The organism is Serratia sp. CY31944 (assembly GCF_052169175.1).
In the GTDB taxonomy this organism is placed as follows: domain Bacteria; phylum Pseudomonadota; class Gammaproteobacteria; order Enterobacterales; family Enterobacteriaceae; genus Serratia; species Serratia sarumanii.
In genome coordinates this window covers 1-54731 of the sequence record NZ_JBJNLG010000009.1, presented here as the reverse complement: position 1 = coordinate 54731, position 54731 = coordinate 1, and the positions used below count along the sequence as shown (strand labels likewise).

General features: G+C 59.9%; 60 protein-coding genes and 3 tRNA genes (1 of these 63 running past the window's edge). 30 read left to right on the top strand and 33 right to left on the bottom strand.

Annotated elements, in window-relative coordinates; translation table 11 throughout:
- A protein-coding gene (gene ydiJ / locus ACJ8IN_RS11260; RefSeq protein WP_308325686.1) for a D-2-hydroxyglutarate dehydrogenase YdiJ crosses the window boundary here: on the top strand, positions 1-1475 show its 3' portion. 1582 nt of this gene lie to the left of the window's left edge; 1475 of the gene's 3057 nt are visible here — the last part of the coding sequence; its start codon lies off the left edge, out of view; it ends in the stop codon at positions 1473-1475.
- Complete coding sequence (gene menI, locus ACJ8IN_RS11255; protein ID WP_016927938.1) at positions 1472-1888, top strand: 1,4-dihydroxy-2-naphthoyl-CoA hydrolase; 417 nt, start codon at positions 1472-1474, stop codon at positions 1886-1888. Before ydiJ ends, menI begins: the two co-directional genes overlap by 4 nt.
- Before the next feature lie 45 nt (positions 1889-1933).
- On the opposite strand, the gene ACJ8IN_RS11250 is transcribed toward menI, so the two are convergent.
- The gene (locus tag ACJ8IN_RS11250; RefSeq protein WP_004931369.1) at positions 1934-2338 is read right to left on the bottom strand and encodes a hypothetical protein; all 405 of its coding nucleotides are present in this window, start codon (positions 2336-2338) and stop codon (positions 1934-1936) included.
- A 527-nt stretch (positions 2339-2865) separates the two neighbouring features.
- On the opposite strand from ACJ8IN_RS11250, the gene sufA reads away from it, so the two are divergent.
- The 7 genes from sufA to ACJ8IN_RS11215 all read left to right on the top strand — a co-directional run bounded on the left by sufA (position 2866) and on the right by ACJ8IN_RS11215 (position 9786).
- Positions 2866-3237, top strand: coding sequence for a Fe-S cluster assembly scaffold SufA (sufA, locus tag ACJ8IN_RS11245; RefSeq protein ID WP_004931368.1), 372 nt, complete (start codon positions 2866-2868; stop codon positions 3235-3237).
- 14 nt (positions 3238-3251) lie between these two features.
- Positions 3252-4748: a Fe-S cluster assembly protein SufB gene (sufB, locus tag ACJ8IN_RS11240; protein WP_033638360.1), complete on the top strand. Its 1497-nt coding sequence runs from the start codon at positions 3252-3254 to the stop codon at positions 4746-4748.
- Between the two features lie 43 nt (positions 4749-4791).
- Positions 4792-5538, top strand: a complete 747-nt coding sequence (gene sufC / locus ACJ8IN_RS11235) for a Fe-S cluster assembly ATPase SufC (RefSeq protein WP_016927936.1) — start codon at positions 4792-4794, stop codon at positions 5536-5538.
- A complete protein-coding gene (sufD, locus tag ACJ8IN_RS11230) occupies positions 5513-6799 on the top strand; it encodes a Fe-S cluster assembly protein SufD (RefSeq protein WP_047567771.1) in 1287 nt (428 codons plus the stop codon). The genes sufC and sufD overlap by 26 nt, the downstream gene beginning before the upstream one ends.
- Positions 6796-8022 carry a cysteine desulfurase SufS gene (gene sufS, locus ACJ8IN_RS11225; protein ID WP_308325687.1) on the top strand — a complete coding sequence of 409 codons (1227 nt, stop codon included), beginning with the start codon at positions 6796-6798 and terminating at the stop codon, positions 8020-8022. Before sufD ends, sufS begins: the two co-directional genes overlap by 4 nt.
- Positions 8023-8058: 36 nt before the next feature.
- Positions 8059-8475: a cysteine desulfuration protein SufE gene (sufE, locus tag ACJ8IN_RS11220; RefSeq protein WP_033638363.1), complete on the top strand. Its 417-nt coding sequence runs from the start codon at positions 8059-8061 to the stop codon at positions 8473-8475.
- Positions 8476-8772: 297 nt separating this feature from the next.
- Positions 8773-9786: a L,D-transpeptidase family protein gene (locus tag ACJ8IN_RS11215; protein WP_033638364.1), complete on the top strand. Its 1014-nt coding sequence runs from the start codon at positions 8773-8775 to the stop codon at positions 9784-9786.
- A gap of 139 nt (positions 9787-9925) precedes the next feature.
- Here the strand turns inward: ACJ8IN_RS11215 and ACJ8IN_RS11210 are convergent, their stop codons facing one another.
- From ACJ8IN_RS11210 to ACJ8IN_RS11180, 7 genes are all read right to left on the bottom strand, one after another.
- Positions 9926-10162: a major outer membrane lipoprotein gene (locus ACJ8IN_RS11210; protein WP_004931354.1), complete on the bottom strand. Its 237-nt coding sequence runs from the start codon at positions 10160-10162 to the stop codon at positions 9926-9928.
- 308 nt (positions 10163-10470) lie between these two features.
- A complete protein-coding gene (gene pykF / locus ACJ8IN_RS11205; protein WP_033638367.1) occupies positions 10471-11883 on the bottom strand; it encodes a pyruvate kinase PykF in 1413 nt (470 codons plus the stop codon).
- A gap of 393 nt (positions 11884-12276) precedes the next feature.
- Entirely contained in the window at positions 12277-12582 is a 306-nt protein-coding gene (locus ACJ8IN_RS11200) for a cupin (RefSeq protein WP_041034891.1), read from the bottom strand.
- A gap of 110 nt (positions 12583-12692) precedes the next feature.
- Positions 12693-12769, bottom strand: a tRNA-Val gene (locus tag ACJ8IN_RS11195).
- 20 nt (positions 12770-12789) lie between these two features.
- Positions 12790-12866, bottom strand: a tRNA-Val gene (locus ACJ8IN_RS11190).
- 20 nt (positions 12867-12886) lie between these two features.
- A tRNA-Val gene (locus ACJ8IN_RS11185) sits at positions 12887-12963 on the bottom strand.
- A gap of 181 nt (positions 12964-13144) precedes the next feature.
- Positions 13145-14521, bottom strand: coding sequence for an MATE family efflux transporter (locus ACJ8IN_RS11180; RefSeq protein WP_033638369.1), 1377 nt, complete (start codon positions 14519-14521; stop codon positions 13145-13147).
- Positions 14522-14760: 239 nt separating this feature from the next.
- Between ACJ8IN_RS11180 and ACJ8IN_RS11175 the strand changes: the two genes are divergently transcribed.
- Positions 14761-15411: a riboflavin synthase subunit alpha gene (locus ACJ8IN_RS11175; protein ID WP_161764668.1), complete on the top strand. Its 651-nt coding sequence runs from the start codon at positions 14761-14763 to the stop codon at positions 15409-15411.
- Positions 15412-15465: 54 nt separating this feature from the next.
- Positions 15466-15759 carry an I78 family peptidase inhibitor gene (locus ACJ8IN_RS11170; RefSeq protein ID WP_016927929.1) on the top strand — a complete coding sequence of 98 codons (294 nt, stop codon included), beginning with the start codon at positions 15466-15468 and terminating at the stop codon, positions 15757-15759.
- 72 nt (positions 15760-15831) lie between these two features.
- Here the strand turns inward: ACJ8IN_RS11170 and cfa are convergent, their stop codons facing one another.
- Both cfa and punC read right to left on the bottom strand, forming a co-directional pair.
- Complete coding sequence (gene cfa, locus ACJ8IN_RS11165; protein WP_033638372.1) at positions 15832-16983, bottom strand: cyclopropane fatty acyl phospholipid synthase; 1152 nt, start codon at positions 16981-16983, stop codon at positions 15832-15834.
- Between the two features lie 338 nt (positions 16984-17321).
- On the bottom strand, positions 17322-18533 hold the full coding sequence (gene punC / locus ACJ8IN_RS11160; RefSeq protein ID WP_047567759.1) for a purine nucleoside transporter PunC: 1212 nt from the start codon (positions 18531-18533) through the stop codon (positions 17322-17324).
- Between the two features lie 123 nt (positions 18534-18656).
- Between punC and punR the strand changes: the two genes are divergently transcribed.
- Positions 18657-19601: a DNA-binding transcriptional activator PunR gene (gene punR / locus ACJ8IN_RS11155; RefSeq protein ID WP_047567756.1), complete on the top strand. Its 945-nt coding sequence runs from the start codon at positions 18657-18659 to the stop codon at positions 19599-19601.
- On the opposite strand, the gene purR is transcribed toward punR, so the two are convergent.
- Positions 19598-20623 (bottom strand): HTH-type transcriptional repressor PurR, encoded by a 1026-nt coding sequence (gene purR / locus ACJ8IN_RS11150; protein ID WP_033638375.1) that lies wholly within the window; start codon positions 20621-20623, stop codon positions 19598-19600. The genes punR and purR overlap by 4 nt on opposite strands.
- 324 nt (positions 20624-20947) lie before the next feature.
- On the opposite strand from purR, the gene cydH reads away from it, so the two are divergent.
- Positions 20948-21037 carry a cytochrome bd-I oxidase subunit CydH gene (gene cydH / locus ACJ8IN_RS11145; RefSeq protein ID WP_019455989.1) on the top strand — a complete coding sequence of 30 codons (90 nt, stop codon included), beginning with the start codon at positions 20948-20950 and terminating at the stop codon, positions 21035-21037.
- A 61-nt stretch (positions 21038-21098) separates the two neighbouring features.
- Here the strand turns inward: cydH and sodB are convergent, their stop codons facing one another.
- Together sodB and ACJ8IN_RS11135 are read right to left on the bottom strand one after the other, a co-directional pair.
- Positions 21099-21677 carry a superoxide dismutase [Fe] gene (sodB, locus tag ACJ8IN_RS11140; protein WP_004931333.1) on the bottom strand — a complete coding sequence of 193 codons (579 nt, stop codon included), beginning with the start codon at positions 21675-21677 and terminating at the stop codon, positions 21099-21101.
- Positions 21678-21876: 199 nt separating this feature from the next.
- A complete protein-coding gene (locus ACJ8IN_RS11135; protein ID WP_033638376.1) occupies positions 21877-22695 on the bottom strand; it encodes a C40 family peptidase in 819 nt (272 codons plus the stop codon).
- 416 nt (positions 22696-23111) lie between these two features.
- On the opposite strand from ACJ8IN_RS11135, the gene ACJ8IN_RS11130 reads away from it, so the two are divergent.
- On the top strand, positions 23112-23459 hold the full coding sequence (locus ACJ8IN_RS11130; RefSeq protein WP_004931329.1) for a Grx4 family monothiol glutaredoxin: 348 nt from the start codon (positions 23112-23114) through the stop codon (positions 23457-23459).
- A 68-nt stretch (positions 23460-23527) separates the two neighbouring features.
- Here the strand turns inward: ACJ8IN_RS11130 and rnt are convergent, their stop codons facing one another.
- The 6 genes from rnt to ACJ8IN_RS11100 all read right to left on the bottom strand — a co-directional run bounded on the left by rnt (position 23528) and on the right by ACJ8IN_RS11100 (position 29369).
- Positions 23528-24211 (bottom strand): ribonuclease T, encoded by a 684-nt coding sequence (gene rnt, locus ACJ8IN_RS11125; protein ID WP_016927925.1) that lies wholly within the window; start codon positions 24209-24211, stop codon positions 23528-23530.
- A gap of 78 nt (positions 24212-24289) precedes the next feature.
- The gene (gene gloA / locus ACJ8IN_RS11120) at positions 24290-24697 is read right to left on the bottom strand and encodes a lactoylglutathione lyase (RefSeq protein ID WP_004931325.1); all 408 of its coding nucleotides are present in this window, start codon (positions 24695-24697) and stop codon (positions 24290-24292) included.
- 337 nt (positions 24698-25034) lie between these two features.
- Positions 25035-26138: an alkene reductase gene (locus ACJ8IN_RS11115; RefSeq protein WP_308325688.1), complete on the bottom strand. Its 1104-nt coding sequence runs from the start codon at positions 26136-26138 to the stop codon at positions 25035-25037.
- 89 nt (positions 26139-26227) lie between these two features.
- The gene (locus tag ACJ8IN_RS11110) at positions 26228-26848 is read right to left on the bottom strand and encodes a TetR/AcrR family transcriptional regulator (RefSeq protein WP_033654775.1); all 621 of its coding nucleotides are present in this window, start codon (positions 26846-26848) and stop codon (positions 26228-26230) included.
- Positions 26849-26951: 103 nt separating this feature from the next.
- Entirely contained in the window at positions 26952-28589 is a 1638-nt protein-coding gene (eptA, locus tag ACJ8IN_RS11105) for a phosphoethanolamine transferase EptA (protein WP_308325689.1), read from the bottom strand.
- A gap of 138 nt (positions 28590-28727) precedes the next feature.
- On the bottom strand, positions 28728-29369 hold the full coding sequence (locus ACJ8IN_RS11100) for an NAD(P)-dependent oxidoreductase (protein ID WP_049234484.1): 642 nt from the start codon (positions 29367-29369) through the stop codon (positions 28728-28730).
- A 139-nt stretch (positions 29370-29508) separates the two neighbouring features.
- Here ACJ8IN_RS11100 and ACJ8IN_RS11095 point away from each other — a divergent pair, with 139 nt between their 5' ends.
- The 3 genes from ACJ8IN_RS11095 to ACJ8IN_RS11085 all read left to right on the top strand — a co-directional run bounded on the left by ACJ8IN_RS11095 (position 29509) and on the right by ACJ8IN_RS11085 (position 31697).
- Positions 29509-30438: a LysR substrate-binding domain-containing protein gene (locus tag ACJ8IN_RS11095; protein ID WP_187325707.1), complete on the top strand. Its 930-nt coding sequence runs from the start codon at positions 29509-29511 to the stop codon at positions 30436-30438.
- A 23-nt stretch (positions 30439-30461) separates the two neighbouring features.
- Positions 30462-30701, top strand: a complete 240-nt coding sequence (locus tag ACJ8IN_RS11090) for a DUF1289 domain-containing protein (protein ID WP_015377731.1) — start codon at positions 30462-30464, stop codon at positions 30699-30701.
- Between the two features lie 99 nt (positions 30702-30800).
- The gene (locus tag ACJ8IN_RS11085) at positions 30801-31697 is read left to right on the top strand and encodes an aldo/keto reductase (RefSeq protein WP_197846414.1); all 897 of its coding nucleotides are present in this window, start codon (positions 30801-30803) and stop codon (positions 31695-31697) included.
- 60 nt (positions 31698-31757) lie between these two features.
- Here the strand turns inward: ACJ8IN_RS11085 and ACJ8IN_RS11080 are convergent, their stop codons facing one another.
- Positions 31758-33602, bottom strand: a complete 1845-nt coding sequence (locus ACJ8IN_RS11080) for a polyurethane esterase (protein WP_033638384.1) — start codon at positions 33600-33602, stop codon at positions 31758-31760.
- 240 nt (positions 33603-33842) lie between these two features.
- Here ACJ8IN_RS11080 and sodC point away from each other — a divergent pair, with 240 nt between their 5' ends.
- Complete coding sequence (gene sodC / locus ACJ8IN_RS11075; protein WP_033648185.1) at positions 33843-34364, top strand: superoxide dismutase family protein; 522 nt, start codon at positions 33843-33845, stop codon at positions 34362-34364.
- On the opposite strand, the gene ACJ8IN_RS11070 is transcribed toward sodC, so the two are convergent.
- From ACJ8IN_RS11070 to ACJ8IN_RS11060, 3 genes are read right to left on the bottom strand one after another with little or no spacing between them, the layout of a single operon-like run.
- Complete coding sequence (locus ACJ8IN_RS11070) at positions 34365-36395, bottom strand: FUSC family protein (RefSeq protein WP_033654771.1); 2031 nt, start codon at positions 36393-36395, stop codon at positions 34365-34367.
- Between the two features lie 3 nt (positions 36396-36398).
- On the bottom strand, positions 36399-37262 hold the full coding sequence (locus ACJ8IN_RS11065; protein WP_004931305.1) for an efflux RND transporter periplasmic adaptor subunit: 864 nt from the start codon (positions 37260-37262) through the stop codon (positions 36399-36401).
- Positions 37263-37265: 3 nt separating this feature from the next.
- Positions 37266-37502, bottom strand: coding sequence for a DUF1656 domain-containing protein (locus ACJ8IN_RS11060; protein WP_049234481.1), 237 nt, complete (start codon positions 37500-37502; stop codon positions 37266-37268).
- Between the two features lie 180 nt (positions 37503-37682).
- Between ACJ8IN_RS11060 and slyA the strand changes: the two genes are divergently transcribed.
- Positions 37683-38114: a transcriptional regulator SlyA gene (slyA, locus tag ACJ8IN_RS11055; protein WP_004931301.1), complete on the top strand. Its 432-nt coding sequence runs from the start codon at positions 37683-37685 to the stop codon at positions 38112-38114.
- 92 nt (positions 38115-38206) lie between these two features.
- Here slyA and ACJ8IN_RS11050 read toward each other — a convergent pair whose 3' ends face one another.
- Positions 38207-38671, bottom strand: a complete 465-nt coding sequence (locus ACJ8IN_RS11050) for a glycine zipper 2TM domain-containing protein (RefSeq protein WP_033638390.1) — start codon at positions 38669-38671, stop codon at positions 38207-38209.
- Positions 38672-39030: 359 nt separating this feature from the next.
- On the opposite strand from ACJ8IN_RS11050, the gene anmK reads away from it, so the two are divergent.
- The 5 genes from anmK to pdxY all read left to right on the top strand — a co-directional run bounded on the left by anmK (position 39031) and on the right by pdxY (position 43600).
- Positions 39031-40152, top strand: coding sequence for an anhydro-N-acetylmuramic acid kinase (anmK, locus tag ACJ8IN_RS11045; RefSeq protein ID WP_033654769.1), 1122 nt, complete (start codon positions 39031-39033; stop codon positions 40150-40152).
- Between the two features lie 45 nt (positions 40153-40197).
- On the top strand, positions 40198-40500 hold the full coding sequence (locus ACJ8IN_RS11040) for an MliC family protein (protein WP_004931294.1): 303 nt from the start codon (positions 40198-40200) through the stop codon (positions 40498-40500).
- A gap of 89 nt (positions 40501-40589) precedes the next feature.
- Positions 40590-41243, top strand: a complete 654-nt coding sequence (gene pdxH / locus ACJ8IN_RS11035) for a pyridoxamine 5'-phosphate oxidase (protein WP_033648477.1) — start codon at positions 40590-40592, stop codon at positions 41241-41243.
- Between the two features lie 138 nt (positions 41244-41381).
- On the top strand, positions 41382-42656 hold the full coding sequence (tyrS, locus tag ACJ8IN_RS11030; protein ID WP_033648189.1) for a tyrosine--tRNA ligase: 1275 nt from the start codon (positions 41382-41384) through the stop codon (positions 42654-42656).
- Positions 42657-42739: 83 nt separating this feature from the next.
- Positions 42740-43600: a pyridoxal kinase PdxY gene (gene pdxY, locus ACJ8IN_RS11025; protein ID WP_033638395.1), complete on the top strand. Its 861-nt coding sequence runs from the start codon at positions 42740-42742 to the stop codon at positions 43598-43600.
- A gap of 39 nt (positions 43601-43639) precedes the next feature.
- On the opposite strand, the gene gstA is transcribed toward pdxY, so the two are convergent.
- The 5 genes from gstA to ACJ8IN_RS11000 form a co-directional block, all read right to left on the bottom strand.
- Positions 43640-44245, bottom strand: coding sequence for a glutathione transferase GstA (gene gstA, locus ACJ8IN_RS11020; protein ID WP_033638396.1), 606 nt, complete (start codon positions 44243-44245; stop codon positions 43640-43642).
- 92 nt (positions 44246-44337) lie between these two features.
- Positions 44338-45222, bottom strand: coding sequence for a 4-hydroxy-tetrahydrodipicolinate synthase (gene dapA / locus ACJ8IN_RS11015; RefSeq protein ID WP_060424320.1), 885 nt, complete (start codon positions 45220-45222; stop codon positions 44338-44340).
- Positions 45223-45327: 105 nt separating this feature from the next.
- Complete coding sequence (locus tag ACJ8IN_RS11010; RefSeq protein ID WP_154610398.1) at positions 45328-45471, bottom strand: hypothetical protein; 144 nt, start codon at positions 45469-45471, stop codon at positions 45328-45330.
- A gap of 112 nt (positions 45472-45583) precedes the next feature.
- Positions 45584-45847, bottom strand: coding sequence for a DUF3811 domain-containing protein (locus tag ACJ8IN_RS11005; protein WP_004938373.1), 264 nt, complete (start codon positions 45845-45847; stop codon positions 45584-45586).
- Between the two features lie 94 nt (positions 45848-45941).
- On the bottom strand, positions 45942-46637 hold the full coding sequence (locus tag ACJ8IN_RS11000; RefSeq protein ID WP_079656471.1) for an HD domain-containing protein: 696 nt from the start codon (positions 46635-46637) through the stop codon (positions 45942-45944).
- A gap of 201 nt (positions 46638-46838) precedes the next feature.
- Here ACJ8IN_RS11000 and ACJ8IN_RS10995 point away from each other — a divergent pair, with 201 nt between their 5' ends.
- The gene (locus ACJ8IN_RS10995) at positions 46839-47231 is read left to right on the top strand and encodes a nuclear transport factor 2 family protein (RefSeq protein ID WP_033638399.1); all 393 of its coding nucleotides are present in this window, start codon (positions 46839-46841) and stop codon (positions 47229-47231) included.
- Here the strand turns inward: ACJ8IN_RS10995 and ACJ8IN_RS10990 are convergent.
- Complete coding sequence (locus tag ACJ8IN_RS10990; protein WP_004938382.1) at positions 47228-47497, bottom strand: hypothetical protein; 270 nt, start codon at positions 47495-47497, stop codon at positions 47228-47230. The two genes, ACJ8IN_RS10995 and ACJ8IN_RS10990, sit on opposite strands and share 4 nt — an antisense overlap.
- Before the next feature lie 198 nt (positions 47498-47695).
- Here ACJ8IN_RS10990 and ACJ8IN_RS10985 point away from each other — a divergent pair, with 198 nt between their 5' ends.
- Positions 47696-48007: a hypothetical protein gene (locus ACJ8IN_RS10985; RefSeq protein WP_072021626.1), complete on the top strand. Its 312-nt coding sequence runs from the start codon at positions 47696-47698 to the stop codon at positions 48005-48007.
- A 23-nt stretch (positions 48008-48030) separates the two neighbouring features.
- A complete protein-coding gene (locus ACJ8IN_RS10980; protein WP_033638401.1) occupies positions 48031-48411 on the top strand; it encodes a nuclear transport factor 2 family protein in 381 nt (126 codons plus the stop codon).
- A 7-nt stretch (positions 48412-48418) separates the two neighbouring features.
- Here ACJ8IN_RS10980 and ACJ8IN_RS10975 read toward each other — a convergent pair whose 3' ends face one another.
- Positions 48419-48799, bottom strand: a complete 381-nt coding sequence (locus ACJ8IN_RS10975) for a RidA family protein (RefSeq protein WP_041037983.1) — start codon at positions 48797-48799, stop codon at positions 48419-48421.
- Between the two features lie 182 nt (positions 48800-48981).
- Between ACJ8IN_RS10975 and ACJ8IN_RS10970 the strand changes: the two genes are divergently transcribed.
- Entirely contained in the window at positions 48982-49836 is an 855-nt protein-coding gene (locus tag ACJ8IN_RS10970; RefSeq protein WP_060424322.1) for an aminoglycoside phosphotransferase family protein, read from the top strand.
- On the opposite strand, the gene ACJ8IN_RS10965 is transcribed toward ACJ8IN_RS10970, so the two are convergent.
- Positions 49801-50304, bottom strand: a complete 504-nt coding sequence (locus ACJ8IN_RS10965) for a cupin domain-containing protein (protein WP_060424324.1) — start codon at positions 50302-50304, stop codon at positions 49801-49803. The two genes, ACJ8IN_RS10970 and ACJ8IN_RS10965, sit on opposite strands and share 36 nt — an antisense overlap.
- Positions 50305-50404: 100 nt before the next feature.
- Positions 50405-51592, bottom strand: a complete 1188-nt coding sequence (locus tag ACJ8IN_RS10960; protein ID WP_033638404.1) for a benzoate/H(+) symporter BenE family transporter — start codon at positions 51590-51592, stop codon at positions 50405-50407.
- Positions 51593-51707: 115 nt separating this feature from the next.
- On the opposite strand from ACJ8IN_RS10960, the gene ACJ8IN_RS10955 reads away from it, so the two are divergent.
- Both ACJ8IN_RS10955 and ACJ8IN_RS10950 read left to right on the top strand, forming a co-directional pair.
- On the top strand, positions 51708-52271 hold the full coding sequence (locus ACJ8IN_RS10955) for a helix-turn-helix domain-containing protein (protein WP_033648200.1): 564 nt from the start codon (positions 51708-51710) through the stop codon (positions 52269-52271).
- Between the two features lie 194 nt (positions 52272-52465).
- Complete coding sequence (locus ACJ8IN_RS10950; RefSeq protein ID WP_060424326.1) at positions 52466-54559, top strand: prolyl oligopeptidase family serine peptidase; 2094 nt, start codon at positions 52466-52468, stop codon at positions 54557-54559.
- The last annotated feature ends 172 nt before the right edge of the window (positions 54560-54731 follow it).

Sequence of the window (54731 nt, the reverse complement as noted above, 5' to 3'; positions counted from 1 at the left end):
TCGATCCGGATAACCGCCTGAACCCGGGCAAGATCTGTGCGCCGCTGGCGGTGGATGCGCCAATGATGCAGGTGGACGCGGTCAAACGCGGCACCTTCGATCGCCAGATCCCGGTCGAGGTGCGTACCTCGTTCCGCGGCGCGCTGGAGTGTAACGGCAACGGCCTGTGCTTCAACTTCGACGTGCGCAGCCCGATGTGCCCGTCGATGAAGATCAGCGGCAACCGCATTCATTCACCGAAAGGGCGGGCGACGCTGGTGCGCGAGTGGCTGCGTCTGTTGGCCGAGCAGGGCGTCGATCCTTTGGCGCTGGAGAAACAGCTGCCGCAGCAGCGAGTCAGCCTGCGCGGTTTGATCGAGAAGACCCGCAACAGCTGGCACGCCGGCAAGGGCGAGTACGACTTTTCGCACGAAGTGAAAGAGGCGATGTCAGGTTGCCTGGCCTGCAAGGCCTGCTCCACGCAGTGCCCAATCAAGATTGACGTGCCGGGATTCCGTTCGCGCTTCCTGCAGCTCTACCACACCCGCTATCTGCGCCCGGTAAGCGACTACATGGTCGCCGGCGTGGAGAGCTATACCCCATTGATGGCCCGCGCGCCGAAGGTGTTCAACTTCTTCTTCCGCCAGCCGTGGCTGCGGGAGATGAGCCGCAACGCCATCGGCATGGTCGATCTGCCGCTGCTGTCCAGCCCGACGCTGCGTCAGCAGCTGTCCGGCCACCGCGCGACCACGCTGACGCTGGAGCAGCTGGAAGGGCTGAGCGCCGAGCAGCGCGCAGATCACGTGCTGATCGTCCAGGATCCGTTCACCAGCTATTACGACGCCAAAGTGGTGGCGGACTTTGTCCGGTTGGTGGAGAAGCTCGGCTATAAACCGGTGCTGCTGCCGTTCTCGCCGAACGGCAAGGCGCAGCATGTGAAGGGGTTCCTGACGCGGTTCGCCCGCACCGCGCGCAAAACCGCCGATTTCCTCAACCGCGTGGCGCAGCTCGGCATGCCGCTGGTGGGCGTCGATCCGGCGCTGGTGCTGTGCTACCGCGACGAATACCGCGAGATCCTCGGCGCCGAACGCGGCGATTTCCAGGTGCTGCTGGTGCACGAATGGCTGCAGCAGCGGATCGCGGATCGCGCCGAACAGCCGGCGACCGGCGAACCCTGGTATCTGTTCGGCCACTGTACCGAAACCACCGCGCTGCCGGCCAGTGGCCAACAGTGGGCGGCGATCTTCGCGCGCTTCGGCGCCAAACTGGAGAACGTCAGCGTCGGCTGCTGCGGCATGGCGGGCACTTACGGCCATGAAGCCAAGAACCTGCAAAACTCGCTCGGCATTTATGAGCTATCATGGCACCCGACGCTGCAGCGTTTGCCGCGGCAGCGCTGCCTGGCGACCGGCTATTCCTGCCGCAGCCAGGTGAAACGCATCGAGGGCAATGGCGTGCGCCACCCCTTACAGGCACTTCTGGAGATGATTGAGTGAAATTGTGGAAACGTGAAACATCGCTGGAGCAGTTGAACCGCGCCGGCGACGGCTGCATGGTCAGCCATGTGGGCATCGAGTTTACCCAGCTGGGCGAGGATTTCCTCGAGGCCACCATGCCGGTCGATGGCCGCACCCGGCAGCCGTTCGGGCTGTTGCACGGCGGGGCGTCGGTGGTGCTGGCGGAATCGATGGGATCGATGGCCGGTTACCTGTGCAGCGAGGGCGAGCAGAAAGTGGTGGGGCTGGAGATCAACGCCAACCACCTGCGCGCGGTGTTCGATGGCCAGGTGCGCGGGGTGTGCCGCGCACTGCACGTTGGCCGCCGTCATCAGGTGTGGCAAATCGAGATCTTCGACGCGCGCGATCGGCTGTGCTGCACCTCGCGTCTGACCACGGCGGTCATCGACTGATTCCCGCCGGTTTCCGCAGGCGAGCGGCCTGCGGAGCCTTGCGCCTTACAGCTGAAACGGCACGCGTTTGACGAAGTCCTTCTGAAACGCGTTTGCCTTCTCCCAGGTGCCTTCCATTGCATATTTTTGGCAGATCAGCGTCAGCGTGTGGCGAGCGAAGTGGTAGCTTTGCACCCGAAAAAGCTGGCAGCGCTGTGGATTGTTGATCTCGACGATCAGCCGGTTGTGCAGCTTGCTGAGCGCATGCAGGTAGCTGTCGTCGTCGCCGTTCTCCAGACACAGATTGGCCATGGTGAGGCTGACGCTGTTGTACCGCTTCAGGTGGTCGATATTGCATTCCGGGCGCCGCAGCGCCGCTTCGGCCATGTAAAAGTCCACCGTGGCGTCGCGCACGCTGAATTTGTAGTCATCAATCTTGCCCAGCAACCATGCGTTGATCGAAAGAGTCATTGGCTTCGCGCTCAAATTACAATTGAATGATAATCATTATCATATAAACTGCCGCGTTGCCGATCAATCCCCGGCGCGGCGTTTTTTCATCGCGCGGGGGTGTAAAAGGCCGTCGACGACCCAATTTAATCCTGAGCGACTAAACTTTAACCTGAGGGTGCGCGCTTGCGCCGCGCCACGAAATGCCGATAAACGCACATTTACGACAGACAGAATGCAGAAATAGGTATTTTCTATGAATGTTTATATCGGCAACGCCCCGCGGCGCTGTAACGCTGACGGGCCACCGGGGAGTGCGGTACGGTGATGCAGGATAGAGAACAAATTCATAGGGATAGCATGCACGCCTTGCCGCCAGACGCCGCAAGCCGCCTCGGGTGTCCCGTTGGCTTGCCGCGCGCCGCAGCGAAAAACCGCGCTCGCGGCGGATACCCCCGCAAAACAAACGGTTGAAGTGATAATTGTTATCACTAACATATAAGCAACCCAGATTGGCTGTGGCCAAACACGAGTGTGAGGTAGACCCTATGCAAACGGAAAATGTCGGCACTTTTTCTCTGGATGAAAATGTCTGGCAAGGCATTTCGCTCAGCGACAGCGCCGTACGACAAATAACCAAACTGATGCAGCAGGATCCGCAGGTGAAAGGGCTGCAGCTAGGGGTGAAACAATCCGGCTGCGCCGGCTTTGCCTATGTGCTGGATCTGACCCGCGAACCCGCCGATGACGATCTGCTGTTTGAGCGCGACGGCGCCAAACTCTATGTGCCGCTGAAGGCCATGCCGTTCATCGATGGCACCACGGTAGATTACGTCCGCGAAGGGCTGAATCAGATATTCAAATTTAACAACCCTAAAGCTCAGCATGCCTGCGGGTGCGGCGAGAGCTTTGGCGTTTGAGCGATGCAATCAACATGACACGAAGCAATGTAGAAATGCCTAATGAAGTGCAGGCTTGGGTCAGCGAAGGTCGCTACAAAGAAGGTTTCTTCACCCAGCTGGCAACCGATGAGTTGGCTAAAGGCATCAACGAAGAGGTGGTGCGCGCCATCTCGGCCAAGCGTAACGAACCCGAGTGGATGCTGGAATTCCGCCTCGAGGCCTACCGCGCCTGGCTGCAGATGGAAGAGCCGCACTGGTTGAAGGCCAATTACGATCGTCTGAACTACCAGGACTACAGTTACTATTCGGCGCCGTCCTGCGGCAGCTGCGACGACGCCTGCGGTTCGCAACCCGGCGCCGAGCAGCAACCGGGCGCGGCGACGGAAAAAGATTACCTGACCAGCGAAGTGGAGCTGGCGTTCAATCAGCTCGGCGTGCCGGTGCGCGAGGGCAGCGAGGTGGCGGTGGACGCCATCTTCGACTCGGTCTCTGTCGCTACCACTTACCGTGAAAAACTGGCGGAGAGCGGGGTGATCTTCTGCTCGTTCGGCGAAGCGATCCAGGAATACCCGGATCTGGTGCGTCAGTACCTGGGGCGCGTGGTGCCGTCCAACGATAACTTCTTCGCCGCGCTGAACGCCGCGGTGGCTTCCGACGGCACCTTCGTTTATGTGCCGAAAGGCGTGCGCTGCCCGATGGAACTGTCGACCTACTTCCGCATCAACGCCGCCAAAACCGGCCAGTTCGAGCGCACCATCCTGATCGCCGACGAAGGTAGCTACGTCAGCTATATCGAGGGCTGTTCCGCCCCGGTGCGCGACAGCTATCAGCTGCACGCGGCGGTGGTGGAAGTGATCCTGCATAAAGACGCCGAAGTGAAATACTCGACGGTGCAGAACTGGTTCTCCGGCGGCGAGAGCAAGGGCGGTATCCTCAACTTCGTCACCAAGCGCGCGCTGTGCGAAGGCGCCGGCTCGAAAATGTCCTGGACCCAGTCGGAAACCGGCTCTGCCATCACCTGGAAATACCCGAGCGTGATTTTGCAGGGCGACAACTCGATCGGCGAATTCTTCTCGGTGGCGCTGACCAGCGGCCATCAACAGGCCGATACCGGCACCAAGATGATCCACATCGGCAAAAACACCAAGTCGACCATCATCGCCAAAGGCATCTCCGCCGGCCACAGCGAGAACACCTATCGTGGCCTGGTGAAAATCCTGCCGGGGGCGGAAAACGCCCGTAACTTTACCCAGTGCGACTCGATGCTGATCGGGCCGGACAGCGGCGCCCACACGTTCCCTTACGTTGAAGCGCGCAACAACAGCGCTCAGCTGGAGCACGAAGCCACCACCTCGAAGATCGGCGACGACCAGCTGTTCTACTGCCTGCAGCGCGGCATCAGCGAGGATGACGCCATTTCGATGATCGTCAACGGTTTCTGCAAGGACGTTTTCTCCGAGCTGCCGCTGGAGTTCGCCGTCGAGGCGCAGAAACTTCTGGCCATCAGCCTGGAACACAGCGTGGGTTAATCGCCGCATTTTTAGCGCCGCCGGCGCTATCTGAGGACACAGCATGTTAAGCATCAAGAATTTGAAAGTCAGCGTGGAAGGCAACGAGATCCTCAAGGGATTGGATCTGGAGATCAAACCGGGCGAAGTGCACGCCATCATGGGGCCGAACGGCTCGGGCAAGAGCACGCTGTCCGCCACGCTGGCCGGGCGTGAAGAGTATGAAGTGACCGAAGGGGAAGTCACTTTCAAAGGCAAGGATCTGCTGGAGCTGGATCCGGAAGATCGCGCCGGCGAAGGCGTGTTCCTGGCCTTCCAGTACCCGGTGGAGATCCCCGGTGTCAGCAACCACTTCTTCCTGCAGACGTCGGTCAACGCGGTGCGCAAATACCGCGAGCAGGAGCCGCTGGATCGCTTTGACTTCGCCGATTTCATCGAAGAGAAAATCGCGCTGCTGGATATGCCGGCCGATCTGCTGACCCGTTCGGTCAACGTCGGCTTCTCCGGCGGCGAGAAAAAGCGCAACGACATTCTGCAGATGGCGGCGCTGGAGCCGGATCTGTGCATTCTCGATGAAACCGACTCCGGCCTGGACATCGACGCGCTCAAGATCGTCGCCAACGGCGTCAACTCGCTGCGGGACGGCAAGCGCGCGTTTATCATCGTCACCCACTATCAGCGCATTCTGGACTACATCCAGCCGGATTACGTACACGTGCTGTCCCAGGGGCGCATCGTCAAATCCGGCGATTTCTCGCTGGTGAAACAGTTGGAGGAGCAGGGCTATGGCTGGCTTACCGACCAACAGTAATTCAAACGCGCTGCAGCAACTGTATCGCCTGTTCGAAGGCCGCGGCGGCGAGCGTTCGCCGCATGCGCTGGCGCACTGGCAGCAGGCGCTGCGCCTCGGCTGGCCAACGCGCAAGCATGAAAACTGGAAATACACGCCACTGGAGAGCCTGCTGGAGCAGCAGTTCCTCGAACCGCAGCCCGCGCCGGTGAGCGCTGAGCAGCTTGAGGCGCTGACGCTTGGCATCGATGCCTGTCGGCTGGTGTTTATCGACGGCCGCTACAGCGCCGCGCTCAGCGATGGCGATTTGGGCGAATACCAGTTCGAATTGACTGCCTACGGCACGCCGCAGGCGCTGCCGGAGCCGATCCAGCCGGAAATTTTCCTGCACCTGACTGAAAGCCTGGCGCAGGAAACCAGCCTGATTCGCTTGCCGGCCGGCAAGGCCCCGGCCCGCCCGCTGTACCTGCTGCACATCAGCAGCGGACGCGGCGCCACCGGGGAAGTGAACACCGTGCATCATCGTCACCATCTGGAGATCGGGCGCGGGGCCGAGGCGGAAGTGATTGAACACTACGTCAGCCTGGGCGAGGCCGCGCACTTCACCGGCGCGCGCCTGACCGCCAACGTGGCGGACAACGCCGGGCTGTTGCACTGCAAGCTGGCGTTTGAGAGCCAGCCGAGTTACCACTTTGCCCACAACGATCTGGTTATCGGCCGCGACGCGCGGGTGAAAAGCGACAGTTTCCTGCTGGGCGCCGGCCTGACGCGGCACAACACCAGCGCGCAGCTGAGCGGCGAAGGCGCAAATCTGGTGATCAACAGCCTGGTGCTGCCGGTGGGCAAAGAGATCTGCGATACCCGCACCTATCTGGAGCACAACAAGGGCTATTGCGAAAGCCGCCAGCTGCATAAAACCGTGGTCAGCGATCGCGGCAAGGCGGTGTTCAACGGCATGATCAAAGTGGCCAAGCACGCGATCAAAACCGACGGCCAGATGACTAACCATAACCTGCTGTTGGGCAAGGTGGCGGAGGTGGATACCAAGCCGCAGCTGGAGATCTACGCCGACGACGTCAAATGCAGCCACGGTGCCACCGTGGGGCGCATCGATGAAGAGCAACTGTTCTATCTGCAGTCGCGCGGCATCGACAAACACGCGGCGCAGCAGATGATCATTTTCGCCTTCGCCGCCGAGCTCACCGAAGGCATCGCCAATGACACCATCCGGGAACGGGTGCTGGCGCGTATCGCCCAGCGCCTGCCGGGGGAGGCTGAATGAGTTATCCGATTGAACGCGTGCGCGGCGATTTCCCGCTGCTGGCGCGTGAGGTGAACGGCCAACCGTTGGCCTATCTCGACAGCGCCGCCAGCGCGCAGAAACCGCAGGCGGTGATCGACCGCGAGCTGGAGTTCTACCGCCACGGTTATGCGGCGGTGCATCGCGGCATCCACACCCTGAGCGCCGAGGCGACCCAGCAGATGGAAGCGGTGCGGGAACAGGCGGCGCGCTTTATCAACGCCGCCTCGGCGGAAGAAATGGTGTTCGTCAAGGGCACCACCGAAGGCATCAATTTGGTGGCCAACAGCTTTGGCCGCCACCTGCTGCAGCCGGGCGATGCGATTCTCATCACCGAGATGGAGCACCACGCCAATATCGTGCCGTGGCAGATGCTGGCGCAGGAGCGCGGGCTGCAGCTGCGGGTGTGGCCGCTGCAGCCGGACGGTACGCTGGATCTGGCGCTGCTGCCGGAGCTGGTCGACTCGTCCTGCAAACTGCTGGCGCTGACCGAGGTCTCCAACGTGCTGGGCACCGTCAACCCGGTGCGCGACATCATCGCCCGCGCCAGAGCCCTGGCGCCGGAGCTGACGGTGCTGGTGGACGGCGCGCAGGCGGTAATGCACCAGCGCGTCGATGTTCAGGCGCTGGACTGCGATTTTTACGTATTTTCCGGCCATAAGCTGTACGGCCCTTCCGGCATCGGCATGCTGTACGGCCGCCAGGCGTTGTTGCAGCAGATGCCGCCGTGGGAAGGGGGCGGCTCGATGATCAGCCAGGTCAGCCTGACGGCGGGCACCACCTTCGCCGATCCGCCGTGGCGCTTCGAGGCCGGTTCGCCGAACACCGCCGGCATCATGGGGCTGGGGGCGGCGTTCGATTACGTCGAAGCCCTGGGCCTGAATGCGATCCACGATTATGAACAGTCGCTGATGCACTATGCGCTGGAGGCGCTCAGGCAGGTGCCGACGCTGAAAGTTTATGGTCCGGCCCATCGCGCCGGGGTGATCGCCTTCAACCTGGGGGAGCACCATGCCTATGATGTCGGCAGCTTCCTCGACCAGTACGGCATCGCCATTCGCACCGGCCATCACTGCGCAATGCCGCTGATGGCGTTTTATCAGGTGCCGAGCATGTGCCGCGCTTCGCTGGCGTTATATAATACCCGCGAAGAGGTGGACCGGATGGTGGCCGGGCTGCAACGCATTCATCAGCTATTAGGCTAGGCCGGGGCGCGTCCCCGGCGGTACAAAAGGATCCCCATGGCGAATTTGCCGGACAAAGATAAATTGGTGCGTAATTTCTCCCGCTGTTTGAACTGGGAGGAGAAATACCTGTACGTGATTGAACTCGGCGCCAAATTGCCGCCGCTGGACGAGGCCGAGCGGCAGGCCGGCAACCTGATTTCCGGCTGTCAGAGCCAGGTATGGATCGTGATGCGCCGTGATGAGCAGGGGCAGGTCGAGTTTCACGGCGACAGCGACGCGGCGATCGTCAAAGGGCTGCTGGCGGTGGTGTTTATTCTTTATCGTCAATTGACGCCACAGCAGATCGTCGATCTCGATGTGCGGCCGTTTTTCGGCGAGCTGGCGCTCAGCCAACATCTGACGCCTTCGCGTTCACAGGGGTTGGAAGCGATGATCCGCGCCATTCGCAGCAAAGCGGCGCAGCTGGCCTGACCCATAACGCCCGCATCCTCAAGGCTCATTGATACCTTCGCTTTGTCAATGAGTCTTTACAATCCGCAGTTTTCCTCCCGGCAATGCTCCCAATTCAGTGATATTTCAGCAGCTTACCTATTGACGTTTCGTTGACAATCAGCGGCGGCGATTACGTTATAACGTGTTGATTTTTAGAGGACTTATTGCCTTTGATACCAGCGTTGCTAGTATTAATCAGGTATTGTCTGATTTACCCACCGCCGGGCGCTCGTTAGCCTTGGGGGCGAACCGTCATAAAAAAATATAGGGATGATAATGAAACGTGCGTTGAGTTTAATGGGCATGGTCTTCGCCACCGTATTGGCCGGCACGCAGGCCGCCAGTGCGACCGAGTACCCGCTGCCGCCGCCGGACAGCCGTCTGATCGGTGAAAACACCACTTATACCGTGCCAAACGACGGCCGTCCGCTGGAGGCGATCGCCGCCGACTACAAGATCGGCCTGCTGGGTATGCTGGAAGCCAATCCCGGCACTGACCCGTTCCTGCCCAAACCGGGTTCGGTGCTGACCATTCCGACCCAAATGCTGCTGCCTGACACCAAGCGTGAAGGGATCATCGTCAACCTGGCCGAGCTGCGTCTTTACTACTACCCGAAAGGCGAGAACAAAGTGATCGTCTATCCGATCGGTATCGGCCAGACCGGGATGCACACGCCGCTGGAGGTGACCTCCGTCAGCCAGAAGATCCCTAACCCGACCTGGACGCCAACCGCCAATATCCGCAAACGCTATCAGTCCCAGGGCGTGACGCTGCCAGCGGTGGTGCCGGCCGGCCCTGAGAACCCGATGGGGTTGTTCGCCCTGCGTCTGGCGATGGGGCGCGGTGAATACCTGATCCACGGCACCAACGCCAACTTCGGTATCGGCATGCGCGTCAGCTCCGGCTGCATTCGTCTGCGTCCGACGGATATCGAAGCGCTGTTCAATCAGGTGCCGCGCGGTACGCGGGTGCAGGTGATCAACGATCCGGTGAAGATTTCGGTTGAGCCGGACGGCAAACGCTATGTGGAAGTGCATCAGCCGCTGTCGCGGGTAGAAAGCGACGATCCGCAGACCATGCCGATTGCGTTGTCTAAAGCGGAGAAAGCCTTCGCTGCGGATGCTCAGACCGATCGCGCCGTGTTCGATAGCGCGGTTGTACGCCGTTCTGGCATGCCGGTGCTGGTCAACGTAGGGGAGAGCCCGTCGGCGGTGAGTTTGACGCCTGCAGCGACGCCTGAGGCGAATAAGAGCCCATTCAAGGCAGCGCCAATCAGTTCCGTGAACTAAGTTTGCAGGATTGTGTGGTCGAAGAGGGGTTCAGCGTGCTGAGCCTCTTTTTTTGCCTGCGGTGCAGGAAAAACCAGTCCAAGGGACAGGCAAAAAAAACGGCGCACAATGTGCGCCGTTTTCAATAACCAAAGCTATCTTACTTTTTGTAAGCGTGAGCTTGGTTGTCCAGACGCTGGTTAGCGCGTGCTGCGTCGTCTTTAGCAGCTTGAACGTCAGAACGCATTGCGTTCACGTCGTTGCTCAGCTGATCAACTTTAGCGTTCAGAGTCTGAACGTCAGAAGACAGTTGATCGATTTTAGCGTTGCTAGAGCAGCCAGCCAGCAGAGTGGAACCCAGGATTACCGCGCCCAGTACCAGTTTAGTACGATTCATTATAACACCCTCTAGATTGAGTTAATCTCCATGTAGCGTTACAAGTATTACACAAACTTTTTTCGAAAGAGAATAATTTTTTAGTGTTGAGGTGCTTTATTTTGATCGTTCGCTCAAACTTGCATCTGGTTTTACAAATTAGTTAAAAAAACGAGGGAAAACAGCCGGCTTCCATGGGACTACTCCGATTCTTTATTAGCTAAATAATGAGCGGATCGCGGTTGCGTTTTGAGAAAAATAGTTTACTGCCGATAAAAAAAACGCCGCAAAGCGGCGTTTTGATCAAGGCAATTATGTCACGTTTTATATTACAGCACGTGTACCGAGGCAGTGTTGGTGGTGCCGCTCGGCACCAGCGCGCCGGAAACCATCACCACGACGTCGCCTTTCTGTGCCAGGCCGCTGGCCAGGGCGGCTTCTTTACCGATGCGGTAGAAGTCGTCGGTAGAGGCGATTTCCTTGACCATCTGCGGGATGACACCCTTGCTCAGCACCAGCTGGTGCGCGGTGGTTTCATTGGTGGTCAGCGCCAGGATCACCGCGTTCGGGAAGTATTTACGCACGGATTTCGCCGACTTGCCGCCGCTGGTGGCGACCACGATCAGCGGCGCGTCCAGTTTCTCGGCGGTTTCAACCGCACCGCGGCACACCGCTTCGGTGATGCGCAGCTTGCGGCGATCGTTCAGGGCGTCGATGCGGCTTGGCATCACGCGATCGGTACGCTCGCAGATGGTCGCCATGATGTTGACCGCTTCCAGCGGGTATTTGCCCTTGGCGCTCTCGCCGGACAGCATGACGGCATCGGTGCCGTCCAGGATGGCGTTGGCAACGTCGCCGGCTTCCGCGCGGGTAGGGCGCGGGTTCTTGATCATGGAATCGAGCATCTGGGTGGCGGTGATCACCACTTTACGCGCGCGGTTGCATTTCTCGATCATCATCTTCTGGGCGAAGATCACTTCTTCGACCGGGATCTCCACGCCCAAGTCGCCACGGGCAACCATGATGCCGTCGGACGCTTCGAGGATCTCGTCGAAGTTGTTCAGGCCTTCCTGGTTTTCGATCTTGGAGATGATCTGGATTTGCTCGCCGCCGTGGGCTTTCAGGTGTTCGCGGATCTCCAGCACGTCGGAGCGTTTACGGATGAAGGACGCCGCCACGAAGTCGACGCCTTGCTCGCAGCCGAAGATCAGGTCGCGTTTGTCTTTTTCGGCCAGCGCAGGCAGTTGGATGGATACGCCCGGCAGGTTGACGCCCTTGTTCTCGCCCAGGTCGCCGTTGTTCAGCACTTTACAAACGACTTCGTTCTCGGTCACGTTGGTGACTTCCATGCCGATCAGGCCGTCGTCAACCAGCACGGTATTGCCGATCTTCAGGTCGGCAGCGAAGCCGGCGTAGGTGACCGCCACGCGTTCGCTGTTGCCGATCACGCTCTGGTCGGTGGTGAAAGTGAAGGTTTGGCCGGCGACCAGCGAGGCGTCTTTGCCGCCTTCCAGTTTCATGGTGCGAATTTCCGGGCCTTTGGTATCCAGCAGGATGCCGGCGTTGATGCCGGTTTTCGCCATCACGGCGCGCATGTTCTTGATGCGGTTGCCGTGCTCTTCATAGTCGCCGTGAGAGAAGTTGAGACGCATCACGTTCATGCCCGCATTGAGCAGGTTGGTCAGCATTTCTTCCGATTCGGTTTTTGGACCGATGGTACAAACAATTTTGGTCTTTTTCATGGCGGAGTTTTCTACAAGTTGTGATGGATAAAAAAACGAATTTGACCGGCGCGGTTTACGCCGGTAGGGAATTTGGGCCGTGCCTGGTGGTGAAAAACATAGTTAAGGATAGGTGACGACAGTTGAAGTGGGGCGGAAAAATTCAGCCCGCGCGGGGGCGCGGGGATGCTGCGCAACGGGGTAAGATCACATCGTGTTGTTATTGCGTTTTCGCAGATCAAGGGCTGAAACCATTCAACTGATAGACGTTGCGCATTATAAAGGCTAAGCGGCGGGAAACAAAATAAAAAACCGCGGCGGTGCGGCGGATATAGCAAAACGGGGCCAAATGTGGCGCAAATGCAACGCGTTGTGGGCCGCTTGTTGCGCAAATAACCTTTCTGTAAATATGGCTTACCGCGTTAGGGGGATTTCCAGCAGCACACCGGCGCTCAGGCAGAAGCAGCCGCTGGCGACGTTGGCCGGTAATATCAGGCTCTCGCCGGCCCGCACCACTCGCGTATCGCCGCCGAGAGTGAACTCGAATTCACCGGATATCACTCGGGTTTGCAGCGCGTGCGGGGGCTTTTGCAACTGGCCGAAGGCGCCGGCCTCGAAACGCACTTCCGCCGCCGGCGAACCGTCGCTCATCACGCCTTCACGGCGGGCAAGGCCATTGTCGAGCGGCAAAAAGGCGGTTTTGGCGGTAAAAATGGTCATGTGGCGTTCCTGATGACGGTAGCACGGCGCGATCGACATAACGAGCAGGCGGTCGGGCAGAGACGAAATAACGGGAAGTATAACGCGACAAGGGAGGTGAATCAGCAATATGGTGCGTCCGAGTGGACTCGAACCACCGACCCCCACCATGTCAAGGTGGTGCTCTAACCAACTGAGCTACGGACGCACTGCGCTGCTTCTGAAATTTGGTGCGTCCGAGTGGACTCGAACCACCGACCCCCACCATGTCAAGGTGGTGCTCTAACCAACTGAGCTACGGACGCACTGTACTGCTTCAGGAATTTGGTGCGTCCGAGTGGACTCGAACCACCGACCCCCACCATGTCAAGGTGGTGCTCTAACCAACTGAGCTACGGACGCATCTTTTCCTGTCTGTCATGGCTGACAGCGGGGACGAATATTAACGAGCTACCCGCGTGCTGGCAAGGGGAAAAGCGCAATTTTATTTGGTATTTCACGCGATTGCTGAGGTTGTGCGCAGTCCGGCGTTTTTTTCCGCAAACCGCAGCCCGGCCGGGGATGAAACCGGCCGGGAGCGGATTCAGCGCGTGGATCGCTGCAGGATGACGGTGGTCGGCTGTTTCTGCAGCCAGCGCATGCGCAGCGCCATCATGATGGCGGCGAAGGTCAGGCCGATGATAAAGCCGATCCAGAAACCGCTCGGCCCCATCGCCGGCACCACCGCGTCGGTTAACGCCAGCAGATAGCCGCTCGGCAGGCCCAACACCCAATAAGCAATGAAGGTGATGAAGAAGATCGCGCGGGTATCTTTATAACCACGCAGCACGCCGCTGCCGATCACCTGAACAGAATCCGAGATCTGGTACAGCGCCGCCAGCAGCATCAGCTGCGAGGCCATCGCCACCACCGCCGGGCTGTCGTTGTATAGCAGGGCGATCGGTTCGCGGAAGGCGGCGGTAAACAGCGCGGTGCAGACGGCCATGGTGATGCCGACGCCGATGGCGGAGTAGGCGGCAACGCGCGCGCCTTCGACCGAGCCTTCCCCCAGACGATAACCGACGCGGATGGTGGCGCCGACGCCCAGCGACAGCGGCAGTACGAACATCAGCGCGCTGAAGTTAAGCGCGATCTGGTGGCCGGCGACCGCGACGATCCCCAGTGGCGACACCAGCAGCGCCACCACGGCGAACAGCGTGACTTCGAAGAACAGCGCCAGCGCCACCGGCATGCCGATGCCGATCAGGCGTTTCAGCGCCGCCCAGTCCGGGCCGCCGAGATCGCCGGTTTGGCGTTTGATGTCGCGCTGCGACGGCGCGCGCTTCACGTACCCGCGCATCATCAGGAACATGATCCAGTAGACGCTGCCGGTGGCGACGCCGCAGCCGACGCCGCCTAGCTCCGGCATGCCGAATTTGCCGTAGATGAAGATGTAGTTGATCGGGATATTCACCAGCAGGCCGAGGAAGCCGATCACCATGCCGGGCTTGGTTTTGGACAGCCCCTCGCACTGGTTGCGCATCACCTGGAAGAACAGGTAACCCGGCGCCCCCCACATGATGGCGTGCAGATAACCGACGGCTTTATCCGCCAGCTGCGGATCGATGTTGTGCATCATGTCGATGACGAACTTGCAGTTATACAGCACGACGATCAGCAGCACGGACACGCCGGAAGCCAGCCAAAAGCCCTGGCGCACCTGGTGAGCGATGCGATCGCGACGCCCGGCGCCGTTGAGCTGGGCGATAACCGGGGTCAGCGCCAGCAGCAGGCCGTGGCCGAACAGGATGGCCGGCAGCCAGATTGAAGTGCCGACCGCAACCGCCGCCATGTCGGTGGCGCTGTAAGCGCCGGCCATGATGGTATCCACCACGCCCATGGCGGTTTGCGATATTTGCGCGATGATGACCGGGATAGCGAGAGCCAATAAACTACGCGCTTCAATTAAGTACTTCTGCACGCATACACCTTTTCTATTTATATATGTGGGAGGGAGGGCTGCCGCGAGAGGACAACAATTAAAATAGCGGAATTTTGTCAAAAAGATTGTACCTGCTCGGCGTCGTTAAGCAAACGCCGCAGATAAATAGTTATTAAATGCGCAGCCATTCGTTTTTTGCCGTCGCGGATTTGGTTTTCAGCGCCAACTGGGGCAAACTGCCGATAGCGTTTTAACCTATTTAGCAAGAAGAGGCACATATGTTCACCGGTATCGTACAAGGCACCGCGCCGCTGGTCGCCATTGATGAGAAACCCAATTTCCGCACCCACGTGATCGAAATGCCTGCCGAGCTGCTGCCGGGGCTGGAGCTGGGCGCGTCGGTGGCCCATAACGGCTGCTGCCTGACCGTCACCGCGGTGGAAGGCAACCGCGTCAGCTTCGATTTGATTAAGGAAACGCTGCGCCTGACCAACCTCGGCGATCTGGCGCTGGGCGACATCGTCAATATCGAGCGCGCGGCGAAGTTCAATGACGAAATTGGCGGCCATTTGATGTCCGGCCATATTATCTGCACGGCGGAAGTGGCCAAGATTTATACCTCGGAAAATAACCGGCAGGTATGGCTGCGCATGCCGAATGCCGAATTGATGAAATATGTGCTGCACAAAGGCTTCATCGGCATCGACGGCATTAGCCTGACCATCGGCGAAGTGGTGAATAACCGTTTCTGCGTGCACCTGATCCCGGAAACGCTGGATCGCACCACGCTGGGTAAGAAACGCCTGGGTGATAAGGTGAACATCGAGATCGATCCGCAAACGCAGGCGGTGGTGGATACCGTCGAGCGCGTGCTGGCCAATCGGGAAGCGGCGCTGGCGGCGGCAATGGCGTCGGCGCACAAAGACTGACAGCGATTCGGGCGTTGCCGCCGGAATCGAATCATAAGCAGAGAGGAGAAACGCGTGAAGTTTTATGGGAAAACGTTGTTGTTAACCGCGTTGCTGGCGCTGAGCGCCTGCAGCAGTTCGCCTGAGCAGGGCGCGGGCGCGCAAATGGCCGATGCGGATGATACCTGCGGCGCTTCGCAGTATCAAAACTTCGTCGGCAAACCGATGACCTCGCTGGAAGGCGTGCGGATCGACGCCAAGGTGCGCGCCATTCCGTACAACTCTGCCGTCACCATGGATTTCAACCTGCGCCGCCTGAACTTCCTTGGCGACAGCGACGATAAAATCATCCGCGTCTACTGCGGCTAAGCCGTACGCGTCGAACGAGCAAAAAAAGGCCCCGGCGATATTGCTGCCGGGGCTTTTTTGTCGGGCAAGCGCCTAGCGGGCGACGCGGATGCCGCCTTCAACGCCTTTCGGGCTGAACACCACCTGCCACAGCTGCAGATCGCGCGCCCGGAACGCGCCGGCGCAGGCGTTCAGGTAATAGCTGAACATCCGCTCGAAGCGTTCGGAATAGCGCGGGGCAAGCTGCGGCCACGCCTGTTTGAAGCGCTCGAACCAGGCCATCAGCGTGCGGTCGTAGTCGGCGCCGATGTTGTGCCAGTCTTCCATCACGAAATGGCCCTCGCTGGCTTCGGCGATATGGCTCACTGAAGGCAGGCAGCCGTTCGGGAAAATGTACTTGTTGATCCACGGATCGACGTTCATGTCGGTTTTGTTGGAGCCGATGGTGTGCAGCAGGAACAGACCGTGCGGCGCCAGATTGCGTTCTACCACATTGAAATAGGTGCGGTAGTTTTTCGGCCCGACGTGCTCGAACATGCCGACGGACACGATGCGATCGAACTGCTGATGCAGATCGCGGTAATCCTGCAGCAGGATCTGCACATCCAGCCCGGCGCAGCGCGCCTGAGCCAGCTTCTGCTGTTCTGCGGAGATGGTCACGCCGACCACCGATACGCCGTAATTTTTCGCCGCATAGGCGGAGAGGCCGCCCCAGCCGCAGCCGATGTCCAGTAAGCGCATGCCCGGTTGCAGCTGCAGTTTCTCGCAGATCATCCGCAGCTTGGCTTCCTGTGCCTCCTCCAGCGTGGTGGCGTCTTTCCAGTAGCCGCAGGAATATTGCATGTAAGGATCGAGCATCAGGGTAAACAGATCGTTGCCGAGATCGTAATGTTCTTTGCCGACGATCCAGGCGCGCTTTTTCGATTGCAGATTGGTCAGGCGCGCGGCGGCGATACGCAGGGTATCTTTCAGGTGGTGGGGGAGTTTCTTCTCCAGCCCGGCGCTGACCACGCGCTGGAAGAACATATCCAGCCGCTCGCATTCCCACCAGCCGTCCATATAGCTTTCGCCCAGGCCCAGCGAACCTTGCTGCAAGACGCGTTTAAAGAAATCGGGGTTTTTAACCTGAATATCGAAGGGGCGCGAACCGTTGATTTCAATGCCGGCCAGGCCGAGCATTTCGTGCGCGATACGGTACCACTGATTGTCCTGGATGCTCAGATCTTCTATACACGATGAACTCATAGCTTCTCCATCACCTTCTTCTGACTGATGACCCGTTAGGAAACAGCTTAGACAATTTCTTCGGGTGCATACGTTTACCGGCGGAAAATAGGCCCGCGGCGTCTGATATCCGACTATGAACAGAGGAAAGAAGCGACCCGGCGCGAACGGCGCGGGATAAACGCTTCCTTAAAAAAAGAGTGTGACGCAAAGCGCGTACACAAGCGCTAATTGAGATATAGAGATTATAAGGTGTTACTTTACAAGGTTGTTTTTGAGTATAGGCGTGCCGAGGCGTTGACTCAACTGTAAATCGCACTCGGCACGCATATTCTTTAAGTGATTATTAAACTTGGCAATTATGACGCTGAGTTAGCATGTTCCCGCTGCGGCTTTTGCTGCGCATCGGCCGCTTTTCCCCGCTGCAGGAAATACCCCAGCGCGGCCAGGATTACCGTAGACACCATCACCGTCACCGTCGCCAACAGCGGCTGGGCAATAAACGCCGACACCAGCATGCTCGCCACAAAGCACAGCCCCAGCTGCAGCGTATTTTGCAGCGCGGCGGCCTTGCCGCTGCTTTCCGGGAACGGCATCAGCGCATTCGCCACCATGATCGGGTAGCCGGCGCCGTTGACCAGCGCCATCACGCAGAATGGGATCAGCAGCGTAGTGAGCGTCGGATCGGTCAGGGTGGCCACCAGATACAGCGCCACCATGCTGACACCATAAGCTACCAGCAGCCACGGCAGCAGGGTTTTGCCATTGATGCGCTTGAGTGCGGCGCGGCAGCCGTAGCCACCCAGCAGGAAGGCCAGCGTTTGCGGCACATAGCTCAGGCCGATATCGCTCGGGCTGTAGCCCATATCACCGAGGATGAACGGCGAGCCGGTCAGCCAAGCGAAGAAGCCGGCCGAGCAGGCGGCGTACATGGCGACGTTGCCGCTGAACACCGGGGATCTCAACAGTTGCCAAAAGCTGACGCCGTTTTTTGGCGCATCGGGGCTGGGCTGCGTTTTGGCGCGCTCTTTGAGCAGCAGCGTCGGCAGCAGCAGCAGCGCGGTGATGGCCAACAGTGCGGCGAAGATCGCGCGCCAGCTGGCGTGGTTCAGCAACCAGGCGCCGAGCAGCGGTGCCAGCGCCGGCGACAGCGCTACCAGCGGCATAATGGTGGCGAACACGCGGTTGGCCTGGCCTTCGCGGTAACGGTCAACCACCAGCGCTTGCCAGATGGCGGCGGCGGCGCAGACGCCGACGGCCTGAATAAAGCGCAGGATCCAGAGCTGCACGGCGTTTTCCACCCACAGCATGCCCAGGCAGCCGAGGGCGAACAGCGTCAGCCCGATCAATAATACCGGTTTGCGGCCCAGACGGTCGGAGAGCGGCCCCCACAGCAGCTGCGCGAAGGCGAAGCCGGCCAGGAAGATGCTCAGGCTGGCGCTCACCGCGCCGGCGGAAATTTGCAGTTCTTCCCGCATGGCGCCGAAGGCGGGCAGGTACATATCGGTCGCCAGATAACCCAGCATGCTCAGGCCGGCGAGGTAGAACATAAAGCCAAAGGAATTTCGCATGGTATTTCTCGTTAATATTTTAATGTCGCAGGTTTTTAGCGCCGGCCAGTGTATCCGGCTGGATCTCTGCTTGTGAAACGGTAATATTTGCAAAGTGCTGTTAAAAAAATTGAAGGCAAGGCGATGTGGTCTGAATATTCTCTTGAAGTGGTCGATGCGGTGGCGCGCACCGGCAGTTTCAGCGCGGCGGCGCAGGAGCTGCACCGGGTGCCGTCGGCGGTCAGCTATACCGTACGGCAGCTGGAGCAATGGCTGGCGGTGCCGCTGTTTGAGCGGCGTCATCGCGATGTGGAGTTGACGCCCGCCGGTGCGCTGTTTATCAAAGATGCGCGAGTTGTTATCAAAAAAATGCTCGACACCCGCCGCCACTGTCAGCAGGTGGCCAACGGGTGGCGCGGCCAGCTGAATATTGCGGTCGACATCATCGTCAAACCGCAGCGCAGCCGCCAACTGGTGCTGGATTTCTACCGTCATTTCCCCGACGTCGAATTGATGCTGCAACCCGAGGTGTTCAACGGCGTGTGGGATGCCTTGGTGGACGGCAGGGCGGACATGGCGATCGGCGCCACGCGAGCGGTGCCGGTCGGCGGCGGCTTCGCCTTCCGCGACATGGGTTATATGAACTGGCTGTGCGTGGTGAGCCCGCAACATCCTCTCGCGCAGTTGACGGGGCCGCTGAATGACGATCAGCTGCGGCCGTACCCTTCGCTTTGCCTGGAGGACACCTCGCGCAATCTGCCCAAGCGCGTCACCTGGACGCTGGATAACCAGCGGCGGCTGGTGGTGCCGGATTGGACTTCGGCGCTCGACTGTCTGTGCGCCGGGCTGTGCGTCGGCATGATGCCGGCGCATCGGGCGCTGCCGCGGGTGCAGCGCGGTGAGCTGACGGCGTTGCAGCTGCAGCAGCCGTTTCCCGCCAGCCCTTGCTGCCTGACCTGGCAGCAGGATAAACCGTCACCGGCGATGAGCTGGCTGCTGGCGTATCTGGGCGATGGGGAGACGCTGAATCAGGAGTGGCTGAGCGAGGTGGAACCGGAAGCCGCGCAGGCTTCCGGCGCGGGGGATTAGCGGCGGTAGTCGATGAATGGGCCGTCGGCGACCGAGCGGCGTTCGATCAGCTTCGGATGCACTTCGATCACCTGCGACTCTTCGCGTTTGCTGATAATGCGATCCAGCAGCATGGTGAAGGCCATTTCGCCCAGACGCTCTTTCGGCTGGTGAATGGTGGTCAGCGCCGGGGTGAAGTAGCGGGCGTTGCGCACGTTGTCATAGCCGATCACGGAAATATCCTGCGGCACCCGCAGCCCCAGCTCGTCGGCCGCGCAGATGGCGCCCATCGCCATGATATCGCCGCCGCAGAATACCGCGGTAGGCCGCTGTTTTTGCGACAGGATTTGGTGCATCGCCTTGTAGCCGGACTCCGGTTCGAAGTCACCCTGGACGATCCACTCTTCGCGAATGTCGATATGCGCTTCCTGCAGCGCCTTCATAAAGCCCTGGTGACGGCCGCCGCCGGTGTTGCGCGACAGCTGGCCCGGAATGGCGCCGATATCGCGGTGGCCGCGCTCGATCAGGTAACGGCCGGCCAGATAGCCGCCTTCGAACGCGTTATCGATGATGGTGTCGGTGAAGTCGCCGCGCGCGGCGCCCCAGTCCATCACCACCATCGGGATGTTGCGGTAATCTTCCAGCATGCCCAGCAGCTGATCCGGGTACTCGGAGCACATGACCAGCAGGCCGTCGACGCGCTTTTGCGCCAGCATCGCCAGGTAGGCGCGTTGCTTGTCCAGATTGTTGTGCGAGTTGCACAGGATCAGGGTGTAGCCCTTGCTGTAGCAGCTGTTTTCCACCGCCTCGATCACTTCTGCGAAGTAGGGCGCTTCGCTCGAGGTGGCCAGCAGGCCGATCGACTTGGTGTGATTGACTTTCAGGCTGCGCGCCACGGCGCTCGGCGAGTAGTGCAGCTCTTTGATGGCGGCCCACACGGCCGCTTTGGTCTCTTCGGCGACGAAACGAGTCTTATTGATGACGTGCGAAACGGTGGTGGTGGAAACGCCCGCGCGTTTGGCCACATCTTTAATCGTTGCCATGTAAGGAATGACTCCTGAACTCACATGTTTACAGCATGTAAGTGTGATGTTAATCGTTTGCCTACGTAGATCCTTCTCCAGAGAAGCGAAAACTGAGTTTTTAGTGTGTTGAAGTCTTCAGCGCTTAATCAGGAGGGGCATGGATGCCGGTACGCAGTTGTGAACTGCGAATTTTGTCGCATATTGAACAAAAGTGGAAGAGGTAATCGAGATTATAAACCGGGAAATGATAACAAGATTTTATCGGCGAACTGTGGGAAAATGATTTGACGTACTAATTGTACGCCTTTTATCCTTAGGAAAGCCCATTTTAAAGGAGTTGTCATGGATACCGAATTGAAGATGTCGCTGTTCACCACCGTCTGCGCCTTGGCGGTCATTATCGCTTTCAGCTTCGTTGCCGCGTTGAACTGATTTACCCCCGGTTATAAAAAAGGCGCAGCCTGGCTGCGCCTCATCACCTCAGAACCTGCGCTTACGCCAGGTTTTCCGCTGCGAAGGTCCAGTTGACCAACGCCCAGAAATTTTCCAGGTATTTTGGACGCGCATTGCGGTAATCGATGTAATACGCGTGTTCCCACACGTCAACGGTCAGCAGCGGTTTGTCTTCACCGGTCAGCGGGGTGGCCGCGTTGGAGGTGTTGACGATCGCCAGCGCGCCGTCCGGTTTTTTCACCAGCCAGGTCCAACCGGCGCCGAAGTTTTTCACTGCGGCATCGGTAAACTGCTCTTTGAACGCAGCGAAAGAGCCGAAGGATTTGACGATCGCCGCCGCCAGTTCGCCCTGCGGTTCACCGCCGCCCTGTGGCGACAGGCAGTGCCAGTAGAAGGTGTGGTTCCACACCTGCGCGGCGTTGTTGAAGACGCCGCCGTTTGAGGTCTTGATGATCTCTTCGAGCGATTTGCCCTCGAACTCGCTGCCTTTCACCAGGTTGTTCAGGTTAACCACGTAGGTGTTGTGGTGTTTGCCGTAGTGGTATTCCAGGGTCTCGGCGGAGATGTGCGGCTCGAGCGCGTTTTTCTCATACGGTAATGCAGGTAATTCAAACGACATTGCTTCCTCCTTTACAGCGCCACTCTTTTTCCGCCGGAGCGGGAGCCGAATGGGCCGTTTTTTATTGTGGTCTTTCAATCTTAACAATTTTCATCATAAAAAACAGGAAGAAAAGCGAGAAATGCGCGTGAGGCGGTGTGATGGGTGATAGCTTGAGCAGGCGGTTGCGACCGGGGCCGCAACCGCGCAGAGCAGGGAATTAACGAATGGTTTTCGGCGTTACTACGCGGCGCGCGCCGATGTAGTGGTTTTGCCAATAGTCGTTGTCGAGCTGGCTGATGCGGATCTCTTCGCCGGTGCGCGGCGACTGGATGAATTTGCCGTTGCCGAGATAAACGCCGACATGATCCGCCACGCCGCGGTTGTTGATGCGGAAGAACACCAGATCGCCGCTTTCCAGTTCGCTTTTCTTGATCGGCGCCGCGTCGCGCAGGTGGTACATCTCGTTAGCGGTACGCGGCATCTTGATTTTTACCACGTCTTTATAGGCGTAATAGATAAGGCCGCTGCAGTCGAAACCGGTGCGCGGCGAGCTGCCGCCCCAGCGGTAAGGTTTGCCCATCTGGCCCATCAGCTTGGCCATCGCGGTCTGCTTGGCGTGCTGGTAGCGTTTTTTGTGCGCCGGGCTGAGTTTCAACGGTTTTTCATCACGCGCCAGCTTGGCGGTGGCCATACCGGCTTCGCGGTGGCGGCCGTAGCCTTTTTTGTAGCCCTTTTTCGGCGGGGTGACTTTAATCTTGGCGGTTTTCTGAGCTTTGGCCTTGGGTTTGGCGCTGGCGATCTTTTTCGCGCTTTTCTCGCTTTTCGCCTTGGCGGTCTTGGTTTTTTTCGCGGGGGCCGTCACTTTGGCTTTTTTAGCGGTTTTGTCCGCTTTCTTTTTTCTGCGGTCATCGGGCCGTGCTTCATTGGCATGGCTTTTACGCTGCTCGGCGGCAACACGCGCCTGTGGCGCAGCGTGCGCCAAATTGAAGAAGAGCTGCGTAAACAGCAGCGCAAAGAGCGTAAGAATTAAACGCATGTCGACGTCACCAACCTTGGCCCCGAAACGGATATCGAAAGAGTTACAGTATTCCCGAATTTCGCCATATAAAACAGCGAAGAACTCATAAATAATAATCCATATTGTGAGAAAACGTTAATGACATTTTTTTTGGTTCAAAATCAGCCCGTTGGTGTATGAAAAAGCGCCGGCAGGGGGCTGTGGATATAATTAATCCGCGCCGTCACCGCCGCGCAATATATTAGTGAAATGGTCGGATTAAAAATGTTATTCTCAACGTATGTTTTGACCGGAATGACGTGGCCGGTGAAACGCGATCGGCGGCGGGTGAATATCCTTGCAAAAGATGGCGTTTTCTTGCGACTGTTCCAGCCGCTACAATAGCCCGCGTGATGCATGTTGTAGCCATGAAATGTGGCTTGAGGAAGCAATAAATGACGACGACACTTGAAAAAATTCAGCACCAGATCGCTGAAAACCCGATTCTGCTGTACATGAAAGGTTCGCCAAAGCTGCCGAGCTGCGGCTTCTCCGCACAGGCTGTGCAAGCGCTGTCCGCCTGCGGCGAGCGTTTCGCTTACGTGGACATTCTACAGAACCCGGACATCCGCGCCGAGCTGCCAAAATACGCCAACTGGCCGACGTTCCCGCAGCTGTGGGTAGACGGTGAGCTGGTCGGCGGTTGCGATATCATTATCGAAATGTATCAGCGCGGCGAACTGCAGCAGCTGATCAAAGAAACGGCAGAAAAGTATAAAGCGCAGGAAGACCAGCAGTCTTAATCGACGGGCTTGCGGTTATCGCGTAACGGGCGGCGCCAGTGCAAACTGGGCCGCCTTTTTCGTTGGGCTTATTCGGCGAGATCGCCGGCGGGCAGCGGCCAACCGCCGAGACGTTTCCAGCGGTTAACCAGCTCGCAAAACAGCAGGGCGGTTTGCTCGGTGTCGTACAGCGCAGAGTGCGCCTGGCTGCTGTCGAACGGCATTCCGGCCGCGATACAGGCCTTCGCCAACACCGTTTGGCCCAGCACCAGGCCGCTCAGCGCGGCGGTGTCGAAGGTAGCGAACGGATGGAACGGGTTGCGCTTCAGGCCGGCGCGTTCGGCCGCGGCCATCAGGAAGCTGTGATCGAAGTTGGCGTTGTGCGCCACGATAATGGCCCGGTTGCAACCGCGATCCTTGAGCCCTTTGCGCACCGCTTTGAAAATGGCGTGCAGCGCGTCATATTCGCTGACCGCGCCGCGCAGCGGGTTGTGCGGATCGATGCCGTTAAACGCCAGCGCTTCCGGCTGCAGGTTGGCGCCCTCGAAAGGCTCCACGTGGAAGTGCAGGGTCTCGTCCCGCTGCAGCCAGCCGTCCTCATCCATTTTCAGCGTGACGGCGGCGATCTCCAGCAGCGCATCGGTATTGGCGTTAAAGCCGGCGGTTTCAACATCTATTACTACGGGATAAAACCCACGAAAACGACCACTCAGGGCGTTAAGATCACTTTTCTCGGCCATCAGTTTCTTATCTTCATCGAATGCAGCGCGCATTATGGCAAATTTTGCGCCCGGTTGCAGGCGCTATCGCGCGGAGAATCAGCAGGGCGCAGCGCGCCCTGAAGGGGAGGCTTAGTGGCCGAGGCCCTGGCCGGCGTGTTTGTTTTCGATCAGCTCGATTTTGTAGCCGTCCGGATCCTCGACGAAGGCGATGACCGTGGTGCCGCCTTTCACCGGGCCGGCTTCGCGGGTGACCTTGCCGCCTGCGCGGCGGATGCTGTCGCAGGTGGCGGCAACGTCGTCCACGCCCAGCGCCAGGTGGCCGAAGGCGGTGCCCATGTCGTAGCTGTCGGTGCCCCAGTTATAGGTCAGTTCGATAACTGCGCCTTCGCTCTCTTCCGTATAGCCGACGAAAGCCAGGGAGTATTTGTACTCCGGGTTTTCGCTGGTGCGCAGCAGGCGCATGCCTAATACCTTGGTGTAGAAGTCGATGGCGCGTTGCAGGTCACCGACGCGGATCATGGTATGGAGTAAGCGCATAATTCCTCTGAATTGACAGTGCCGTGGCAGACGGCGGGTGGATTGAAGCACAAGCGAGTATAGCCTTGTCCCGCAAGGGAATTCAACGTGACGAGTGAGTGACGATGTCACGTATTAGTTTTCCGTCAACGGTGTCTAAATATTGATCGAGCGTACCGATCGATACAGAGTAATTGATCTGCACAATCAATTATCTATTCCAGCGGCAATCGTGTAAAAATTGAACGACAATAGAGAACAACACCAGGGAACACCGGCCCGCCTCGTGCGGGCCTTTTTGCGCGCGGCGCACAAAAAAACGGCCATGCGATTGCGTGGCCGTTGGGGTCAGGAAGGGTTACTTCGCCAGAAACGGATAGTCGGTATAGCCTTCGGCGCCGCCGCCGTAGAAGGTTTCCGGCTTAGGTTCGTTCAGCGGAGCGTGCTGACGGAAACGCTCTACCAGATCCGGGTTGGCGATGTAGCTGCGGCCGAAGGCCACCGCGTCGATGAAGCCTTTTTCGATCAACGCTTCGGCTTTCTCGGCGGTGTAGGCGCCGGCGCCGACGATCACCCCGTTAAAGTGGGCGCGTACCGAGTCGCGGAAGGCGTCGGAATACGGTTTGCCGCCGGCCCAGTCCGGTTCGGAGATGTGCAGGTAAGCGATGTTGCGCTTATTCAGCTCTTCCACCAGATACAGCGCCGCTTCTTCCTGATCTTCACCGTTGTCCAGCCCGTTGAACGGCCCCAGCGGCGAGATGCGGATGCCGATGTGCTCGGAACCCCATTCGGCGATGGTGGCGTCGACCACTTCCAGCGTCAGGCGAGTGCGATTCTCGATGCTGCCGCCGTATTGATCGGTACGTTGGTTGGAAGCCGGTGACATGAATTGATGCAGCAAATAGCCGTGCGCCGCATGCAGTTCGATGAAGTCGAAGCCGGCTTCCCGCGCGTTGGCGGTCGCCTGGCGGAAATCGTTGACGATGCCCGAGATCTCGCTGGTTTCGAGCGCACGCGGCGTGGAGGTCGGCACGCGCACCCAGGCGCCGGTTTCATCACGCACGGTGGTGCGGGTTTCGGCGTTGATTGCTGAAGGGGCGACCGGTGCTTGCCCGCCCGGCTGCAGGCTGGCGTGGGAGATGCGGCCTACGTGCCACAGCTGCACGGCAATATGGCCGTTGTTGTCATGCACTGCCTGCGTGATGTTTTTCCATGCGGCGATCTGCTCCGGCGTATGCAACCCCGGCGCGCCGGCGTAGCCTTTCGCCTGGAAGGAAACCTGGGTCGCTTCGGTCACGATCAGGCCGGCGCTGGCGCGCTGTGCATAATATTCCGCCATCAGCGGCGTAGGAATGTCGCCCGGCTCGATGCTGCGCAAACGCGTCAGCGGAGCCATAAACACGCGGTTGGGCAGGGTGATGGCGCCAACCTTCAGCGGAGAGAGCAATTTTTCAGTCTTCATAGTGCATCCTGTATTTAATAGACCGGTCGTCTAGTGGTGGGCGATAAAAAACCACGAACTGCATTTTCAATAAAAAGAAATTGTTACCGTTACGCTTGCGGCGGGCGCAGCAGCAACTCGATGCTTTCCAGCGCGCTGGTTAACGGCGCCAGCGAGTGGCGGATCTTGGCGCGCAGCGAGGCACCGAGCCACAGTGAATACAGCGTTTCTGCGGTCGCCGCGGGGCTCATGGCCACCGACAGCGAGCCCTCGGCGATACCGCGCTCGATGGCCTCCTGCAGGTGGCCGATCACGCGAGCGGTGCCCGTTTCCAGCGCATGACGCATCGGTTCCGACAGATCGCTCACCTCGGCGGAAAGCTTCACCGCCAGGCAGGCGTTGTGGCATTCGCTGCGGCAGTGGTAGCTGATGGCCTGAGCGTAATAGCCGAGCAGCTGGTGGCGGGCATCGCCACGTCTGTCGGCAAACAGCGCCTGCATTTCTGCATCATAGTGGGCGAAATAGCGTTGCAGCATCGCTTCGCCGAAGGCTTCCTTCGAGCGAAAATAGTGGTAGAACGAGCCTTTCGGCACGCCCGCGGTGGCCAGCAGTTCACTCAGCCCCATGCCGGTAAAGCCCAGGCGCAGGCTGAGGGTTTCGCCGGTGGCGAGCAGATGTTCACGTGTGTCCACGTTGCAATGCGTTGATTTGGTCATCATGGTGCCGAGCATAATAGACCGATTGGTCTAGGTCAATGGGAATAAAAAAACCGGCGCACAAAACGCCGGTTGTCTGCAAACTATTGTGCCCCAGCGGCACGAGGAAGTTAAGCGCTTACGCCGCGTTGCGGCAACGCTGCAGGATATCCAGCTGGGATTGATATTCGCGGGTCTGTACGTTCAGCATGCCCAATAGGGTGTGGAACAGGTTGTCCTGCGAAACGTCGCCCTTTTCCGCCAGCGCGTTCAGGCACTGGCGATCGATGCCGAAATTGCGCTGATAGTCGGCCGACATCCACATCAGGAAAGGCACGTGCGTCTGCTGGCTCGGCGCGAAGACATAGGGCGTGCCGTGCAGATACATGCCGTTTTCCCCCAGCGATTCGCCGTGATCGGACAAATAGACCAGCGCGGTATTGAACCGCCCGTCATACTGCCACAGCAGCTTGATGGTGGCATCGAGCATCGCGTCGGTATACAGGATGGAGTTGTCGTAGGTGTTCACCAGCTGTTCATGGCTGCAGTCCTGGATCTGATTGCTGTTGCAGGTCGGCGAAAATGTCTGGAATTCTGGCGTGCTGCGGCGGTAGTAAGCCGGGCCGTGGCTGCCCATCTGGTGCAGCACGATCACGCCGTCGTCTTTCAGGCTATTGATATAGTCGTTCAGCTTGTACAGCAGCGCGTTGTCCATGCAAACCTCGCCGTCGCAGTCCTGCGGCAGTTTCAGCTTGGTCATGTCGATGTGCGGCACCCGGTCGCAGGCGCCTTTGCAGCCGCCGTCGTTATCGCGCCACAGCACGCTGACGCCGGCATGCGCCAGCACGTCGAGCATGCCTTCCTGATGCGTTGCCTGAGTCGCGTCGTACTCTCTGCGCGGCATGTTGGAGAACATGCAGGGCACGGAGATCGCCGTTTCGGTGCCGCAAGAGCTGGCGTTCTTGAAGTAGACCACGTTGTCCTGCTTCAGGCGCGGGTTGGTTTCGCGTTGATAGCCCCCGAGAGAGAAGTTTTCGGCGCGGGCGGTTTCGCCCACCACCAGGATCACCAGCGTTTTCTTGGCCTGCCCGGCGATCAGCGGCCCTTTGCGCGCGTCCTCGCCGATCTTGACCAGCGGCAGATTGCGGGTGAAGTAACGCTGTTCGGTAAACTTGATGGTGCCGGCGACGAAGTTGGAAGGGGTCAACATCTTCACCACGCTTTTATTGTTGCGGATCAGCGAAGCATAGTCTTTGTAGAACAGCGCGGCGACGATCAGGATCACCGCCAGCGACAGCATGACGTTGGCGGCGCGCAGTCCAACCATGTACCACCAGGGGCGAGTCTGGCGAATCTGGGTGAAGCAGACCGCTACCGCCGGCAGAATGCCGAGCAGCGCCAGCCACAATCCCATGCGCGGCGTCAGCAGCGCCGTCGCCTCCTGAGGGTTGGTTTCGAAGGCGTTTTGCATCATGTTGCCGTCGATCACCACACCATAGCTGAACATGAAATAGTTGGCTGCGGCGCTGCCGAGCAAGAAAAAGATGATCAGCGGCTTGCGCAGGTAGGGCACGGTCAACACGCTGAAGATGATATTCAGCGCACAGAAGATCACCACCGGCATGCTGGCAGCGAAAATCACGCTGTGGACGCTATCGAAGGTGATATACGACCAGGCGCGATGCAGGAATAACGCGTTTTGAAACAGAGTGAAGAACAGGGCGGTGGCGAGGGTAAAACCGAGGCTGTTGCACCGTAAGCATTGACGTAACCACATTGCCGAATCGGGATCCTGAAAGTAGATAATGCTTTGAAATCTACCGGATGAAACTTAAGGAAACCTTAGAAACTCAGAATATTGGCGGCGGAGCCTGCGCGGAAAACGCCAGGCCGGGTGGCCTGGCGGTGGGGCGGTTTAGTAGGCGGCGGTGAATTGCGCGCGAATAAACTGAGGCTTTTCAATTTCATCAACGATAGCGACCGCCAGGTCTTCCACCGAAATGCTGGCCGGCGCTTCGCCGTTCATCAGCAGTTGCGTGGTGCCGAGGCGGAACTGGCCGGTGCGTTTGCCCGGCTCCAGCAGGGCGGCCGGCGAGAGATAGGTCCAGTCGAGCGCCGATTCATTGCGCAGTTTGTTGCGCAGATCGCGCACCGCCTGCGCGCCGGGGCGGATATTTTCCGGGAACTGCGGCGTATCCACCAGTTCAACGCCGGGCGCCACTTCCAGGCTGCCGGCGCCGCCGACCACCAGCAGGCGCTTGACGCCGGCCTGTTCGACCGCGGTGAGGATCTGTTGGGCGCCGCGGAGGGTTTTCTCATACAGGTTGTCTTCACCCCAGCCGGGGTTGTAGGCACTGATCGCCGCATCCTGACCGCGCAATTGCCCCGCCAGCCAGGCGGTATCGGCAACGTCGCCCAGCGCGACGGTCAGGTTGGCGTGCTCCGGCAACTCTTTTTTCTGGCGGGCGATTGCCGTCACCTGAATACCGCGAGCCAGCGCTTCATCCACCACGCGGCGGCCAACAAAACCGGTTGCTCCAATAATGGCTACTTTCATCTGCATGCTCCTTCGGGGATAGGTTCAGTATCGTGACGCAGGCCGATGTGCCTGCTGCGTGGTGTTTACTCTAGTCCTTAACAATAGCCGTGATTAGTGCCATATTCATGCTTTCTTGATTAAGTAAAACTTCATAATCGTGGATAAACTCAATCGAATGGCGGTATTCGCCACCGTGGTGGCGGAGGGATCGCTGGCCGGCGCGGCGCGGCGGCTGGGCATGACGCCGTCGGCGGTCAGCCAGCACATGCGCTCGCTGGAGAAGGCGCTTGGGGTGCCGTTGCTGCATCGCTCCACCCGCCGTCTGGCGCTGACCGAGGCCGGGGCGGCGTTTTACCCAGGCTGCGAGGCGATGCTGCAACAGGCGCAGCAGGCGGAGCAGCGGCTGGCGGAATTGCGGGATACGCTGGTGGGCGAGCTGCGCATCGCCACCCCGGTCGGCATCGGCGGCCGATCGCTTGCGGAGGCGCTGGCGCCGCTGTTGCAGGCGCACCCCAAGCTGACGCTGCGGGTGCTGGCTGACGATCGCATCGTCGATATGATAGAGCAGCGGGTCGACATCGCGCTGCGGGCCAACCGTCAACTGGCGGACGCCAATATGATCGCGCATCCGCTGACGGCGTGGCCGATGGTGCTGTGCGCCGCGCCGCGTTATCTCAGCCAGCATGGGGTGCCGGAAAAGCCGCAGGATTTGGTGCAGCACCGCTGGATCTCCAGCGGCTACAGCGGGGCCCATCTGGACTTGCTGCACCAGTCCGGCCAGCAGGTTAAGCTGCGGCTGGCGGAAGGGCAGATCGTCAGCGAGAGCATGAACGTGATGCGCGCCTTTACCCGCGCCGGGCTGGGCATTTCCGTTCAGCCGCTGTATGAAATTGGCGACGAGCTTCAGCGCGGCGAGCTGTTGCTGCTGTTGCCTGAGTGGCGGCCGGCGCCGCTGCGGCTGCATGCGCTGACGCTCGAGCGCAACGTGCCGGAGAAAAGCCGCCAGGCGCTGCGCTATTTGCGCGACTATTTTCGCCGCAATGGCGAAAAGGGACTTGCCAGCGGCGGCGATGGCGTCTTCAATTAGCAAGAGAACGCAGGAGGAGCCCCGTGGCGCAGCAGCTTGAGTTTTTCGACATTCCCAGCCCGTGTCGCGGCATTTGCCAGGCCGACGATCGCGGATTCTGCCGTGGCTGCCTGCGCAGCCGCGAGGAGCGTTTTGGCTGGATGAACATGAGCGACGCGCAAAAGCGCGAGGTGCTGCGCCTGTGTCGTCAACGCTTCCTGCGCCTGCAGCGCGCCAATAAAGCGCCCGACGAGCCGCTGCCGGAGCAGCCGTCGCTGTTTTAACCTTTCCTGATCTGCCGCACGTTCGTGTGGCTTACCGCTTCCCTGTGCCTCACCGGCTTGTGTATGCTGACTGACAACTAATGTCATGAGGTTTTCGCAATGGTAGAACGTATTCGTCTCGCGCCGCAGGGGCCTGAATTTTCCCGCATGATTTGCGGTTACTGGCGGTTGATGGAGTGGGGCATGTCGTCGCAGCAGCTGCTGACGTTCATCGAACAGCATGTCGAACTGGGCGTCACCACCGCCGATCACGCCGATATCTATGGCGGCTATGCCTGCGAACAGGCGTTCGGCGACGCGCTGCGCCTGAAGCCGGCGCTGCGCCAGTCGCTGGAGCTGGTGAGCAAATGCGGCATCGCCACCACCGCCAAGCCCGGCAACCCGATCGGCCACTACATCACCGACCGCGACCATATCGTACAGAGCGCGGAACAGTCGCTGCGCCATCTGCATACCGACTACCTCGATCTGCTGCTGATCCACCGGCCGGATCCGTTGATGGACGCCGATGACGTGGCCGAAGCCTTTGTCGCGCTGCACAAAAGCGGCAAGGTGCGCCATTTCGGCGTCTCCAACTTTACGCCCGCGCAGTTCCAGCTGCTGCAGTCGCGCCTGCCGTTCTCGCTGGCGACCAATCAGGTGGAGATCTCGCCGATTCACCAGCCGGCTATTCTCGACGGCACGCTCGACCAGTGCCAGCAACTGCGCATCAAGCCGATGGCCTGGTCCTGCCTGGGGGGCGGGCGCCTGTTCAACGACGCCGAGTTCCAGCCGCTGCGCGACGAGCTGCAGCGGGTGGCGCAAGAAATCGGCGCCGAGACCATCGAGCAAGTGGTGTACGCCTGGGTGATGCGCCTGCCGTCGTCGCCGCTGCCGATTATCGGTTCCGGCAAGATTGAGCGGGTGCGTTCGGCGCTGAAGGCGCAGAAACTGGTGCTGAACCGCCAGCAGTGGTTCCGCATTCGCAAGGCGGCGCTGGGGTATGACGTGCCTTAAGGCGGAGTAAAAAAGAGCAAAGCCGGGCGGCGAAAGCACCCGGCTTTTTTACGTCGATCTTTAGGCCAACACCACCTGATCGGTGTTGAAGTGATCGAGCGAGACGCCGATCAGCGTGACCTGGCTATGGCCGAAGGCCAGCACCAGATCGTCGTTTTGCTGCGTGGCGTAGTCGCGGATATTCCCGCTGGCGCCTTCGGTGCCGACAAACACCAGCTTATCGGTGGCGTTGAAGCCATACAGCTGATCGCGGCCAAAGTCACCGCTGAACAGGAAGGTATTGCCGTTGCCGACGCCCTTCAGGATGTCATCGCCGCTGCCGCCGACGAAGGTCAGGTTGCCGCCGGCGTGGCCGTTAAGGGTGTCGTTGCCGGCGTTGCCGAACAGCCAGGCGTCGTGGCTGCGAGCCTGCAGGACGTCATCGCCGTCGCCGCCGGCGGTGGCGGCGGCATAGGCTTTGAGGCCAGAGTCCGATTTCAATCCGGCGGCGGTCACCTGATGGTCCACCTGTTTGTTGAAGATAAGCCACGAGGTTTCTTTGCTGCGCAGGGTGCTGATGTCGTCCGCCAGCGTAATGCCGCCTTTGGCGTCGCGCAGGTAAAGCGTGTTGCCGTCGTAGGCGACCTCGGTGTTTTTCAACGCCTGTTGGGTATCGAAGATATTGTGGCCTTTGCCGCCGGCGATCAGGTTATAGCCGCCTGCATCGCGGAAGATATCGTCGCCGTCGCGCCCCTCGAGATAGTCGTTGCCTTTGCCGCCCTTGATCAGATCATTGCCGTCGCTGCCGATGATAAACGTCGGCCCGCTGTGCGTTTCCGCGTTGCGGTTCAGGTCTTCCACCCAGGTATTGCCGCGCGTCACGTTCGACAGGTTGGAGACGATGATGGTCGAGTCTTTGTCGGTCAGCGAATAAAACTCGGAGTTCAGCACCCGCATCAGGCCGTCCTGATAGAAGAACGGCAGGTGCGACAGCCAGGTCGGAATGTTGAGAATGGAAAACGGCAGCAGGTTCCAGGCGTCCGACGCGTAGTGGTCGTTGAAGTTGACGATATTGTTGGTGGCGGAGGCATGGGGCGCATCGTGTACGCCTAACGACGCCCCGGTCAGCGTGGTGCCGTCGAGCGCGCGGAACACCGGATCGTTCTCGTAGCCGATGTTGATCACCTTGCCGCCGGCTTCGTACTGGGTCGGCGAGGCGAAGGCGACATAGTTGGACTGCGCGTAGAAGCCGCCCCAGTTGGCGTCGCTCTGCGCCGCCATGCTGTTGACCGCCAGCCCGCCGAGGCTGTGGCCGCTGACCACCACGTCTTCTCCGCTCAGCCCGTGCGCCTGCGCGAACTTCGCCACGTCGCCCAGCAGCTGGCCGAAGGCCTTCAGCGTGTAGCCGTCGGCGTAGCCTTTCGGCCCGAAGCCGGCCAGCAGATCGTTAATCACATCGCCGATGGTATCGCCGATCAACGACTCGCGCGGGCCGCTGGTGCCGCGAAATGAGATGCCAATGGCGGTGAGATTGCCTTCGCTGTCATATTTGCCCAGCACCTCGGCCTGAGCGGTGGTGTAACCGGCGGTCTCGCCGTAGTAGGTGCCGCGCGCATCGGTTTTGCCGGCGTAACCCAGCTGCGCGGCGCTGATCACCGACCAGCCGGCGTTATTCACCGCCTGCTGCGCGGCCTGTTCGGAATCGGGATTCCAGGGAATGCCGGGCAGGCCGCCCTGCGATTGGGTGCTGCCGATGAGCGCAGTGACCAGCGTCAGCGGCAGACCCAGCCCGAAACCGGTCTGGTGATAGCCTTCATCGAAGCCGTTATCGATATTGTGGTAAGCGTAGGTAGAGATGGCCAAGGCGTCGGAAAATAGCGCTTTCGACGCCTTTTCGTCCAGATCCTTATAGCTAAAGATGCCCATATCAGTTCCTTATGAAGTATGCCGCGGGCCTGTAAGTGGACTCACATGCGTCGGCGGTGGAAACAGGGAAACAACGTTAGCCGAACGACAGCTGGTCAGAGGACCAACATCGGTAGAATTATTATTAGTGTTAAATATTAGGCCCGCGAATCAAATTAGCGAGATTGTGCGTTGGTTAACAGTGCCGGCGCAGGCTCTCCTATACTGATAACTCGATATAGTCATTAAGGAGACTGATTGATGAAACGTTATTGGTATGCAGCGCTCGGCCTGATGGCGTGTGGTGCGGCTCAGGCGGCGACAACCGACGTCGAGATGCACCTGGTGACCGGGCAGGGGATCGGTCAGGACATCGGCAAGGTGGCCATCAGCGAAACGCCGTATGGCCTGCTGTTCACGCCGAGCCTGAAAGCATTGCCGGCCGGGGTACACGGCTTCCACGTGCATGAGAAAGGCAGCTGCGAGCCGGGCATGAAGGACGGCAAAGCGGTGGCGGCGCTGGCGGCCGGCGGACATTTCGACCCGCAAAAGACCGGAAAACACCTCGGGCCGTATGCCGACGGGCACCTGGGTGACCTTCCGGCCATCTATGTGACCGCCGACGGCATGGCGAACTATCCGGTGTTGGCGCCGCGGCTGAAAAAAATCAGCGACATTGAGGGTAAAGCGCTGATGGTGCACGCCGGCGGCGACAACCATTCGGATCATCCACAACCGCTCGGCGGCGGCGGAGAACGCTTCGCCTGCGGTGTGATCAAATGATTATCCGCCGCTAACGGCCGGTACGGCGGTGGGCTGGCCCATCGCCTGTTGCAACTGCTGCAGCGAGCAGTAGAGCCGCCAGATCAGGCCGGCCAGATCGCGCGCCGCCTGTTCCGGGTGGTGCGCCAGCGCGTTGCTCATGCGCAGCAACTCCTGCAGCGTGGCGTCCAGCGAACTGTGCTGCACGCCTTTCTCCGTCATGATGCCGCGCAGGCAGTGGATACAGACGTTGCGCACCGCCGACAGCGGATCGGAACGGGTTTGCCAGTCGCGCAGCTGCCAGACGATATGGCTGCAGTTGAGCAGCACCACGCCCCAGCGCAGCAGCCAGGTGCGAGCGTCCTGATCCTGACTTTGATTGAGCTGGCTGATGCGATGGTAAATCAGCGATTCGAACTGGCTTTCGCTCTGCTGCGGCCGTTTGCTCAACTGATCGATAAAGTCGCGCCGCAGCGCGCGGATAATGCGGCGGCTTTTGCGTTTGTCCGAACTGGGGCGCAGGATCTGAAACGCCAGCCCGGCCAGCAGCACGCCGACGATTTTAGCGATGTTGTCATTGATAAAGGACTGGTAGTCATAGCTCGGCGGATTGCTGACGGTCAGGAACGAGCCCATAAAGACGATCAACTGCCCCCAGAGCGCGGCATAAGGCGGATTCTGCAGCTTGAGCATCTGCATGGTCACCAGGATCGGGAACAGGAAGGCGCAGAACACCCAGAAGTCGTCAATCTGGATCATCAAACCGAATTTCACCACAAAGCAGGCGACCGAGAGCAGCAGCACCGCCTTGAGCAAGGTGCTGACGCTGTTGATCGGCGAAGGCGTGGAAGAGTAGAGCACGCAGCTGATGGCGGTGAGCGTCAGCGCCGCGCTGCCGGCGTCCCACTGCGTGTTGATCCAGTAGGCGCAGCCGATCACGATGCACAAAAAGGTGCGCAGGCCGTTGTAGGCGGCTTCGTAGCTGTCGGTATGGCGCGCCAGCGCAGTGACGCGCGGCGGTTGGAGGTCGCTGACCGCCGTGGCGCTTTCCAACCGCCGCAGCCAGCGGTTGCAGCGCAGGTAAAGCCAACAGAAATCGCGCAGCCGCAGCCAGAAGGCGCGATGGCGGTAGTCCGTAGCCTCTTGCGGGGCGATCTGCTGAAGCAGGCGCGCCAAACGGTATTTGTCGGTGGCGGGATCGCGCAACTCGTCCAGCAGTTGCGTCAGCACCGGCATCAGATTGGCGGGGCGATCCGGCCAGTTCAGCAGCATGCGGCGCAGGCTGGAGATAACGCTGGTCATGCGCAGCTGTTGGTGCAGCAGATAGTTGAGCAGGTTATTTTGCCGCCGCAGCCGGTAGTGGCTCCAGAATGCCTGAATGCGCAGCAGGTTCATGGTCAGGATCTGGCCGATGACCCCTTCGTGCGAGGTGCGCATCTGCGCGGTGATCTCCGGCTGCCACAGCATGGCGGCATGCTCCAGCAGGCGCAGCTGCATGCGCCGCAGCGAGGTCAGCAGGGCTTCGCCGTCCGAGGTGCTGGGCAGGATCATCATCATCAACCCGCCGCATAGAATGCCGGTGATCACTTCGCAAACCCGCGCCTGCGCGATATCGAAGATTTGCTGGGTATCGGTGACGTTGACTGTGCCGAAGGCGATGATGGCGGCGGTATAGCCCGCCAGCGCGAAGGCGTAAGAGACGTTGTTTTGGTAATGGTTGGAGACGTAGGTGCACAGCCCGATCCAGGCGGCGATAAACAGCGTAAACAGCCAGGGATCGTTCAGGCAGTGGCCGGCGATCGCCACCGACGCGGCGGCGCCCACCAGGCTGCCGAAGATGCGGCCGATGCTTTTGCTGATCACGCCGCCGATGGTGGGGAAGCTCACCACCGCGGCGGAGGTAAGCGCCCAATAGGGTTCGTCGAGTTCGAGCACGAAGGCTACCCATAGCGCCAGACACATCGCCAGTGAGTTGCGCAGCGCATAGCGCCATTGGCCGCCGGTCGCCTTACCCCAGGGGGTGCGGCTCCACTCCAAAAAAGGCAGGTTCACACTTTAGTTCCGCTGATGAATCGAAATGGTGCAGGTGGTGCCGGCGACCAGCGTCAAATCGGCGGGCACGTTGAGCAATTTTATCCGTACCGGCACGCGCTGAGCCAAACGCACCCAAGGAACATTAGGTTTAACGTCCATTAATAGATCGTTGCTGCTGTCAACGCTCTGATCGTAAATGGCGCGGCCGATGCTCTCTACTTCCCCCTGTAGCGGCGTGTTGCCGTTATATAAAACGATGTCCGCTTTATTGCCTTCTTTTATATGCTTCAGCTTGGTTTCTTCGAAATAACCGAGCACATAAAACGAATGCACATCCACCAACGCCACCAGCGGCGTACCGGCGTTGGCGTAGTTCCCGACCCGCGCCTGCAGGTTGGTGATATAACCGTCGGTTGGCGCGTAAATTTTGGTTTTGCTCAAATTCCATTTGGCCTGTTCCAGATTGGCCAGGGCGGCTTTATAGGCGGCCTTCATTGCCTGCGCGGCTAAATTTGACTCGTCCAAATCTTCAGCGGAAATAACGTTACGCGGTAAACCGCGGCGGCGGGCAGCCTCGTGGTCCGCTTTGGCCAGATCGGATTGCGCTTTTGCCACCGCGGCCTCGGCATTGTCCAGCGCAATCTGGTAGGGCACCGGGTCGAGGGTAAAAATCAGACTTCCCGCAGGTACGAACTGATTGTCATTCGCGCTTATTTTCTCTAATCTTCCAGAGACTTCAGGGGTGATATTGACGAGTTCGGCGCGCACTTTTCCATCACGGGTCCATGGGGATTGCATATAATAATTCCAGAGCCACCAACCGGCGCAGACGGCAATGGCGCAGACGATCACCGTAGAGAAGTATTTTAATGTTTTATGCTGCATGGGTTACCAACTCGCTAAAATCCATAAGGAACCGCTGACGGTCAGAACGAAAATGGACAGGTCCATCAACATGGGATGCCAGATTTCACCGGAATACATCCAGTCTCTCAGCAGCTGATGAATCAGCAGCCATAAGAGCAGTCCTAGTAAAAAAGCTTTAAATATAGGTGGAAAATAAAGCGATGCTCCCAGGACCAAATCGGGCAAGGGAGATGAGGTGTGTAACCATGATGTATTCACATTAACAATCCCTAAGGGTGAATATGTTGAATATTTGCATAACGATTAAACAATAGCGGCTAAAAATAGTGGCTATTTCCACAATATACATTATATACATTTGTGTTTTTAATGTGAGTTACCCAAAATAGTCTAAGCTCTGGGAGGTAATGTTAGCATGCTAATTATAAGGAGGGGGAAGTGGAGTCAACATTAGGTTCAGATTTAGCACGATTAGTTCGTGTGTGGCGAGCGCTCATCGATCATCGGCTCAAGCCGTTGGAGCTGACCCAAACGCATTGGGTCACGTTGCACAATATCAATCGCTTGCCGCCGGAGCAGTCGCAAATCCAGCTGGCCAAGGCGATCGGTATCGAGCAACCGTCACTGGTTCGTACGCTGGACCAACTGGAGGAGAAAGGGCTGATCACGCGTCACACCTGTGCCAACGATCGCCGCGCGAAGCGCATCAAGCTGACCGAAGCGGCCGATCCGATCATCAGGGAAGTGGACAGTGTGATCACGTCTACGCGCAGTGAGATTTTAAGCGGCATTACCGCCGACGAAGTGCATCTGTTGGTAGGGCTGATTGGCAAGTTAGAACAAAATATCACCGAACTGCAGAACAAATAATAATATTCTTATTTTCTACGATTACAGTTTCACAGCATCAGAAATAAAACCGGAGGCGATTGCCTCCGGTTTGCCGCTTGTCGCCGGCTGGCTTACAGCGGGGAAACGGTGATGGTGTCGCCCATGCGCGCCATGCGCACGCGCTGGCCAGGGCTGAACTTGGTGTCGCCCGCTTTCTGCACCACCACGATGTTCTCTTTCTGGTCGGTCTTGATTTCCAGCTCGTAGCCGGAGGTACGGCCGGCCACTTCACCGATGCTGTTACCTGCCGCGCCGCCGGCGATAGCGCCCGCCGCGGTAGCCAGCGTACGACCGGTGCCGCCGCCAACGGTGTTGCCCAACAGCCCGCCAATCACCGCGCCGCCGATCATCCCCATGGCGTTGGAGCCTTCGCCGCCCTGAATTTTAACCGGACGCACGGAAACCAGCGTCCCGTAGGTGACGTTCTGCACCTGCTTGGCCTGCGAGGACGAGTAGACATCACCGGACATGGATTCATTGGCACAGCCGGCCAGCGTAACGGCGGCGACGGCAACGACGAGAAGACGCTTGATCATACAAAACTCCTGATGGTAGTAGTCCATAACCTGGTAATGCTCCCCAGGCAAGATTCAGTGAAAACGATAGACAAAGTATGGCTGAAAGTTGACACACCGCCATGCTTCATCGCTGCATGCAGCTTAACTTTTCTCTGTTCAACCAATAATAAACCGCGGTTTACCTTTATGACAGCCTTGGCGACATTCCGTCGCCTGTTATGGCACGGTTTAACACATAACCCGTGCCACAGCGGCGTCGGGGGGTATCTGGCTCACGAACCGTAAAAAAAGCATCATAATTCATGGCGTTAATCCGGCAATTCTGGTTTATTTGTCAGGATGAATTTTGCTTACCGCGCGGGTTAGAGGATGTTGCTATGAAGTCAGGCCGCTATATAGGCGTCATGTCCGGCACCAGTCTGGACGGAATCGATGTGGTATTGGCCGCGATCGACGATCGCATGGTGGCGCAGCAGGCCAGCTATAGCCATCCGATGCCGATGGCGTTGAAAAAAGAGATCCTGGGCATGTGCCAGGGGCAGCAAACTACGTTGGCCGCCGTCGGCCGGCTGGACGCGCAGCTGGGCACGTTGTTCGGCGAGGCGGTGCTCGGCCTGCTGAAGCAAACCGGCATCGACGCGGAGCAGATCACCGCCATCGGGTGCCACGGCCAGACGGTGTGGCACGAACCGGAGGGTGACGCGCGTTTCTCGATGCAGCTCGGTGATAACAACCGCATCGCCGCGCTGACCGATATCACCACCGTCGGCGATTTCCGCCGGCGCGACATGGCCTACGGCGGCCAGGGCGCGCCGCTGGTGCCGGCGTTTCATCAGGCGCTGCTGGGGCATCCCGTCGAGCGGCGCATGGTGCTGAACGTCGGCGGCATCGCCAACCTTTCTCTGCTGTTGCCCGGTACGCCGGTGCGCGGTTTCGATACCGGGCCGGGCAACATGCTGATGGACGCCTGGGTATGGCGCCACCGCGCGCAGCCTTACGATCAGGACGGCGGCTGGGCGATGCAGGGGCGAGTTTGCTTGCCGCTGTTGCAGCAGATGCTGGCGGATCCGTACTTCGCGCTGCCGGCGCCGAAAAGCACCGGCCGCGAGTATTTCAATATCGCCTGGCTGGAGCGGCAGCTGGCCGGATTGCCGGCGATTGCGCCGGTCGACGTGCAGGCCACGCTCACGGAGCTGACCGCGGTCAGCATCAGCGAGCAGGTATTGCTGGCCGGCGGGTGCGAGCGCCTGTTGGTCTGCGGCGGCGGGGCGCGCAACACGCTGCTGATGGCGCGCCTGTCGGCGCTGCTGCCGGGCACGGAGGTCGGGCTGACCGACGATTTTGGCGTCAGCGGCGACGACATGGAGGCGCTGGCCTTTGCCTGGCTGGCCTTCCGCACGTTGTCCGGCCAGGCCGGCAATCTGCCTTCGGTGACCGGCGCCAGCCGTGAAACGGTGTTGGGTGGGATTTATCCGGTTTTGCCATTGGGGGCCCGTTAGCTCTGTTAGGATAGCCTGTGAAGGATTTTTCTAAGGAGCAACAGCATGAAAAAAGTCATTTTCGTCGCCGGCGCGCTGGCGCTGTCCGGCTGCAGCTACATCCTGCCGCAAAGCAGCCAGACGATGCACTACCAGTGCGGCACCACGCCGCTGACGGTGGCGCTTGACGGCAAGGCGAGCGAAGTCAGCCTGCTGATGGACGGCGAACAGCTGCATCTCAAGCAGGTGCTGGCGTTGACCGGCGCCAAATACAGCGACGGCAAATACACTTTTTGGTCGAAAGACCGTAACGCCTATCTTGAGCGCAACGGCAAGGTAGTCATGAGCGACTGCGTGTTGACGGAGTGAAGGTCGACGGCGGCGTCGGACCGATTGAGTTCCTGACGCCGCAGGCGCAGAATGTAACGACGGATTTTTTCAGTTGGTCGATAACCCAGATGATTGAAAAGAGTGAGTTTGATGTTGCGGACCTGCGCCGTGAATACACCCGAGGCGGCCTGCGCCGCAACGATCTGACCGCCAACCCGCTCGAACTGTTCGAGCGTTGGTTGAAACAGGCCTGCGACGCGCGCCTGGCCGATCCCACCGCCATGTGCGTCGCGACCGTCGACGAACACGGTCAGCCTTATCAACGCATCGTGCTGCTGAAGCATTTCGATGAGCAGGGGCTGGTGTTCTACACCAACCTCGGCAGCCGCAAGGCGCAGCAGCTGGCGCACAACCCGCATATCAGCCTGCTGTTCCCCTGGCACATGCTCGATCGCCAGGTGATTTTCCTCGGGCAGGCGGAGCGCCTGTCGACCCTCGAAGTGCTGAAGTATTTCAACAGCCGGCCGAAAGACAGCCAGATCGGCGCCTGGGTGTCGCAGCAGTCGTCGCGCATTTCCGCGCGCGGCGTGCTGGAAAGCAAATTCCTTGAGCTGAAGCAGAAGTTCCAGCAGGGCGAGGTGCCGTTGCCGAGTTTCTGGGGCGGATTCCGCGTGAAATTTGACTCCGTCGAATTCTGGCAGGGCGGCGCCCATCGCCTGCATGACCGTTTCCTGTATCAGCGGGACGGGAATGACTGGAAAATTGACCGACTGGCACCCTGAAGACGGAAAATCCCCTCTAAGCGCTGGTGCTGACGCCGCCGGCGCTTTATTCTATGCGCTACCCTAAATTTTTATTTCGCCACTGGGCGAAAGGCCGTGTACCGGCAAAGGTGCATTCGTTTATACATGGAGTCATTGATGGCAAGCAGCAACTTGATTAAACAACTGCAAGAGCGGGGCCTCGTTGCCCAGGTTACGGATGAGGAAGCGTTAGCGGAGCGACTGGCGCAAGGGCCAATTGCACTGTATTGCGGTTTCGATCCGACCGCTGACAGCTTGCATTTGGGCCATCTGGTTCCTCTGTTGTGCCTGAAGCGCTTCCAGCTGGCCGGCCACAAGCCGGTAGCACTGGTGGGCGGCGCCACCGGCCTCATCGGCGATCCGAGCTTCAAAGCGGCGGAGCGCAAGCTGAACACCACCGATACGGTGAACGAGTGGGTCGAGAAGATCCGCAAACAGGTTTCCCCGTTCCTCGATTTCGACTGCGGCAGCAACAGCGCTATCGCGGCCAACAACTACGACTGGTTCGGCGGCATGAATGTGCTGACCTTCCTGCGTGACATCGGCAAGCACTTTTCCGTCAACCAGATGATCAACAAGGAAGCGGTCAAGCAGCGCCTGAATCGCGACGACTCCGGCATCTCCTTCACCGAGTTCTCTTATAACCTGCTGCAGGGCTACGATTTCTCCGAGTTGTACAACCGTCACCAGGTGGAGCTGCAGATCGGCGGTTCCGATCAGTGGGGCAACATCACCTCAGGCATCGATCTGACGCGTCGTCAGCACCAGAAGCAGGTGTTCGGCCTGACCGTGCCGTTGATCACCAAAGCAGACGGCACCAAGTTCGGTAAAACCGAAGGCGGCGCGGTCTGGCTGGCGCCGGAAAAAACCAGCCCGTACAAGTTCTACCAGTTCTGGATCAACACCGCCGACGCCGACGTTTACCGTTTCCTGAAGTTCTTCACCTTCATGAGCCTGGAAGACATCAACGCGCTGGAGGAAGAAGACAAGAACAGCGGCAAGGCGCCGCGCGCCCAGTACGTGCTGGCGGAAGAAGTGACCGGCATGGTGCACGGTGCGGAAGGCCTGGCGGCCGCCAAGCGCATCACTCAGAGCCTGTTCTCCGGCGCGCTGCACGACATGACCGAAGCGGACTTCGCCCAGTTGGCGCAGGACGGCATGCCGACCATTAAACTGGAGCGTGACGCCGATCTGCAGCAGGCGCTGGTGAATGCCGAACTGGTGCCGTCACGCGGCCAGGCGCGCACCATGATCGGCTCCAATGCGGTGACCATCAACGGCGAGAAACAATCGGATGCCGAATACCGCTTCAGCGATGCGGACCGTCTGTTCGGCCGCTACACGCTGCTGCGCCGCGGCAAGAAACACTACTGCCTGGTGGATTGGCAGTAACGAATAATGACGGTAAGGGGCCCTGGTGGCCCCTTTATTTTTGCGCAGCCGCCAGGCTGCGGTATTCCGAACGAGTTCTGTCGATGAAAAACATTCTTTCTATCCAGTCGCACGTGGTGTTTGGTCACGCCGGCAACAGTGCGGCTGAATTCCCGATGCGCCGTATGGGCGTCAATGTCTGGCCGCTGAACACGGTGCAGTTCTCCAACCATACGCAATACGGCCAGTGGACCGGCTGCGTTATGCCGGCCAGCCACCTGACCGAGATCGCGCAGGGTATTGCCAATATCGAGCAGCTGCAACGCTGTGATGCCGTGCTGAGCGGTTATATCGGTTCGCCGGAGCAGGGCGACCATATTCTGGAGATCGTGCGTCAGGTTAAGCAGGCGAACCCGAACGCCTGGTATTTCTGCGATCCGGTGATGGGGCATCCTGAAAAGGGCTGCATCGTGGCGCCGGGCGTGGCCGAGTTTCACTGCCGCCAGGCGCTGCCGTGCAGCGACATGATGGCGCCGAACCTGCTGGAGTTGGAGATGCTGAGCCAGATGGCCGTCGCCAACGTGGCCGACGCGGTGCAGGCCGCCCGCGTGCTGATCGCCAAGGGGCCGCGGCTGGTGCTGGTCAAGCACCTGGCCCGCGCCGGCTATCACGCCGACTGCTTCGAAATGCTGCTGGTGACGGCGGACGAGGCCTGGCACATCAGCCGGCCGCTGGTGGACTTCGGCGCGCGTCAACCGGTTGGCGTCGGTGATTTGACCAGCGGTCTGCTGCTGGTGGATCTGCTGAAGGGCGAGGCGCTGGACAAAGCGCTGGAGCACGTGACCGCCGCCGTGTATGAGGTGATGCTGACCACGCAGGAGATGGGCGAATACGAACTGCAGGTGGTGGCGGCGCAGGATCGGATCGTGCAGCCGCTCAGCGAATTCAAAGCGGTAAAGCTGTAAGTGCATCGAGCCCCGGCGACAGCCGCCGGGGCTGAAACTTTACTTCAATCCTTCGGCGTTCAGCGCCGCATCTACCGCCGGGCGCGCCGCAACGCGATCGAACCAGGCCGCCAGATGGGCGTGCTTGCGCACGTCGAACTGCAGGGCGAACGCCCAACGTAACACGGTGAACAGGTAGGCGTCGGCTACGCTGAAACGGCTTCCCAACAGGAAGTGCTGCTTCGCCAGCACCGAATCCAGATAGCTGAACTGCTGCTCCAGCTTGGCGCGCGCGATGGTTTGGTATTCCTCGGGCGTTTTCGGGTTGAACAGCGGGCTGAACCCTTTGTGCAGTTCGGTGGCGATGTAGTTCAGCCATTCGATCGCGTGGTAGCGCGACAGGGTGCCCGCCGCCGGGATCAGGTTGCGATCGGGCACGCGGTCCGCCAGGTATTGCACGATCGCCACGCCTTCGGTCAGCAGGCTGCCGTCATCCAGCAGCAGCGCCGGTACCTGTCCCTTGGGGTTGATGGCGAGGTAATCGGCGCCGCTCTCGGTCTTCTTCTGCGCCAGATCGACCTTCTCCGCCGTAAAATCCAGCCCTGCCTCACGCAGCACGATATGCGGGGACAGCGAACAGGCGCCGGCTTTATAGAACAGTTTCATCGGAAGCTCCTTGTTGATGACGAATGACGGGCATGCTTAACCTCTCATCGTAGTCCCATAGCGCCAAAATTACAGCGGCTTAGCTAACAAATTTAACCGATGATCGCCTCGGCGGGCTGCAGCTGCGCCAGCGTTGCGGCGATCTGCTGTTGCAACGCCTGCGGCGCTACCTGCATCGGCGAGCGCAGCTCGTTGGCGATCAGCCCCTGCTGAGCCAGCACCGTCTTGACCGGCGCCGGATTCGGGAAGCTGAACATCTGGTGGATCATCGGCAGCAGCTCATAGAAGTTGCTGCGCGCCGCGGCCAAATCGCCGGCGGCGACCTGCTGCACCAGCTGCACGAAACGTTCCGGGTGAACATGCGCGGCGGCGGAGATGGCACCGGTGCCGCCGAGGCACAGCGTGGTGAGGATCAGATTGTCTTCCCCGGTCATCACATCGATTTCGCCGTCGGCGATCAGCGCCATGGTGGCGTCAGGGTTGCCGCCGCAGTCCTTGATGGCGGTGATGCGCGGATGGCGCGCGAGCCGGCGCAATGTGGCCAGCTCCATGGCGATGCCGGTGCGCTGCGGAATGTTGTACAGGATCACCGGCACGCTGGAGGCGTCGGCCAACTGGGTGAAATAATCGATCAGGCCGCATTGCGAAGGGCGAATGTAGTAAGGTGCCGGGATCAGCACGCCGGCGATGTCGCGCAGCTGAATGGCCTGCTGCATCTGCAGCGTGGCGGCCATGTTATTGCCGGAAAGGCCCATCACGACCTGGTGTGCGGGCGCCACTTCCAGCACGGCGTCGAGCACCGCCAGCTGTTCTTCTTTGCTCAGCGCGGCGGCTTCACCGGTGGAGCCGCAGACCACCAGGCCATCGATGCCGGCGTCGAGCAGGTGCCGCGCCAGGCGTTTCACCGCCGGCAAATCGACGGCATCGTGATTGAAAGGGGTAACCATCGCCACCCAAATACCCGAAAATGAGGCCATAAAATATTCCTTCTGTGTGACCGACAGAGAAGCCAGATGAGAAAATTGAAGGCGGGGCGTTGCGCGCCATCCAGTCAGCTCATCTGACGGGACAGCTCGCCCCGGTCAAATGAGCGTCTGTTTCTTCGATTTAACCGCCGCCAAACCGCCAACGGGCAACGCGGGCGTCATCAGCATGTCAGCGTTGCGTGGGTAGGCCATGGCGGTCTCGTGAAAAGGGAAAGTGGGGTGATAATGAATATTCTTCATCAGGCTGTCAATTTACAACAGATTGATAACATTGTTATTCATGATTCGGTAGCGAGGATGAGTTTGGCTAATAAATAAAAATCCCCGCAGCGGCGGGGAGAGTTTGGCTGGTTCAGCGCGGCGGGCGGGAGCCGATGGTGGCGGACCAACTGAAGGTGTCGCCGCTCGGCCGATAGCGGTTGGCCTTGCGTTCTGCACGCTCCGCCTTGGCGAGCTTCGCTCTGGCGGCCATGATGCGCGCCACCACTTCATCCTTGACCTTGTGCTGTTCGGCGTTGGTCAGCGGCCTGCCGTGGCTCTTGCGCGCCTTGTCCAGTTCGGTTTTCACTTCCCGCTGTTCGCTTTCCGTCATCTCTTTCAACGTCAACTTTTTCATCTTTGCCGCCCGTTCGGTGAAGTTGACCTACAGTTTAGCGGCGTTATGTGACCGAAAATGTTATGGGCATAACGAAATGCGCGGTAAGCCGGCATTACACCTCTTCCAGCAGATCGTCGACAAAGCGCCGCATGCGTTCGGTGCGCTGCTCGGCCATGTGCCGCCCGGCGGCGGTCTGGAAGCCGTCTTGCAGTTTGAACAGCTTGGTTTCGAAGTGATCCAGGCTGAAACGCTTGTCGTCGTATTGGCGATGTTCGGCCCGCGGGTCGGCGGCGTCGTACAGCGCGCTGCGCATGCGGCCGCCGATATAGAAACAGCGCGCCACGCCGATAAGACCTATGGCGTCGAGGCGATCGGCATCCTGCAGGATCTTCGCCTCCAGGGTTTGCGGGGGGATGCCGGCGGAAAAACTGTGCGCTTCGATGGCGTGAGCCACCGCCGCGATATCCGCCGGCGCCCATTCCAGCCGGGTCAGCGTCAGCGTGGCTTGCTCCGCCGCCATGCGTGAGGCCAGATGGCGCTGCGGCGAATTCTTTTCCACCGCGACGGCGTCGTGCAGCAGCACCGCCGCACAGAGAATGCGCCGGTCGCCGCCTTCCAGCTTGCTGATCCGGCGGCAGTTCTTCCAGACCCGGTGCAGATGCGCCACGTCATGCGAACCGTCGTCCGACTCGAGGGTGAGCGGCAGCAGCGTTTGCGCCAGTGCCTGATAGGGGGAAAAAGGTTGTAACAGCTCTTGCGTCAGCGAGGGTAAAGACACGTTCAGCTCCTGTTGGGGGAAATCGGTCAATCAGCATAGCCGCGCCGGATGCCGGGAGAATGACAGAAAAACGGCTATTGTTTACTAAAGTGCAACCCACTATTGTCATAACTGCGGTTTTTGCAGCGAAACAAGCAACCTAGAATAGCCGCATTCCGCCGTCTCCGCTTGGTGAGAGCCTGTGTCCGCGGAGATGGCCGGAATATCCTCATCAGCCATGGGAGAAGAGATATGCCAACCCCTCTTGAAATAGTGCGCGCAACCTATGAAGGCAGCTCCGAAGAAAACGGCCGTAATCTGCTGGCGGCGCTGGCCCCCGATGCCGAGTGGACCGAAGCTGCCGGTTTCCCCTACGCCGGTACCTATATCGGCCCGGAGAACATCATCAAGAACGTGCATCAGCGCCTGGGCAGCGAGTGGCAAGGTTACCGCGCCGATGTCGACCACTTTTACGACGCCGGCGACAATGTGATCGCGCAAGGTTTTTATCACGGCACCTACCGGGCCACCGGCAAATCCTTCAGCGCCTCTTTTGCGCATATTTATACGCTGCGCGGCGGCAAAATCGTGAAGTTCGTGCAGATCGTCGACAGCGCCAAAGTGCTGGAAGCGATGCAGCCTTAATCGCCGCTGCGCTTGCCGAATTTGCGGTCGAACTCGCGCCGGTAACCCCGGGCCTTGTTGCGATCGCGGATCCACAGATAGCCGCACACCAGCGCAACCGCTCCCGAGAAGGTGACGTTGCGCATATCCCGGTCATACCAAAACACCAACAGCGCATCCAGCGCCGCAATCAGCGCGATCCATTTATACATATGGGATTGACGCCGCGTGGCGGCGTTGAGTCGCTTTAACTGTCTGGCTTCGTCCAACACCGGTTTTTGCTGCATAGCGTTTCGTTATCATCAGGCTGTTCACGCTAAATTAGCAGAATTTCCCTAACAGCCGCAAAGATTAACGCGCGGTGCCATGCGGTTTTCCCCGCCGCTGGCGCGGGGCAGAAAATTTGTGCCGGACGCTTGAATTGTCCATTGGGCGTGGTAGGTTATTTATTCGCTATTTTTGGGTTTTTATTCAATGGAGGAATGATGATTGTAAGAACTTGGCATGGCTGCGTTCCCTTAAAATATCAACAAGGTTTTGCGGATCATTTAGTTGTCACAGGTGTGCAGCACGCTAAGGCCATTGCTGGGAATTGCGGTGCTTTTGTACGACAGGAAATCCAGGGGGAATATGCTCATTTTTTCCTTGCCACCTATTGGGAATCTCTGGCGGCAGTAAAAGATTTTGCCGGTGAAGAATATCAGATTGCAGTGACCTATCCCGATGATGAGCGTTTTTCTTTGATTTCAGATCCCTATGTATTTCACCATCAAGTAGAAGAAATTGCTGCGTTATGACTTTAAAACAGCAGGAGGATGTGATGAACGATAAAACGGCACGCCCGCAGGATGTGGTTCAGCAACAGCTTGACGCCTATAACGCCCGCGACATCGACGCCTTCATGGCCTGCTGGGCGGACGACGCGCAGTATTACGAGCATCCCGACACGCTGCTGGCCAGCGGCAAGGCGGCGATCCGCGAACGGCATCTGGTGCGTTTCCAGGAGCCAAGTCTGTACGGTGAACGGATAAAACGCATGGCGGTGGGGAACATGGTGGTCGATCAGGAAGTGGTGACACGGAACTTCCCGCAGGGGCGGGGCAAAATGGATGTCATCGCCATTTACGAAGTGGAACAGGGGCGGATCGCCAAAGCCTGGTTCAAGATCGGCCCCTGCGTGCCGGATGAGGGCGCGCTCTAGCCGCGCATTATTGCAACGCCATCACCGCCTCTATCTCTACGCACACCTGCGGTGAGAACAACGCGCTGACCGCCATCAGTGAACAGGCCGGCAGCGCACCATCGAAATAGTCAAACAGCACCGGGCGCACGCCCGCCAGATCGGCGATGTCGGTCAGGAACACGCTGATTTTAATCAACGCTTTAAGATTAACGCCTTCGCTGGCGGCGATAGTGGCTAACTGCTCGAGGATCTCCTGCGTTTGCTCCGGCGCGCTCAAGCCTTGCGCGTCGGTGGCGAAGGCCGTCAATCCCGACACGTACAGGCGATCGCCGTGGCGCACCGCATGCACATAGGGGCCGCCCGGCGTGGGCAACTGCGGATAATTCGTGCGTTTTAATGATGTCATGATCAAACCCCGCGCAAGACCGGTTAATAAAATCGACAAACTTGGTTAGGATACTGAGGAAACGGCGGCCAGACGCCGCACACCGATGATATTTGAGAGTATCATCCCTCTTTATTTTATACGTCGTCTTTCACGTGAATGTGACAGTGCGGCGCAGATCGGCCACAAGGACGCATGAGACGATGAACCCGCTTTTTACTCCCTACCTGCAACGCTGGCAACTGGAACAGGACGGCAAAGCCTTCGAAACCCACAGCAGTCTGCTGATGCCGGTGCGTTACCGGGGCGAGGCAGCGATGCTGAAGATCGCCCGCGAGCAGGAGGAGCGCTTCGGCGGCCAGCTGATGTGCTGGTGGCGTGGGGAAGGCGCCGCGCAGGTGCTGGCGTGGCATGACGACGGCATTCTGCTGGAGCGCGCGCAGGGTGAAGGCTCGTTGGCGCAGCTGGTGCGTGACGGCGACGATGAGCAGGCCACGCAAATCCTGTGCCGGGCGATCGCCGCCTTGCATGCGCCGCGAGCGGAACCGTTGCCCGAGCTGATCCCGCTGCAGGAGTGGTTCAGCTCACTGTGGCCGGCGGCGCAGGCGCACGGCGGCATGCTGCGTCTCTGCGCCACGACGGCGGCAGAATTGCTGCACAGCCCGCGAGAAGAGAGCGTGCTGCACGGCGATATTCACCATGACAACGTGCTGGACTTCGGCGAACGCGGCTGGCTGGCGATCGATCCCAAGCGTTTGTACGGCGAACGGGGCTTCGACTACGCCAATATCTTCTGCAATCCCAACTACGGCATCGCCACCGATCCGGCCATTTTCCAGCGCCGCGTGGAACAGGTCTGTCGCTTGGCCGGGCTGGAGCGCCGGCGCTTGCTGCAATGGATCCTGGCCTGGTCGGGGCTCTCCGCCGCCTGGTTCATGGAAGACGGGCAGGCGGCGGACATCGACTTTCGCGTCGCCGAGCTGGCGGCGCGCGCGCTGGATCTCCCGCTGCCGGGCGGCGACTCAGGGTTCATCCTGCCAGTAATCGAGCGAGGTTGAAGGGCGCTGCAGGTAGCGCACCTGCTGGCCGCCTGCGCCGCGCGCCATCGCCTGGTATTTGCCGGAATCCGGGTACATCACCAGCTCCGGCTGCTCGCGCGTGCTGACGGACAGGTACTTCAGCGGCGCATCGGAGGTGTTGATGATCTGGTGCGGGTATTCCGGGCCCGGCGGAATGAAGATGACATCCCCGCTGACGATCGGCAGCATTTCTCCGGCCACCCGCAGCGTACCGCTGCCTTCCAGAATGATGAACATTTCCTCCTGAGCGTAGTGAAAATGGTAGGGGCAGGAGCGCATACCCGGCGCGACACAATCGAAAGAGGCGCCCAGCTTGTCGGCGGCGGTGCCGGTGCCGAGGCGAGCGCCGACGCTGTCATACAGCGGCGGCCGCCGATCGTGCCGCTTATCTACCCGTTCGACATTGCGTATCAGGCGCTGAGCCAACAGCGCAGCTTTCTCAGTCATAGGCTTCCTTGGTGACGGCGTCACTTATTTTGTGAATTGATCTCAAGACGACAGAGAAAGTGAAGGCGCCATGGCGGCACTTGTCAATGTAGACCGCCCGTTATGCTTGGCTTGTTCGCTGCGGCAGCGACAGCAGCAGATGGGCGATCGCGCCGCCGACGATGCCCCAGAAGGCCGAACCGATGCCCAGTAACGTGACGCCGGAGGCGGTGATGAGGAAGGCGATCAGCGCCGCGTCGCGCTGTTTCTCATCATGCAGCGCGCGCTGCAGGCTGCCGCCGATGGTGCCGAGCAGCGCCAGCCCGGCGATGGTGTGGATCAGGGCGAGGGGCAGCGCGCTGAACAGCAGGCCGATGGCGCCGCCGAACAGCCCGGCCAACAGGTAGAAGCCGCCGGCGGCCACCGCGCCCATATAGCGGCGCTGCGGATCGGGATGCACGTCAGGCCCCATGCAGATGGCGGCGGTGATCGCGGCGATGCACACCGAGAATCCGCCGAACGGCGCCAGCAGCAGCGCGGTGAGCGCCGTCCAGGCGATCAGCGGTGAGGTGGGGACGCGGTAGCCCGCCGCCTGCAGCGTGGCGATGCCGGGCGCATTCTGCGAAGCCATGGTCACCACGAAGAACGGCACGCCGATGCCCAGCAGCGTCGGCCAGCTGAAGTGCGGCGCGATAAATTCCGGCATGGCAAACGCCGGCGCGTGTTGCGCCGGCTGGATATTGCCCTGCAGCGCGGCGATCGCCAGCCCGGCCGCCAGCGTCAGCACGATGGCGTAGCGCGGCAGATAACGGCGGCTGAGCAGATAAGCCAGCCCCATGCCGGCGCTCAGCGGGAAATTGAGCTGCAGCGAAGCGAAGGCGTCCAGGCCGAAACGCAGCAGGATCCCCGCCAGCATCGCGGCGGAAATCGCCTGCGGAATGTAGTCCATCAGGCGGGCGAACAGCCCGGTGACACCGCACAGCAGGATCAGACCGGAAGCGAAGATAAACACCCCGATCGCCTCGTTGATCGGCGTGCCGGGCAGGCTGGTGACCAGCAGCGCCGCGCCGGGCGTCGACCAGGCGGTGAGGATAGGCGTGCGATAGTAAAGCGACAGTCCCAGCGAGGTGACGCCCATCGCGATCCCCAGCGCGCTCAGCCAGCCGCCGATCTGCGCCGGCGTGGCGCCCGCGGCGGCGGCGGCCTGGAAAATGATCGCGGCAGAGCTGGTGTAACCCACCAGAACGGCGACAAAGCCGGCCATGACGGCGGGCAGGGTCAGGTGGCGCAGGGAGAGGGCTGGGCGCATGAGGTGCTCCAATCGGTGATTGTGCGTTATAACGCACGACAAGAAAGCAGCATAGCATCGTGCGCTATAGCGCACAAGTGGGTATAATCGAGCCCGACATGCAGAGGAGAACAGGATGCAGGAACTTGCCGGCCATTTGGCGCACACCCTTCGCACGCTGCGTGCACAGCGCGGCTGGAGCCTGACGCAGGCGGCGGAATACACCGGCGTCAGCAAGGCGATGCTCGGGCAGATCGAACGCGGCGAGTCCAGCCCGACGGTGGCGACGCTGTGGAAGATCGCCACCGGTTTCAACGTGGCGTTCTCCGCTTTTCTTGAGGCGTCGCCCGCGCAGCAGCAGGCGACGCTGCACCGCTACGGCGATCTGCCGGTCTACGATCAGGACAACGCCGACATGCGCGTAGTGCCGCTGTTTCCCTACGATCGCCAGCTGGGTTTCGATATGTTCGTCATCGATCTTGCGCCGGGCGCGCTCAGCGAGTCGTCGCCCCATGAGCCGGGCGTGATCGAGCATGTCATCGTGATCAGTGGCCGGTTGGAGTTGGCGATAGAGGGCGAATGGCACAGCCTGGCCGCCGGCGAGGCGATGCGCTTTCAGGCCGATCGGCCGCACGCTTACCGCAACGCCAGTTCACAAACGGTGCGCATCCACGATCTGATCCACTATCCTCAATCCTGACTCAACGCGGCGGCCGTGGGCTTTGACTCCGCGCCGCCAAACGCCTACCTTGTTGAAAATGACTCTTATTTCACAGGCTGTCGCCCATGACGGGGCGGCGTTGCAGCCGACTCAAAAGGAGCTTGATTTTGCCGGTCACCAATCGACGTCAGTTTATTAAACTCAGTGCGCAAACCGCAGGAGCCGTATTCGCGATGACTTCATTACCCAACAGTATCCGCCTGGCGATGGCGGCGGAGGGCGGCGCGGCCGCCGGCGATGAATTCCTGTGGCTGGAGGAGCTGCAGGGTAAAAAAGCGCTGCAATGGGTGCAGCAGGAAAATCAGCGCACCGTGGCGCGTTTCGGCCAAGGCGAAGACTTTCAGCGCATTGAGCGCGAGGTGCTGGATATCCTCAATAAAGACACCCAGATCCCGTGGGTGAGCAAGCGCGGCGAGTACTATTACAACTTTTGGCAGGACCAGGCTAACCCGCGCGGCCTGCTGCGGCGCACCACGCTGGACGAGTACCGCAAGGCCAAACCGGCCTGGGAAACGGTGCTGGATATCGATGCGTTGGGCAAGGCGGAGGGCAAGGATTGGGTTTATCAGGGCTCGCAGCCGCTGGCGCCGGAATACCGCTATTGCCTGATGCAGCTGTCGCCGGACGGCGGCGACGCCACCGAAATCCGCGAATTCGATCTGGTGGCCAAACGCTTCGTCAAGGATGGCTTCAACGTACCGGTGGCGAAAAGCCGGGTTTCCTGGGTCGATCGGGACACGCTGTTCATCGCCACCGATTTCGGCCCCGGCTCGATGACCCAGTCCGGTTACGCGCGCATCGCCAAACGCTGGCGGCGCGGCACGCCGCTGAGCGCCGCCGAAACGCTGTACGAAGCGCAGCCTGAGGACATGGCGGTCTTCGCCTATCACGATCGCACGCCGGGCTTTGAGCGCGATTTCGTCGGCCGCAGCCTGGATTTCTATCGCCGCGACTACTTCTTGCTGGCTCAGGACGGCCGGCAGATCAAAATCGACATCCCGGCCGACGCCGAGCTGGATACGCACCGTGAATGGCTGCTGATTAAACCGAGCAGCGACTGGGAGGTGGGCGGCAAGCGCTATCCGTCCGGCGCGCTGCTGGCGGCCAACTTCGATGACTATCTGGCGGGCAAGCGCGAGCTGCAGTCGCTGTTTACCCCAACGGCGGAGCAGGCGCTGAGCGGCTACAGCGGCACCCGCGATCACCTGATCCTCAGCATCATGGATAACGTGGTCAACCGGCTGGAAGTGCTGACGCCGAAGGGCGGCAGCTGGCAACGTCGCCCGCTGGGCAACCCCGGCGCCATCAGCACCCTTTCCGCCGGTGGCATCGACGAAGAGAGCAACGCCTATTTCTTGACCGTCAGCGGGTTCCTGCAGCCGACCTCGCTGTACATGGGCAATCTCGACGGCGGTGAGGCGACGCTGCTGAAACAGGCGCCGCAGGATTTTGACGCGTCAGGCTACCGGGTGAGCCAGCATTTTGCGCGCTCCAAGGACGGTACCCGCGTGCCGTACTTCCAGATTGCCGCCAAAGATCTCAAATCGGACGGCAGCACGCCGACGCTGCTGTATGGCTACGGCGGGTTTGAAGTGCCGCTGCTGCCGGGCTATCTCGGCGGCAAGGCGCCGGCCTGGCTGGAGCGCGGCGGGGTGTACGTGGTGGCCAACATCCGCGGCGGCGGCGAATACGGCCCGGCCTGGCACCAGGCGGCGCTCAAGCAGAATCGCCATCGCGCCTACGAGGATTTCGCCGCCGTGGCCGAAGATCTCATCGCACGCAAGGTGACCTCGGCGCCGCATCTGGGCGCGCGCGGCGGCAGCAACGGCGGCCTGTTGGTGGGCAATATGCTGACGCTGTATCCGCAGCTGTTCGGCTGCATCGTCTGCGAAGTGCCGCTGCTGGACATGCAGCGTTATACCCAGCTTTCCGCCGGCGCGTCGTGGATCGCCGAATACGGTGACCCGAGCAAGCCGGAGCAGTGGGCCTATATCAAAACCTTCTCGCCGTACCACAACATTCAGGCGAAAACGGCCTATCCGCCGGTGCTGTTCTATACCGCGACCAGCGACGATCGGGTCAACCCGGCCCACGCCCGCAAAATGGCCGCGCGCATGCAGGCGATGGGGTATCAGCAGGCCTATTTCTACGAGAATACTGAAGGCGGGCACAGCGCCGCCGCCGACAAGCAACAGGCGGCGTTCCACAGCGCGCTGGTGAGCGAATTCATGTGGGCCAACCTGAGCGGAAAACCCAAGTCAGCGTAAACGCGTTTCTTGCGGGCATAAAAAAACACCGGGGCGTTAACCCGGTGTTTTTATTGTAAGCCTTAAACCACCTCCTAAGGAGGTGGTGATTGAACCTGTGAGGCTCTAGCCTGAAGGAAACCCATGCCGGAATATTCCAGCTTACTCACCACAAGTAAGAAGGAAATCACCA

Excerpts from the sequence above, each read along its gene's own strand:
- ACJ8IN_RS11250 (WP_004931369.1), bottom strand. The coding sequence starts at position 2,338 with ATGACTCTTTCGATCAACGCATGGTTGCTGGGCAAGATTGATGACTAC.
- sufA (WP_004931368.1), top strand. The coding sequence starts at position 2,866 with ATGCAAACGGAAAATGTCGGCACTTTTTCTCTGGATGAAAATGTCTGG.
- sufB (WP_033638360.1), top strand. The coding sequence starts at position 3,252 with ATGACACGAAGCAATGTAGAAATGCCTAATGAAGTGCAGGCTTGGGTC.
- sufC (WP_016927936.1), top strand. The coding sequence starts at position 4,792 with ATGTTAAGCATCAAGAATTTGAAAGTCAGCGTGGAAGGCAACGAGATC.
- sufD (WP_047567771.1), top strand. The coding sequence starts at position 5,513 with ATGGCTGGCTTACCGACCAACAGTAATTCAAACGCGCTGCAGCAACTG.
- sufS (WP_308325687.1), top strand. The coding sequence starts at position 6,796 with ATGAGTTATCCGATTGAACGCGTGCGCGGCGATTTCCCGCTGCTGGCG.
- sufE (WP_033638363.1), top strand. The coding sequence starts at position 8,059 with ATGGCGAATTTGCCGGACAAAGATAAATTGGTGCGTAATTTCTCCCGC.
- ACJ8IN_RS11215 (WP_033638364.1), top strand. The coding sequence starts at position 8,773 with ATGAAACGTGCGTTGAGTTTAATGGGCATGGTCTTCGCCACCGTATTG.
- ACJ8IN_RS11210 (WP_004931354.1), bottom strand. The coding sequence starts at position 10,162 with ATGAATCGTACTAAACTGGTACTGGGCGCGGTAATCCTGGGTTCCACT.
- pykF (WP_033638367.1), bottom strand. The coding sequence starts at position 11,883 with ATGAAAAAGACCAAAATTGTTTGTACCATCGGTCCAAAAACCGAATCG.
- ACJ8IN_RS11200 (WP_041034891.1), bottom strand. The coding sequence starts at position 12,582 with ATGACCATTTTTACCGCCAAAACCGCCTTTTTGCCGCTCGACAATGGC.
- ACJ8IN_RS11175 (WP_161764668.1), top strand. The coding sequence starts at position 14,761 with ATGTTCACCGGTATCGTACAAGGCACCGCGCCGCTGGTCGCCATTGAT.
- cfa (WP_033638372.1), bottom strand. The coding sequence starts at position 16,983 with ATGAGTTCATCGTGTATAGAAGATCTGAGCATCCAGGACAATCAGTGG.
- punC (WP_047567759.1), bottom strand. The coding sequence starts at position 18,533 with ATGCGAAATTCCTTTGGCTTTATGTTCTACCTCGCCGGCCTGAGCATG.
- punR (WP_047567756.1), top strand. The coding sequence starts at position 18,657 with ATGTGGTCTGAATATTCTCTTGAAGTGGTCGATGCGGTGGCGCGCACC.
- purR (WP_033638375.1), bottom strand. The coding sequence starts at position 20,623 with ATGGCAACGATTAAAGATGTGGCCAAACGCGCGGGCGTTTCCACCACC.
- cydH (WP_019455989.1), top strand. The coding sequence starts at position 20,948 with ATGGATACCGAATTGAAGATGTCGCTGTTCACCACCGTCTGCGCCTTG.
- sodB (WP_004931333.1), bottom strand. The coding sequence starts at position 21,677 with ATGTCGTTTGAATTACCTGCATTACCGTATGAGAAAAACGCGCTCGAG.
- ACJ8IN_RS11135 (WP_033638376.1), bottom strand. The coding sequence starts at position 22,695 with ATGCGTTTAATTCTTACGCTCTTTGCGCTGCTGTTTACGCAGCTCTTC.
- ACJ8IN_RS11130 (WP_004931329.1), top strand. The coding sequence starts at position 23,112 with ATGACGACGACACTTGAAAAAATTCAGCACCAGATCGCTGAAAACCCG.
- rnt (WP_016927925.1), bottom strand. The coding sequence starts at position 24,211 with ATGCGCGCTGCATTCGATGAAGATAAGAAACTGATGGCCGAGAAAAGT.
- gloA (WP_004931325.1), bottom strand. The coding sequence starts at position 24,697 with ATGCGCTTACTCCATACCATGATCCGCGTCGGTGACCTGCAACGCGCC.
- ACJ8IN_RS11115 (WP_308325688.1), bottom strand. The coding sequence starts at position 26,138 with ATGAAGACTGAAAAATTGCTCTCTCCGCTGAAGGTTGGCGCCATCACC.
- ACJ8IN_RS11110 (WP_033654775.1), bottom strand. The coding sequence starts at position 26,848 with ATGCTCGGCACCATGATGACCAAATCAACGCATTGCAACGTGGACACA.
- eptA (WP_308325689.1), bottom strand. The coding sequence starts at position 28,589 with ATGTGGTTACGTCAATGCTTACGGTGCAACAGCCTCGGTTTTACCCTC.
- ACJ8IN_RS11100 (WP_049234484.1), bottom strand. The coding sequence starts at position 29,369 with ATGAAAGTAGCCATTATTGGAGCAACCGGTTTTGTTGGCCGCCGCGTG.
- ACJ8IN_RS11085 (WP_197846414.1), top strand. The coding sequence starts at position 30,801 with ATGGTAGAACGTATTCGTCTCGCGCCGCAGGGGCCTGAATTTTCCCGC.
- ACJ8IN_RS11080 (WP_033638384.1), bottom strand. The coding sequence starts at position 33,602 with ATGGGCATCTTTAGCTATAAGGATCTGGACGAAAAGGCGTCGAAAGCG.
- sodC (WP_033648185.1), top strand. The coding sequence starts at position 33,843 with ATGAAACGTTATTGGTATGCAGCGCTCGGCCTGATGGCGTGTGGTGCG.
- ACJ8IN_RS11065 (WP_004931305.1), bottom strand. The coding sequence starts at position 37,262 with ATGCAGCATAAAACATTAAAATACTTCTCTACGGTGATCGTCTGCGCC.
- ACJ8IN_RS11050 (WP_033638390.1), bottom strand. The coding sequence starts at position 38,671 with ATGATCAAGCGTCTTCTCGTCGTTGCCGTCGCCGCCGTTACGCTGGCC.
- anmK (WP_033654769.1), top strand. The coding sequence starts at position 39,031 with ATGAAGTCAGGCCGCTATATAGGCGTCATGTCCGGCACCAGTCTGGAC.
- ACJ8IN_RS11040 (WP_004931294.1), top strand. The coding sequence starts at position 40,198 with ATGAAAAAAGTCATTTTCGTCGCCGGCGCGCTGGCGCTGTCCGGCTGC.
- pdxH (WP_033648477.1), top strand. The coding sequence starts at position 40,590 with ATGATTGAAAAGAGTGAGTTTGATGTTGCGGACCTGCGCCGTGAATAC.
- tyrS (WP_033648189.1), top strand. The coding sequence starts at position 41,382 with ATGGCAAGCAGCAACTTGATTAAACAACTGCAAGAGCGGGGCCTCGTT.
- pdxY (WP_033638395.1), top strand. The coding sequence starts at position 42,740 with ATGAAAAACATTCTTTCTATCCAGTCGCACGTGGTGTTTGGTCACGCC.
- gstA (WP_033638396.1), bottom strand. The coding sequence starts at position 44,245 with ATGAAACTGTTCTATAAAGCCGGCGCCTGTTCGCTGTCCCCGCATATC.
- dapA (WP_060424320.1), bottom strand. The coding sequence starts at position 45,222 with ATGGCCTCATTTTCGGGTATTTGGGTGGCGATGGTTACCCCTTTCAAT.
- ACJ8IN_RS11010 (WP_154610398.1), bottom strand. The coding sequence starts at position 45,471 with ATGAAGAATATTCATTATCACCCCACTTTCCCTTTTCACGAGACCGCC.
- ACJ8IN_RS11005 (WP_004938373.1), bottom strand. The coding sequence starts at position 45,847 with ATGAAAAAGTTGACGTTGAAAGAGATGACGGAAAGCGAACAGCGGGAA.
- ACJ8IN_RS10995 (WP_033638399.1), top strand. The coding sequence starts at position 46,839 with ATGCCAACCCCTCTTGAAATAGTGCGCGCAACCTATGAAGGCAGCTCC.
- ACJ8IN_RS10990 (WP_004938382.1), bottom strand. The coding sequence starts at position 47,497 with ATGCAGCAAAAACCGGTGTTGGACGAAGCCAGACAGTTAAAGCGACTC.
- ACJ8IN_RS10985 (WP_072021626.1), top strand. The coding sequence starts at position 47,696 with ATGATTGTAAGAACTTGGCATGGCTGCGTTCCCTTAAAATATCAACAA.
- ACJ8IN_RS10980 (WP_033638401.1), top strand. The coding sequence starts at position 48,031 with ATGAACGATAAAACGGCACGCCCGCAGGATGTGGTTCAGCAACAGCTT.
- ACJ8IN_RS10975 (WP_041037983.1), bottom strand. The coding sequence starts at position 48,799 with ATGACATCATTAAAACGCACGAATTATCCGCAGTTGCCCACGCCGGGC.
- ACJ8IN_RS10970 (WP_060424322.1), top strand. The coding sequence starts at position 48,982 with ATGAACCCGCTTTTTACTCCCTACCTGCAACGCTGGCAACTGGAACAG.
- ACJ8IN_RS10965 (WP_060424324.1), bottom strand. The coding sequence starts at position 50,304 with ATGACTGAGAAAGCTGCGCTGTTGGCTCAGCGCCTGATACGCAATGTC.
- ACJ8IN_RS10960 (WP_033638404.1), bottom strand. The coding sequence starts at position 51,592 with ATGCGCCCAGCCCTCTCCCTGCGCCACCTGACCCTGCCCGCCGTCATG.
- ACJ8IN_RS10955 (WP_033648200.1), top strand. The coding sequence starts at position 51,708 with ATGCAGGAACTTGCCGGCCATTTGGCGCACACCCTTCGCACGCTGCGT.
- ACJ8IN_RS10950 (WP_060424326.1), top strand. The coding sequence starts at position 52,466 with ATGACTTCATTACCCAACAGTATCCGCCTGGCGATGGCGGCGGAGGGC.